This is a genomic window from Alistipes timonensis JC136, assembly GCF_900107675.1.
Taxonomy (GTDB): domain Bacteria; phylum Bacteroidota; class Bacteroidia; order Bacteroidales; family Rikenellaceae; genus Alistipes; species Alistipes timonensis.
Genome location: NZ_FNRI01000012.1, coordinates 1 through 57,671, shown reverse-complemented (window position 1 = coordinate 57,671; position 57,671 = coordinate 1). Strand labels below are relative to the sequence as shown.

The window sequence follows — 57,671 nt, the reverse complement described above, 5'->3', positions numbered from 1 at the left end:
TTCGTGGGCGATTACGGCGAACTGGACGACAGTGAAAAGCAATACTATGCCCTCAAGTTCAAATACTGGCTCGAAGATCAGACGCCACCGGTAGAGGATGAAGACGGGACACTGATGAAAGTGGCAATCCAGGGTTAACCTTTAAACGAGACAGATTATGAAAAGATACAAATTTCTGCTTCTGGCAGTTGTGGCGGCGCTGGTAACCGGATGTTACGGCGACGACACGAACCTCGACTACAAGACGCTCGACCTGCCGGCAATCGACAATCCGGAGAACGACCCGGCGCTGTTCATACCGAACCGGGCCTACAAGGTCAAACTCCACGACCGGCTGCAGATCACGCCCAATGTGGTTTACAAGGACATGAACGACCTTTCGTACAAATGGATCATCGACGGTCAGCTCTACTCGACGACCAAGGACCTCGACTGGCTGTGCGAGATCGAAACGTCGCGCGTATCCGGAGTTTATGAGATTCACCGCAATTCGGCGGGCAACTCCCAGATCTATTCGTTCAGCATCGAGCTCGACGAACCTTATCTCGCGGGATTCAGCCTGTTGGTCGAGGAGCAGGGACAGCTGCGCTACGATTTCATCAGCTACACGAGCGGCCAGCCCTACAACTACACGTACAACAAGAACGCCGCCCACGATCTGTTCCCCTTCACGGGCAGCAATCCGCGCTTGAAGGAGTACTGGTCGTGCGAAGCATCGAACATCATCGGAGAAGAGATGTTCCTCGACGACGATCCCGCCAACTGCTTCTCGTTCGACGGCCACACGCTCGCTCCGACGCTGAAACTGTCGCAGGAGTTCATCAACGACGAACTGCCCGCCGGACTCCGCGTCAAAGATTTCATGCACGGCGGCTTCGTCAGCTACCTGCTGGCCGACGACGGACGGGTCTTCCAACGTCGGGGTACACGCATTTACTATACGGGACGCTTCATGGACCTGCCGATGCAATACAAAGGCAAACAGATCAAAGGTGTAAAGTTAATCGGTCCGAGGTATGCCGAGCAGTATGGCCTGATCTACGACGAATCGGAAGGATCGGGACGCCTCCTGCTGGTCAACTTCGATTACAGTACGGCGGAGAAATATACCCCGACCAGACAAGGTATTATCAGCGAATTTCCGGATAACAGCAACCTGAGCAATATTACCGATTACGAACTTATCGACGGTTGGTACGTCAGGAATTCGAATTCGATGGCTTCGGGAACCGACAAAGGGTCGAGTATCGTCATGCTGTTCCGCAAGAAATCCGACGGCCAATACTATACCCGCGAAGTAAGGGTCACCTATGCGACAGCGACTTCAGCCGTGACTGCCGTCACCGAAGTCTACGAAGAGGTGTACCGCCAACTGCCCGAATTCGGTCCCGACAGCAAGATCTGTGTGATCCGCACCGACGGCCAGGGAGCTTCCTTCATGCCGCCCGAAGGATATATCTACTACACCTCCGCATCGGATGCACGCAAAGTATTGGGAAAACCCCGTACGTCGAAGAATGCCCCGGCCGAATTCCACACATTCGACAGCGAGGTCGTATCCATCGACCATGAGACCTACACACGGCGCAGCTGCTACCTGATCTTCGCATTGGCCGACGGAACGGCAATGGTGTACACCACGCTGGGTGAACATCTGAGCCCGACGACCAACCTCGCCACGTTCGAAGAGCAACGCGTGGTAGCCACCTTCCAGGTCGACGGCAAAATCCGCTGGGCCGGTTGTAAATACGGAAACATTGCGAATTACTAATTCGGAAAGCAAGGTACGAAAAAGCCGCTCCCCTTCGGGGAGCGGGAATAAAAAATGTAACGATCCGATAATTCGGATCGTTACATTTTTTGCATCGGTAAATGATTGCTTTTGTCACATCCAAACTCTGATGATAAAAAATCACATCCACTAAATACTTTTGACATCAAAAGTACATGAGGCTATTCTAAGTAGACCATGATGTTGCCGCTGATCTGCTGCAGCGATATTTCGCACAGCTTGGTGTTGTACTGCGCCGTGAGGATGCGCTCCTCGGCGTCCAGCAGGCTCTTCTGCGCCTCGCGCATCTCGATACCCGGCAGGTCGCCCAGCAGGTAACGCTCCATGGCGATCTCGTAATTCTCCTTGGCGGCGATCAGATTCTCCTCCTCGAGCAGGATCACCTCGAGGTTGTTGCGATAAGCCTGCCAGAAATTCGACAGGTCGGCGCGTAGCGACTGTTCCAATTGCTGGCGGGTCAGCCGGGCGTTGTCGATGCCGATGCGGGCGTTGCGCTGTTCCCGGCGGCGGTTGCCGTCGAAGATCGTGAATCCCACCTGCACTCCGGCATTCAGCCCCAGCGTCCCGCGTGAACGGTTCGCGCCGGTGCCGTAACGGTTGTAACCGTAGCCGTAACCCGTCGTCAGGTTGACATAGGGGTAGTTGCGTGCCTGAACGGTTTTCAGGTCGAGTTCGGCCAGCGTATTGTCGTGCTCGGCCATCAGCAGCGAAGCGTTCGCCGAGAGGGTTTTTTCGAGCAGGACGCTCCATTCGAGGGTGCTGTTGACGCGGATCAGCGTGTCGCGGATACAGAGTTTTTCGTCGAGATTTTCGCTGGCCAGCAACTCGTTGATGCGGATGCGCGAGGCGGTCACCAGTTCGTGCTGGGACATGTATTTCGAACTGTCGGCATTGAAATCCACACGGGCCTGCAGCAGGTCGAGGCGCGAGAAGTTGCCTACCTGCACACGCGCTTCGGTGATGCGGAGCCGCTCGCGCGAAAGGCCCACGGCATAGCGGAAATTCTGCAGGCGCAGCGTTTGTTGAATATAATTGTAGTATTCGGCCGTCAGGCTGGCCATGAAATCCTCGATGGTGATGCGGGTCTTCAGGGCTCCCATCTGCTGCATCTCCTTCAGACGCTTGTAGTTGGTGCGGATGCGGAATCCGTCGAACAGCGTCCAGTTCACCGCCAGCCCCACGCTGGCCGTCTGGTCGTAGACGTTCGACTCGCTCACGGCATCGCCCTCGCGCGGGGTGGTCGTGCGGTCGTTGTCGAGCGTCCCCGTGTATCCGGCCGAAAGGCCGATCGTGGGCAGCATCCCGGCGTTCCCGGGCGTGGCGTCGTTATCGCTGATCTGCTCCTCGTTGCGGACGATACGCACGTCGTAATTCTGTTCGAGCCCGATCTCCAGGCATTTGCGCAGGGTCAGCGGGGCGGACGCCTCCCGGGCCGACGGCATCTCCTGCGCCCCGGCTGCGGCGTATGCTCCCAGCAGCATGACCGTTAATAATGCTCTTTTCATGCGTCGTTGTTTTTCGATTGCTTAATCCGGTTCGTCGAGACGTAGCTGTAAATCGCCGGAACGATGTAAAGTGTCAGCAGCGTCGAGACCACCATGCCGCCCACGACGGCCACGCCCATGGCGATACGTCCGTTGGCGCCCTCGCCCGAGGCGACGGTCAGCGGCAGCAGGCCCAGGATGGTCGAGGCCGAGGTCATCAGGATCGGGCGCAGGCGTTGCAGCGACGCTTCCTCGATGGCGCGCATCTTGTCCAGCCCCGCCTCCTGCTTCTGGTTGGCGAACTCGACGATCAGGATGCCGTTCTTGGCCACCAGTCCGATGAGCATGATGATGCCGATCTGGCTGAAAATATTCATCGTCTGCTCCGTGCCCCACATGAAGACCAGCGCGCCGGCGATGGCCAGCGGCACGGTGAGCATGATGACGAGCGGGTCTTTGAAACTTTCGAACTGCGCCGCGAGGATCAGGTAGATCAGCAGGATGGCCAGCACGAAGGCGAACATCAGGCTCGATGAACTTTCGCGGAACTCCTTCGAATCGCCGGCCAGCGCCGTGCGGAAGTCGTCGCCGAGCACCTCGTCGGCGATGCGGTCCATCTCGTCGAGACCCTGGCCGATGGTCTTGCCCTTGGCCAGTCCGGCCGATACGGTGGCCGAAATGAAGCGGTTGTAGTGGTAGAGCTGCGGAGGCGCGACGTTCTCCGCCATCGAGATCAGGTTGTCCAGCTGGATCATCTCCCCCTTGTCGCTGCGCACGTAGATCGAACGCAGGTCGGCGGGTTTGTTGCGCTGCTGGCGGTTGATCTCGGCCAGTATCTCGTATTGCTTGCCGTTCATGTAGAAATAACCCAGTCGTTGGCCGCTGAGCCCGTACTGGAGCGTCTGGGCGATGTTGCGCGTCGAGACGCCCAGCATGTTGGCCTTGTCGCGGCTGACCTCGATGCGCACTTCGGGTTTGCTGAATTTCAGGTCCACGTCGGCCATCTGGAACACGGGGCTTTCGTAGACCCGGGTCATGAATTCGGGCAGCACCTCCTGCAGCCGTTCGAGGTTGGTGGCCTGGAGGACGTACTGCACGGGCATACGTCCGCGGCGTCCGCCGAAGGTGCTCTGCTGCTGTACGAAAGAGCGCGCCTTGGTTTTCGAACGAACGGCGGCCGAGATCTGTTCGGCGATCTCCATCTGCGACCGTTCGCGGGTCGAGATGTTCGTCAGGGCGATGCGGACGTTGCCCGAGCCGCTCGACACGCGGGCCGTCACGGACTCGGCTTCGGGCACGAGCGAGTCGACCAGGCGGTTGATATCCTCGGTGTAGTCGCGGATGTATTCGTAGGTGGCTCCCTCCGAGCCGCGGGTGGTGATCGAGATTTGCGAACGGTCCTCCAGCGGGGCCATCTCGGCCGGGATGGTGCTCCACAGCCAGCCGATCAGCACGACGGTCAGCACCACGATCGGCAGGGCGATCCAGCGGCGGCGCAGGAACGCTGCGAGCGTGCGGCTGTAAAAGTCGTTGAGCCATACGAAGAAAGGTTCGGTCTTGCTGTAAAACCAGCTTTTCTTCTCCTGGCGGACGAGCAGTTTCGTCGCCAGCATCGGGGTGATGGTGAGCGCCGCAAAGGTCGAAATGACCACGGCGCCCGAAATCACCATGCTGAATTCGCGGAACAGGCGCCCGGTCATGCCCTCCATGAAGACGATCGGGAAGAAGACGGCGATCAGCGTGATCGAGGTGGAGATCACGGCGAAGAAGATCTCCTTGGCGCCCTCGATGCCGGCGTCGCGGGGCGTCATGCCGCGTTCGATGCGGATGTAGATGTTTTCGGTCATCACGATGGCGTCGTCGACGACCAGTCCCACCGACAGCACCACGGCCAGCATCGACAGCACGTTGATCGAGAATCCCGCGGCGTACATGATGAAGAACGTGCCGATCAGCGATACGGGGATGACGATGCAGGGGATGAGCGTCACGCGCCAGTTGCGCAGGAAAAGGAAAATGATGATGATGACCAGTATGAAAGCCTCGTAAACGGTGCTCTTCACCTCGTCGATCGAGGCGCGGATGAAGCGCGTGTTGTCGAATCCGTAGGAGGTCACCACGTCGTCCGGGAGGTCCTTTTTCATCGACTCCATGCGCTTGTAGACGGCGTCGGCTATCTCGATGTGGTTGGCGCCCGGCTGGGGGATCACCACCACGCCGACCATCGGGATGCCGTTCATTTTCATATAGCTGCGCGTGTCCTGCGGACCCAGTTCGGCGCGTCCCACGTCGCTCAGGCGGATGATGCGGTCGGCGTCCTCGCGCACCACCAGGTCGTTGAACTCCTGCGTGGTGTGCATCAGGCCCATCGTGCGGATGGTCAGCTCGGTGGTGTTGCCCTCGATGCTGCCCGAGGGCAGTTCGACATTCTCGCGGTCGAGGGCGTTTTTGATGTCGGTGGGGGTGACGCCGTAACCGGCCATCTTGGCCGGATCGAGCCACAGGCGCATCGAGTAGCGTTTCTCGCCCCATATTTGCACGCCGCTCACGTCGCTGATGGTCTGCAGCTGCTCTTTGACCGTGAGGTCGGCGATCTCGCTCAGTTCCAGCAGCGACCGCTTGTCGCTCTGGATGGTCACCATCAGGATCGGCGAGGCGTCGGCGTCGGCTTTGGTCACCGTCGGGGGATCGCAGTCGCGGGGCAGGTAGCGCTGGGCGCGCGACACCTTGTCGCGCACGTCGTTGGCGGCGGTTTCGAGGTCCACCGAGAGCTCGAACTCCACGGTGATACGGCTCTGGCCCTGACTGCTGACGCTCGACAGCGAACGGATGCCCGGGATGCCGTTGATGTTCTGTTCGAGCGGCTCGGTAATCTGGTTTTCGATTACGTCGGCATTGGCGCCCGGATAGGAGCAGGTGACGGAGATGATCGGGTTGTCGACGCTGGGGTACTCCCTCACGCCGAGGTAGCTGTACCCGATGAAGCCGAATAGCAGGATGATGATCGTCAGCACCGAGGCCAGGACGGGCCGCCGGATGCTCAGTTCGGAAATATTCATGCGGCGGCTGGTTTATTCGACGGTGTCGAGTTTGACGGGAAGGCCTTCGCGCAGCTGGAGGGTTCCGGAGGTGATGAGCGTGTCGCCGACGTTCAGTCCTTTGAGTATCTGTATCTCGGCGTCGGTCCGCAGGCCGGTCGTCACCTCCACGGCGTGCGCCCGGCCCCCTTTGCAGAGGTAGACCTTGTCCACGCCCATCTCGGGAACGATGGCTTCGGTCGGTATGGCGATGGCGTTCGGGATGTCGTGCAGGCGGATTTGCACCGTGACGAAGCGGCCCGGCAGCAGCCGTCCCTGCGCATTGGAATAGTGCGCGCGCACGGCGAAGGTGTGCGTCGCCAGGTCGATCTTCGATTCGGTGGCGTAGACCGAACCCTGGAAGGTCGCCTGCTGTCCGTCGACCGTGAACGAGAGCTTCGTGCCGGGTTTGATCTGGTTGGCGTAGCGTTCCGGAACGAAGAGGTCGATCTTCAACGGCTGTATCTTGGCCAGCTTGGCCACCACGACGCTCGGCGAGGCGTAGGCGCCCTCGCTGACGTTTCTGAGACCGATTACGCCGTCGAACGGTGCGCGGAGTTCCGTGAGCGCGATGTTCGACTTCACGATGTCGATGTCGGCATTGAGCGTCGCCAGCTCCGTGCGGGCCTGCTCGTAAGCTTCCTGGCTGACGGCGTCTTTCTCCAGCAGGGCGCTTTGGCGGTAGACACGGTCCTCGGCCAGTTTGAGCTGCGCCTCGTAGCGGCGCAACTGTGCCAGCAGCGGTTGGTCGTTCACCTTGGCCAGCAGGTCGCCTTTTTTGACGGCCGTGCCCTCCCTGAAATTGATCGCCACGATCTTGCCCGAGGTCTCGAACGAGAGGTCCACCTCCTCGTCGGGCAGCAGGTTGCCTACGGTGGTGATTCCGTCGGTCAACTGCTGGGGGCGTATGACGAGCCCGTTGACGTTCAGGATGCTCGTCCTGCGCGGGGCGACCGCCGCAGCCGCATCGGGCTCGACGGTTGCTTTGCCGTTCATGAGGTTATAGAGGCCCAATGCCAGGCAGAATACCACGAGAATAACGGCCGTGATGATCCATTTTTTCTTTTTATTCATAACAGAGAGTAAGGTTTGCGTTGAGGGTCGTATGCAAAGATACGATAAAATGCGGTTTTGTCAGCGACTACCGCCGGCAAAACAAGCCTTTGAAATTCAAAATTACGGCTTTCGGCAGAATTGCCCGTGCTCTGGCCGGCGAAACGGAAAAAATCGGGGGTGAAATCTCTGTTCTCCGAAAATGTTTTATCAAAGTAGCACAAAAAAGGCAGTTACAACAATGTAACTGCCTGATTGCGGCCCTTATATGGACCTTGCTTGTGACACCGACAGGACTCAAACCTGTAACCTTCTGATCCGTAGTCAGATGCTCTATTCAATTAAGCTACGGTGCCGAATTGCAGGTGCAAATGTAGGGCAAAAATCCGAAACGCGCAAATAATTCGACGGAAATTTTACCGAAAAAAATGATTCGTTCGAATGTCTGATATCATCCTCCCGATTATTAGTGATTTATAGGTTGATGCTATTTTATCAGTTTCTCCAATCGCTCCTGCAGCAGGCGGCCGGACACGTTTTTTGCCGCAATCGTGCCGTCGGGAGCGATCAGGAAGTTGGAGGGGATGAAGCGGATGCCGTACATCGCCGCGGCCGGGCTCGCCTTGCCGCCGCTTTCGGAGATCACGTTCGTCCATGCGAGGCCGTTCTCTGCGACGAACCGCTTCCAGCACGCTGCATCGCTGTCGATCGACACGGCGTAAATCTCGAATCCGCGCCCTTTGAGGACTTCGTAAGCCTCCTTTAAGTGCGGAATCTCCCGGCAGCAGGGACCGCACCACGTGGCCCAGAAATCCAGCAGCACCCAACGTCCGGTGCCCACGAGCGACGAGAGGGCGATGGCTTCGCCCGCGGTGTTTTTCAGCGTGAGGTCCATGTAGGGTTGTCCCACGGCCGACCGCTCGGTTGCTTCGATTTGCCGCCGTACGCTCTCCAGCACGGGATGATGCTGCAACTCGGCAGGGAACTGCGCCAGCCGTTCGCGGGCGCGTGCCGGATCGGCATCGGTGCGCCGTGCGTAGAGAAACGCTCCCAAGAGGTTGTCACGGTTGGCTTCCAGCACGTCGCCCGGAATCTGGCGGTAGATGCGCCCCAACGAGTCGATCCGCTGTTTGCGCCCGGGGGTGTCGGGCTCGTTTTCCAATGCCTGCAGGACGTTGCCGAGCGACACCTGGGCGGCATTCATGGCGTTGAATGCCTCGTTCATCGGCGTTCCCGTGAACTGGTAACTGCGCACATCGCCCGTCGCCTCGAGCCGGATGTCGCCGGCTTCGAGCAGGATCGGGGCCCCGACGCGACTGTTGCCGTGGATCAGGTCGGCGATCACCGGTCCGTCCACATACCCGCGAATCCGGAAGGAGCCGTCGGGGCGGACTACCGTGACGGCCAGCAGCGAATCGTCCTGATAGGGCGAGCGCAGGCGGAGCGTGTCGCCGGGGGCGAAGTCGGTCCTGCCCGAAAGGGAGTAGTTGGGACCGCCGCAGCTGCACAGCAGGGCGGCGAGGAGGAACAGTGCGGAGTGTTGTTTCATGGTAGGTGTTATTTGATCTCCCGGTCGGGGTTCTTTTTCAGGAATTGCTCCCAGCTCTGCGATCCCCCTTTCGACGCGGCTTTCTTGCCCCCGCCGAGTCCTTTCACCCGTTCGCCGCCCAGCGCGGCGTTGAGCGGGCTGGCTGTGGTGAAGTAGTGGCACAGCGCGACGGCCATGCCGTCCGTGGCGTCGAGACGTTTGGGAGGCTGGTCGATGGTGAGCATGCGGCAGACGATCGAGGCTACCTGCTCTTTGGCGGCCGATCCGCGGCCGGTGATCGACTGTTTGATGCGCATCGGGGCGTATTCGAAGACGTCGATCCCGCGGCTCAGCGCCGCCGCCATCGCGACCCCCTGGGCCCGTCCCAGTTTGAGCATCGACTGCACGTTCTCGCCGAAGAAAGGCGATTCCAACGCCACCTCGTGCGGAGCATACTCGTCGACCAGCGCCCCGACCCGTTCGAAGATGTAGCGCAGCTTGGCGTAGGGATCAGGGAGTTTGTGCAGGTCGATGTCGCCCAGCACGACGGAGCGCACCGTGCGTCCTTCGACCTCGAGCACGCCGTAACCCATGTAGTTCGTGCCGGGGTCGATGCCCATGATGCGGTATTTTTCCGGAGTTTTCAAAATGCTGTCAATAGAGACCCCTCCTTCCCGCCGAAACGGAACGGAGGGGTGTCGGATTGTCGGGTTTTATTGGGCCAGCAGCTCGGCGACCTTCTCGTAAAGCGCCTCGCCGCGGAGGTTTTTGGCGACGATCTTGCCGTCGCTGCCGATCAGGAAATTCGACGGGATGCCCTGCACGGCGTAATCCCGGGCGGCCTGGTTGTCGAAACCGTTCACCTGGCTGACGTGCACCCAGTTCATGCCGTTCTGGTCGATGGCTGCGAGCCATTTTTCACGGTCTTTGTCGAACGACACGCCGTAGATCTCGAATCCCTTTTTATGGAATTCGGCGTAGGTTTTTTTCAGGTGGGGAACCTCGCCCATGCAGGGGCCGCACCACGAAGCCCAGAAATCGAGCAGGACGTATTTGTTCGCCGGGTTTTCGACGACCGATTTGAGCGACACCTCTTTACCGGCGGCATCGGGCTGCACGATGTCGATGTAGGGCTGTCCGATATCGGTTTTTATCTTCTGCTCGGCGTTCTCCTTCAGTTTCACGAGTATTCCGGTCTGCTGCATGGCTGCCGGGAATTTGGCGATTTCGTCCAGCAACTCCTGTCCCGAAAGTTCGTAGCCTAATTCCTGTGCCAGCAGTATGGCGCCGAAGAGGTTTCCGCGGTTCTGTTCCATGACCGTACGGGTCAGTTGGCTGTATTCGGCGTTGATGGCCTCACGGCGTTCGTCGCTGGTGTTCGGGTTGCGGAACTCGTCGACCAATGCGTGACTGGCCGCGGCATAGGCGTCGCTGGCGTCGTTGGCCGGCGTGCCCGTCACGCGTTTGCGGTAGGTGTTCTCCGCATCGTCGTTCACCATGATCTGCCCCGGTTCGAGAATCAGCATCGTGGCGAACGTCGCACCCTGGTCGCGGGCGTCGCGCAGAATTGCCACGGCCGGAGTTTCGGCGATGCCTGAAAGGCGGAATTTGCCCTCTTTGACGGCTGCCGAGTCGAGGATGACTTCCTCTTCATCGAAGAGGTAGACTTTGTCGTTGATGCCGGCGACGGCACCCTCGACGGTGTATTTGTTTTTGTTGCCGCAACTGCACAGCACGGCCGCCGCTGCTGCAAGGATCAGGATTTTTTTCATATCTGTTGGTTTTTGGTGAGTTCTGCGAGCCGTTTTTCCAATTCGCGGACCTGCTTCTCCAGGTCGGGCAGCCGTTTGAAAACGGCCGACGAACGGTGGTACTGCATGCCCGGGAGTGCCGGATAGCCCATGCGCACCTCGTCGTCGGGGACGGCCTTGTCGATGCCGCTCTTCGAGCCGACTTTCACGCGGTCGCCGATCACGACGTGGTCGGCGATGCCCACCTGTCCCGCGAGGAAGCAGTTGCGCCCCACCCGCGAGGTTCCGGCGATGCCGGTCTGGGCCGACGATACGGTGTTTTCGCCGATCTGCACGTTGTGGCCGATCTGGATCAGGTTGTCGAGCTTCACGCCGCGGCGGATGATCGTCGAGTCGGTCTTGGCGCGGTCGATGCAGGTGTTGGCGCCGATCTCCACGTCGTCCTCGATGATGACGTTGCCCAGCTGGGGAATCTTGTCGAAACCGCCCTGCGCGTTGGGCATGAATCCGAAGCCGTCGGCGCCGATCACCGCGCCGGCGTGCAGGATGCAGTTCGCACCCACGACACACCCTTCGTAAATCTTCACCCCGGGGTAGAGTACGGTGTTGTCGCCGACGGTGACGCCGCGCCCGAGGTAGACCTGCGGGTAGACCTGGCATCCCTTGCCGATGTGCACGCCCTCTTCGACGACCGTGAAATCGCCGATGTAGCACTCGTCGCCCACCTCGGCCTCGGACGATACCGATGCACGGTCGCTGATCCCCTTGCGGCGGGGTTTGGCGGCGTTGTACATCTCGAGCAGCTTCAGGACGCAGGCCCCTGCGTCGTCGACTTTGATGAGCGTCGCGGCCACCGGCTGCGACGGCGTGAACGTGCGGTCCGTGAGGACGATCGAAGCGCCCGTGGTGTAGAGGAACGATTCGTATTTGGGGTTGGTGAGGTAGCTCAGCGATCCGGCTTTGCCCTCCTCGATCGACGAGACGGTGTGTACTTTGGCGTTCTTGTCGCCGACGATTTCGCCGCCCAGAAATCCGGCGATCATTTCGGCAGTAAATTCCATCATAATTTTACAGGTATTTGTTAATGTCTATTCCTTCGGGCATGAATTCCTCGACGTTGCGGCCGAACGAGAGCACCTCGCGCACGGTCGACGACGAGATGTCGGCCACGGGCGAGGGGGTGAAGAGCATGACGGTCGTGATGTCGGGATAGATGCGGTGGTTGGTGGACTCCATCGTGCGTTCGTATTCGAAGTCGGTGGTGTTCCTCACGCCGCGGATGATGGCGCAGGCGCCCACCGCCTCGGCGAATTCGCCCGTCAGCCCGGTGTAGATGCGGGCTTCGACGCGCTCCTCGTTGCGGAAAACGTCGTCGATGAGCCGTTTGCGGTTCTCGACTGTCAGCAACCCCTGCTTCGAGGAGTTGTTGCCGATGCCGATCACCACGCGGTCGAAGAGATTCAGGGCCTCTTCGACCAGCGCGGCGTGGCCGCGTGTGAAAGGGTCGAACGACCCGGGGAATATTGCTGTTCGTTCCATAATTGTCAAAGGTGCCCTAAAAGGGGCGTTATGCCTCCAAAGGTAGGAAAAAGTCGGATGGGTTCAAAACCGAATTGCTGTCCGGCTCTGCAAAACGCTCCGCTCCCCTAAAAGTGCCGTTACGGCACCGCCCCCAAAGGTAGGAAAAAAACGGAAATACCCGCAGGTTTTCCCGTTTTATTCGTTCGGAGCCCTTGCGTCTTACCGCTCGATCTTCACGTATTCGGCATGGACGATCCGTGTGTGGGGATTCGCCGAGACGATCTCCTGCCGGAGCGCCTTCGTGCCCCAGCGGATGAAGAGGAAGCGGCGGGGGATGCGGTGGACCACCTGCCGCAGGGTGTCGACGCTGCGGATGCGGCATTCGGCCGAGTCGCGGCCGATGCGGCCCTCGACGGTGACCCACGCATCGCTCCAGCGGAACAGCCGCACCGAGTCGCGCACGGGAAGCGAGTCGCGGAGCCGGATGACGACGGTGTCGCGCAGCGGGGTGAGGATTGCGGCTTCGGTGGCTGTCACGGCTTTTGCGGCGGCCTCCAGGCGGCGGATTTTGAGCCCCAGGCGGCGGATCTCTTCGGCGTCGGCCGCGCGCAGAGCCTCGAACTCCCCGCACCGCAGCCGTAGGACTTGTGCCGAGGCGGCTTCCTGCCCGGCCCGCGTGCGGTAGTGCGCGACGTCGGCCGCGAGGGCGCTCTGGTTCTGGACGAGCCGCCGGTTTTCGGCGTGGTAGCGGCGGTAGGTGAATGCGAACAGCGCCGTCACGGCGACGGCGTACAATAAAAGGTATTTTTTCATGGTTTTCGGGGTTTGGTTCCCCGAAAGGTAAAACGGAAAGGGCCGGCGCGGTTTCTATTTTTTCGGAAAAGGGGGGCAGCGGCTCCTTGGCGGATAGCGTGTGTATGGTCTGTCGCCTTAAAACCCGCTTTCTAAGCGGGAGGAAATTCGTTCGGCGATGAGCGTCATCAACGGCTGCCCGTCGCAGCGCGCAAGGGCGGTGATGCCCCGGTGGTCGGCGAAGAAGAGTTCGTCGATATGCGGCAGATCCCTGCGCCCGAAGGGCTCCTCGCGCAGTTCCAGCCCTGCGGCCCGCACGGCCTGCACGGTCAGTTCGCGTTCGACGCTTTTCGTGCCGGGAGCCGCCAGCACCGTGTGCCCCGCGACGGCGAACAGCGGGGCGTTGTCGGCTTCGCGGAGGATTCCCTCCCGGTCACAGCGCACGGCTACGTCGGCTCCAGCCCGCTCCGCCATGCGGCGGGCCAGCTGCGCTGCCGCCTCGCGGGCCGAGGTCGGGGCCTCGGTGAGCGGCAGGTCGTAACAGAGCGTCACGGCTTCGGGCTGGAGGCTCCGGAAAGCGTAGCCGTCGTAGAGCGACACCCCTGCGGGCACGAGCCGTTCCTCCCCGTCGGCCCCGAGCTCGATGCGCACGAAGCCCGACACTTCCGTCGGATAACGCTCCGCGGCGGCGAGGGCCTCGATGCGGGCCGCGAGCCGTGCCGTGCCGGGCGCATACCGTCGGCCGAACAGTTCGCGCGACGCGGTGTCGAGCACGGCGATGTGCGCCTCTGCGTTGCGGGCGATTCCCCGGGCGAGATGAACCGTTTGATATAGGTAAAGCTCCGTCAAAGCAGGAAGATTTTCAGCAGCAGTTCGCGCAGCAGCTCTCCGTCCGGAGCGCCTCCGGCATTGAGGCCCTTGCTCTTGGCGTCGTACTCGCGCAGCAGCCCCAGGATGTTGAACACCTTGCGGTTGTTCCACGCCGCGGCGTTCTGTTTGATCTCTCCGAGGACGTAGATGTTGTTTTTGCGCAGGATGCGCATCAGCTCCGTGTCCGGCGGGAAGGGTTTCCCACGGTGCTGAGCGAGCCAGCGCAGGTAGTTGACCACGAAGATGTCGCGGAACTGCCCGAACAGCGCCATGATCGTCAGCAGCAGCGGATTGTCCTTGGGGTTGCGGGCGAAATGTTCGGCGATCATCAGCGCGCGGCCCATGTCCTTCGTGGCCACGGCTTTGCACAGCTCGAAGTTGTTGAAATCCTTCGAGATGCCGATGTTGGCCTCGATGTCGGCGTCGGTGATGCGCGTCACGCCCCGGGGCATCGACACGGTGAGTTTTTTCAGCTCGTTGGATATTTTAGCGATGTCGGTCCCCAGGTGGTCCGTCAGCATCGACAACGCCTTGGCGTCGATCGTGAGCCCCTGTTTCTTAATGAACTGCTGCAGCCACGCCGCGATCTCGTAGTCGCGCGGCCGCACCGACTCCAGCACGGTGCCGTTTGCCGCACATCCTTTGTAAAAAGCCGAACGCTTGTCGGCGTTCTTCTCCTTGTGGCAGATCACGAGAATGGTCGTGGGCGAGGGTTTCTGGGTGTAGAGCGAGAGCTTGTCGAGCCCTTTGAGCTGCTGGGCCTCTTTGAGTATCACTACCTGGTACGACCCCATCATCGGCATCTGCCGGCAGAGGTTGATGACCTGCCCTGCCTCGGAGTCGCGTCCGTAGACGGTGATCTGGTTGAAGGCCCGCGAGGCTTCGTCGAGGATCGACGACGCCAGCCGGTCGGCGAGGGCGTCGATGAAATAGCTCTCCTCGCCCATCAGCAGGTAGATGCCGGAAAACCTGCGCGCCGCTATCTCGGCGGCGATCCGCTCGTATTCGGCGACGGAGTCTTTGAACTTTACAGCGCTTTTTGCCATGTCTTAAACGATCTCTTTGGTGATGCGCAGCACGTTTTCCGTGTCGGGCGTCAGGCGGTAACGGTCGTCGATGCGGCGCCCTACGAGCCATACGATGTCGTTGCCCGACAGCAGCACGAATTGCCGCTGTTTCTCGGCCACGGAGACCTTGGCGTCGACCAGGTAGTCCGACACCTTCTTGCGGCCCGTCATGCCGAACGGTACGAACCAGTCGCCCTCCTGCCAGCGGCGCAGCGTGAGCGGGAATTGCAGGCGGTCGGCATCGAGCTGCGCGATGTGCTCGGGGACGCCGAAATTCTTAATCGTGTCGATGTCGCAGTATTCGTAGTAGAGCGCCGAGTTGCCGCAATAGCTGCGCAGGGCGCCCTTGCGTACCGTCGTGAGGCATGCGTCGTCGGGGGCGATCGGCGCCACGACGATCCGCCCGCGGTCGATCGACGCCACCCGTTCGCGGGCATAGAACCGCCGTCCCGTGGCCCCCTGCTCGAGGGCGTGGCACAGCGAGTCGATCACGTCGCCTTTGAACCCGTAGGCCGAATTCAGCAGTTCGTAGATCACGAATCCCTGCGGAAAGGCCGGGTCGAGGCGGTCGAGGTGGATCGTGTCGATCCCCGTGTCCGAGGTGACGGCCTCCGAGCGGATGCGCTCGATGCCGTGGTTGATGAACAACTGGGCGTCGGTCAGCCGTGCGAGGTTGCGGCTCATCAGGCTCGTGAACTTGGGGTTGATCTCGCGGATGCGGGGGATCAGCCCCAGCCGGATCTTGTTGCGCAGGTATTTGGTCGAACGGTTCGACGAATCCTCCCGGAAGGGGATGCGGTTCTGGACGGCGTATTCGAGGATATCCTTGCGCGAGGCGAACAGCAGCGGGCGGATGATCTTCCCGACCTGGGTCGAAATGCCCGTCAGGCCCCGCAGGCCGGTGCCGCGCAGCAGGTTGATGAAAAAGGTCTCTATCGAGTCGTCGGCATGGTGGGCGATGGCCACGGCCGTGTAGCCGTGTTCGCGGCTCAGGGCGTCGAACCACGCATAGCGCAGCCGCCGGGCCGCCATCTCCATCGACTCGCCCGTGCGCTCCATCTCGGCCGTGGTCTCGAAACGACGGTTGTAGAACTCCACGCCGTATTTGCGGGCCTCCTCCTCCACCAGCACCTCGTCTTCGTCGCTCTCCGTGCCCCGCAGCTGGAAGTTGCAGTGCGCCACGCCCACCGAGTAGCCGCAGCGGGTGAATAGCGAGAGCATCACCATCGAATCCACGCCGCCCGAAACGGTCAGCAGGATGCGGTCGTCGTGCGAGGCGAGGTTGTTCTCGTCGATGTAGCGTTGAAACGTTTCGATCAGGTTCATATTACAAAATGTTAACCTCCGTATCTATCTCTATGCCGAATTTTTCGCGGACCGTCTCCTGCACCTTGTGCGCAAAGGCGATCACCTCGCCGCCCGTGGCGCCGCCGTGGTTCACCAGCACCAGCGCTTGCCGTTCGTGGACCCCCACGGCTCCCTCGCGGCGGCCCTTCATCCCGGCCCGGTCGATCAGCCACCCGGCGGCCAGCTTCACGCGGCCTTCGGGAGCGGGGTAGTGCGGCATGTCGGGATATTCCGCGAGCAGGCGTTCCGCCGCGGCCGCCCCGACCACCGGATTTTTGAAGAAACTGCCCGCGTTGCCCAGCACGGCCGGATCGGGGAGCTTCGCGCGGCGGATCGAGCAGATCGCCTCGCGGATGTTGCGCAGCGTCACGCCTCCGCGCGCCTCGACCTCGCGTTCCACGTCGCCGTAACCCAGCCGGGGGCGGGGCGTATGCGAGAGTGCGATTTCGACGGCCGTGATGATTACCTTTCCTTTCAGGTCGTGTTTGAAGACGCTTTCGCGGTACCCGAATCCGCAGTGCGCGGCGTCGAGCGTCAGCATTGCGCCCGTCTCGACGCAGTACATCTCGACCCGCCGGATCGCATCCTTCGCCTCGCAGCCGTAGGCTCCGATGTTCTGCACCGGAGCCGCTCCCGCTTTGCCGGGAATCAGCGAGAGGTTTTCGATGCCCCACAGTCCGCGTTCGACGGCCCATTCCACCAGGTCGTCCCATTCGACGCCTGCGTCTGCCCGCACGCGGACCTCTTCGCCGTCGTCGCTCAAAAGGGTGATCTGCCGGGCGACGGGGGTGAGGAGCACGCCGTCGTAATCCCGGGTGAAGAGGATGTTGTTGCCGCCGGCAAGCACCAGCCACCGTCGGGGAATCCCCGCGGCGAAAAACGTGCGCAGGTCCTCGGGCGTTTCGAATTCTGCGAGGCGCGCGGCCTGCTGGTCGACGCCGAAACTGTTGCGCGTGCGCAGGCTGATTTGGTGAAATTCTCGGATCATGATGCGCAAAGTTACGCAAATATTTCGTATATTTATGCCACAAAACCGATAACCTATGTTCACTCAACAGGATTTACAACAGATCGCCGATCACGGTCTCACTCCGGGACAGGTCGAGACCCAGCTGGAAAATTTTCGCCGCGGATTCCCTTTTCTGAACGTGGTGCGGGCCGCTTCGCCGGGCGACGGCGTGACGGTGGTCGACCGGGCGCAGGCCGACGAGGCTGTGGCCCGTTACGAGGCTGCCGCCGGGCGGCTGGGCGTCGTGAAGTTCGTGCCCGCCTCGGGCGCCGCGACGCGCATGTTCAAAGAGTTGTTCGAGTTCGTCAACGACGGCAAGCGCGGCAAGGGTATCGACACCCTGCTGGATAATATCGGGAAATTCGCCTTCTGGCCCGAATTGCAAGCCGTGCTTCCGGCCGGGGCCGACGCCAAAGCCATTGTCAGCGCCATTGTGAACGACGGACTGAACTACGGCCGCAAGCCCAAAGGGCTGGTCACCTTCCACGCCTATCCCGAAGGGGCCCGCAAGGCCGTCGAGGAGCATCTGGTCGAGGGTGCGACTTATGCCGCCGCAAAGGGTGTGGCGCGCATCCATTTCACCGTTTCTCCCGAGCACGTCGCCGGATTCGAGGAGCTGCTCGCCGAGAAGGTGCCGTTCTATGAAAAGCGGTTCGGCATCCGTTACGACATTTCGTTTTCGGTGCAGAAACCGGCGACCGACACCATCGCCGTGAATCCCGACAACACGCCTTTCCGGCAGGACGACGGCTCGCTGTTGTTCCGTCCCGCGGGGCACGGGGCGCTGATCGAGAACCTGAACGAGATCGACGCCGACCTCGTGTTTATCAAAAATATCGACAACGTGACGACCGACGCCCGGCGCGGCGATACGGTTCGTTATAAAAAGGTGCTCGCGGGCATTCTGCTCGACCTCGAGGAGCGGGCTTTCGAATACCTCAAAGCCCTCGAAGTGGGCGGTGCCGAGCTGGAGCCCATTGCCGAATTCATCGAAAAACGGCTTTGCGTAAAACTTCCCGCCGACTACGATTCGGCACTGCTGCGCGCCGTGCTGGACCGTCCGATCCGTGTCTGCGGCATGGTTCGCAACGAGGGCGAGCCGGGCGGCGGGCCTTTCTGGGTCGGAAACCCCGACGGTACGGAGTCGCTGCAGATCGCCGAGTCGAGCCAGATTTCGCCCGACGACCTGCCGTTGATGCAGTCGGCCACGCATTTCAATCCCGTGGACCTTGTCTGCGGCGTGCGCGATTCGAAGGGCCGGAAATTCGACCTGCGCAAATACACCGATCCTGCGACGGGCTTCATCTCGTCGAAATCGGCGGGAGGCCGGGAGCTGCGGGCCCAGGAGCTTCCGGGGCTGTGGAACGGCGCGATGGCCCGCTGGAACACGGTTTTCGTCGACGTGCCCGTCACGACCTTCTCGCCTGTCAAAGTGGTGCAGGATTTGTTGAGGCCCCAGCACCAGCCCGCCTAAGAGGCGGGTTTCAGGGCGCGAAAGAGGCGGCATCGCGTTGAAGGAAAATGTCCCCGGTTTTCAGGTTGTGAATTATGGCATGAAAACCGGGGGCATCGTTTTTGTCTTCGGTTGGACCGTCGGATAAATTTTCGATACGGTGAAGCAAGTGCGGTTTGCGGAAAACGGCTTCTTTTGTTAATATGTTTTACTGAAAAATTTGTTACCATGAAGAAAAAGCTGCTTTTGATTGCGTCGCACTGCCTGTGCGGGCTGTTTCCCCCCCCCTCCTGCTGCTGTTCGTTATAGGGATCGTTTCCTGCACGGACGATGTTTCCGCGCCTGATTCCGGATTCACGATCGACGCCGTTTCCGCCGAAACCGAATACCTGATCACCGACGAGCGTACGATATGGCTCTCCGGATCGGGATTTTTGACCGGCGACGTCGTTCGCCTCACCGATACGGGCCTTTCGGGGCACTACTACCTGATCGAAACGGCTGTTGCCGACACGGGGCTGCATTTCGTCCTGCCGGGCAATTTCGTGGCGGGGGAATACGCGATCTCCATTCTGCGCGGCGACCGGGTTTTCCGGTATGGCAAAGCGCGGTTCTTCCGCGACGTGATACCCGACCGCGAGGGGATGAACGTCAAAGGCTCGGTGTGCGACACGGACGGAAAGCCGATTGTCGGTGCGGCCGTGTCCGACGGCGTTGAGATTGCGCTTACCGACGAGAAAGGACGTTACTGGCTCGCCACGCAGCGACAGAATCCGCATCTGTTCGTCACGCTGCCTTCGAATTACATGCCGGTGGAGCAGAAAGGCCGATTCACGGCTTTTTACGAGCCGATTCCCGCCGTGGCCGATCCTGCGGCCTGCGTGGAAGTCGATTTTACGCTCGCCCGTGTTTCCAACGACGATTTCGAACTGATCGTCATTACCGACACGCATCTCACGGCGGCTTCGGCGGCCCAGGCTCCGGCGCTGTTCGCCGACTGCTGCATCCCCGACATCAACTCCTACATCGCCGAGGTCAAGGCCTCCGGGCGTCCGGCCTACCTGATCAATCTGGGGGACCTGGTGGCCGCCAACTACCGCAACCGTGTCACGCTGGAAGATGCCGCCGAGCTTCTCCGGCAAATCAAATGTCCGATTTTCAACCTTCCGGGCAACCACGAACTGAACGATTACGTGCTCTATCCCGACATGGATTCGGAAGAGGCCATGACGGAGATCCGCCGTTATCAGGAGACGATGGGACCGCTTTACTATTCGGTGAACCTGGGCCGGGCGCATCTGGTTGTGCTCAACCCCTGCGTTCGGACCGCCGGCGAATCCCAGATGAGCTATTCGGTGTCCAAGGAGCAGTTGGCATGGCTCCGCAAGGATCTTGCGCTGGTCGAGGACAAGACGGCTCCGCTGCTGCTCGCCGTTCACACTCCGATATACAGCTACAACGACGACACCTACGGCCGCTTCTGGCTTCCGAACGGCGCCGAGGTGATAGAATGTTTCCGTGAATTTTCCAACATCCATATACTCACCGGACATACGCACCGCATGTATACTTCCGTGCTTGAAAACGGGTGCATTACCGAACACAATTACAATACGTTGGGCGGTACGTCGGGCCACTGGACCACGTGGCGGCTGCCGACGCTGCTCGCTCAGCGACGCCAGGGGATCAATACTGACGGTTCGCCTGCGAGCTATGGTACGCTGTCTTTCTCGGGCGATCGTGTCGTGGACTATTGCGTCAAAGGCGTCAACCTGCCGCGCACCAAACGTTTCCGGGCCTACGACCGCAATGCGATGCGGCTGTCGGCTGCTGCATATCTGTCCCCTGAGCTGGCGCAGGGCCCCCGCGGGCAGGCGTTCGACACTTCGATGGGCGATTATGCGGTTTCCAGTTCGGAGAACGAAATTCTGGTTAAGATATGGGAGTATAATCCCGAATGGAAAGTCGAAATCCTGGAAAACGGCCGGCTGCTTTCCGTTACCGAAAAAAAGGATAAAGATCCGCTCTACCTGCTCTGTTACGAAATACCTTCCTATGAGACTATGGACAGTCCGGGGTATCCGGCTCCGGTCCGCAAACTCTTCTCTGCCAAAGCTTCCTCGGCGACATCACCCGTTACCATTCGCATTACCGACAGCTTCGGGCGGGTAACCGAGGAGACCATGACCCGCCCCAAACCGTTTGTTTCGTCCTTCGACTGACGGTTTCGCGCGGTGCGACTGCGCTGGGTTCGGGTCCGTATGAAAACCCCGCCGGCTCTTGATTGGGTGGGCGGGGTTTTCGTATGCTCTCGTTTGCGGACGTATTCGGCTCTCACCGCAGGGGGGCGGGCGGCCTGTCCCGCGTTTTTCAAGAAGGCTTTCGGTATATTAAGACTGTCTGTCGGTTCGAAGACCGTGTCCTAATTTTCGGCCTTTATCCCGCAAGGCTCGCACATTTCTTCCTGAATCTTGTCAAAAAAGGATAAATTGCTGTCTGGGACCCCGTTTTTTTGATAATCTTTTATATATTTGTACGTTAAAAAGCAAAACAATAATCAAAACAAGATAACGCTATGGAAAACAAACTGCAACAGTTGACCCAGAAGCTCTACGACGAAGGGCTGGAGAAAGGCCGTGCCGAGGCCGACAAGCTGGTCGCCGACGCCAAGGCCGAAGCGCAGAAGATCGTCGCCGAGGCCCGCGCCGAGGCCGAGGACATCGTTAAGAAGGCGCAGGTGAAAGCCGAGGATGTCGAGAAGAACACCATGACCGAGATCGCGCTGGCCGGCAAACAGGCCGTTTCGAAGCTCAAACAGGAGATCGCGTCGCTCATCATCGCCAAGGCCACGGCCGGCGGCGTGAAGGAGGCCGTCGTGGACCCGGCGTTCATCAAAGAGATGCTCGTCGCCGTGGCGAAGAACTGGAACGGTTCCGATTCGGGCAAGGTCGAACTGCAGGCCTTGCTTCCCGAGGGCGAGCGTCAGAAACTCGACGAGGCGTTCGGCAAGAGCGCCCAGGAGTTGCTGGCGGCCGGCATCGAGGTCGGCTACTCGAAGGAGGTGAAGACCGGTTTCAAAGTGGGCGCCAAGGACGGCGGCTACTACATTTCGTTCGCCGATGCCGACATCGAGGCGCTGCTCGCAGAGTACCTGCGCGACAAGGTTTTCCAGTTGTTGTTTAAGGCGTAAGCTATGTTCGCAAACGAATATTATTGTCTGGTAGCCGGGCTGAAGGAGTACTCGCTCGACGCCGACACCAAGGGGTTCGACGCCCGGACCATCGTCTCCGAGATTCTGGAGGGGGTGACGGCGGCCGACGCCCGCGAGGTGCGGCTCCTGTACGGCTACTACGACTGTGAAAACATGGCCGCCCTGCGCGCGGGGCGCTCGGCGCACAATCCGCTGGGCAACCTGACACGCGAGGAGCTGGAGGAGGAGCTGAAAGCTCCGAAGCGGCTGCCCGAAGCGGTCGCCCGCGTGGTGAGGGCCTATGCCGATCCGGAGGGCGAGGACGCCGAGGAGGTCGATACTGCACAACGCTTCGAAAAGGAGTTGTTCGGGGCCTACTACGCCGCGTGCGCCAAAGCCGGGAGCCATTTCCTGCGCGAATGGTCGGCTTTCGACCGGAACCTGCGCAACGTCTCGGCTGCCGTTACGGCGCGTGCCGCGGGACGTGCGGTCGAGGAGGTCGTGGTGGGTGACGGCGATGTCGCCGACCAGTTGCAGCGCAGCTCGGCGGCCGATTTCGGACTGCGGGGCGAACTGCCCTATATCGACGCGGTGATCGCGGCCGTGAACGACGAGGCGAACCTCGTCGAGAAGGAGCACAAGATCGACCTCGTGCGCTGGAACGAAGCCACGGAACTGGCCACGTTCGATTATTTCGACATTAACGCCATCCTTTCCTACCTGGCGCGGATCAATATCGTGGCCCGCTGGACGCAGCTCGACGCAGCCCGCGGCCGCGAGATGTTTGCCAGGTTGATGGCCGAGCTGGACGGAAAAGAGTTGATCGACAAGAAATAAACAATAAAAAGATACAATGAAAACGACAGGACGTGTAAACGGTATCATCTCCAACATCGTGATCGTCAAGGCCGACGGAGCCGTGGGCCAGAATGAGATCTGCTATGTCTGGGCAGGGGATACCAAAATGATGGCCGAGGTCATCAAGGTCGTAGGCGACGCCGCCTATGTCCAGGTTTTTGACAGCACCCGCGGTCTGAAGATCGGCGACAAGGTGGAGTTCGAGGGGCACATGCTCGAGGTGACGCTCGCCCCGGGTATTTTGTCGCGCAATTACGACGGTCTGCAGAACGATCTCGAAAAAATGGACGGGCTGTTCATCGCCCGCGGTTCGATCACCGACCCGGTCGACTTCAATGCCGAGTGGGAGTTTACGCCGCTGGCCAAGGCCGGGGACAAGGTTTCCGCGGCTTCGTGGCTGGGCGAGGTGAAGGAGCAGTGGGTGATGCACAAGATCATGGTTCCCTTCACGATGACCGACAGCTATACGGTCAAAAGCGTTGCCAAGGCCGGCAAATACAAGGTGACCGACACGGTCGCCACGCTGACCGACGCCGAGGGCAGGGACCACGACGTGACGATGGTGCAGAAATGGCCCGTGAAGCAGGCCGTGCGCTGCTACACCGAGAAACCGCGCCCTTCGCGGGTGATGATTACCGGCGTGCGCGCCATCGACACCTTCAACCCGATGGCCGAGGGCGGTACGGGCTTTATCCCGGGACCTTTCGGCGCCGGCAAGACGGTGCTCCAGCACGCCATTTCGAAGCAGGCCGATGCCGATGTCATCATCATGGTCGCCTGCGGCGAGCGTGCCAACGAGGTGGTCGAAATTTTCAAAGAGTTCCCCGAGTTGATCGACCCCCGCACGGGCCACAACCTCATGGAGCGCACGATCATCATTTGCAATACGTCGAACATGCCCGTCGCCGCACGTGAGGCGTCGGTCTATACGGGTATGACCATCGGCGAGTACTACCGCTCGATGGGGCTGAAAGTGCTGGTTATGGCCGACTCGACTTCGCGCTGGGCGCAGGCGTTGCGCGAGATGTCGAACCGTCTGGAGGAGCTTCCGGGTCAGGATGCCTTCCCGATGGACCTCTCGGCGATCATTTCGAACTTCTACTCGCGCGCCGGACTGGTGAAGCTCGTCGGCGGGGAGACCGGTTCGGTGACGTTCCTCGGCACGGTGTCGCCTGCGGGCGGTAACCTCAAAGAGCCGGTGACCGAATCGACGAAGAAGGCCGCACGCTGTTTCTACGCACTTTCGCAGGGCCGTGCCGACTCGAAGCGCTATCCGGCCATCGACCCGCTGGAATCCTATTCGAAATACCTCGAGTACCCCGAGATCCGCGAGTATCTCGACGGCCAGATCGAGAAGGACTGGGTGGACCTCGTCTATGCCGGCAAGACCATCGTGCAGCGCGGCAAGGAGGCCAACGACCAGATCAACATCCTGGGCGACGACGGCGTGCCGGTGGAGTATCACGAGCGTTTCTGGAAGTCGGAGCTCATCGACTTCGTGATCCTGCAGCAGGACGCTTTCGACGACATCGACGCCAACTGCCCGATCGAACGCCAGCAGATGATGTACAAGATGGTGCTCGGCATCTGCAACCAGACGTTCTCGTTCGCCGATTTCGAGGAGTGTTCGCAGTTCTTCAAGGGCCTTATCAACCTCTTCCGCCAGATGAACTACTCGGAGTGGAAGTCGGAGAAATTCGAGGGCTACCGCAAGCAGATCGAGCAGTATGTGAGTGAAAAAACAAAATAAGCCATGACAACACGAGCATTTCAGAAGATATATACCAAGATTGACAACATCACCAAGGCTACCGTGACGCTGCGTGCCACGGGCGTCGGCAACGACGAACTGGCCACCGTCGGCGGCAAACTGGCGCAGGTGGTGAAGATTATGGGCGAGAACGTCACGCTGCAGGTTTTCGCGGGTACCGAAGGACTGGCCACCGATTCGGAGGTCGTCTTCCACGGCGAACCTCCCAAGCTGCGCGTTTCGGACAACCTCGCCGGGCGTTTCTTCAACGCCTACGGCGAACCGCTGGAGGGCGGCGAGATCATCGAGGGCGAGGCCCGCGAGATCGGCGGCCCGACGGTGAACCCTTTCCGGCGTATCCAGCCTTCGGAGCTGATCGCCACGGGTATCGCCGGCATCGACCTCAACAATACGATCGTGACGGGACAGAAGATTCCGTTCTTCGCCGATCCCGACCAGCCCTACAACGCCGTGATGGCCAACGTGGCCCTGCGCGCCAAGGCCGACAAGATCATCCTCGGCGGTATGGGACTTACGAACGACGATTTCCTCTATTTTAAAAGCGTCTTTGAAAATGCGGGCGCTCTGGACCGCATCGTGTCGTTCGTCAACACCACGGAGAACCCGCCCGTCGAGCGTCTGCTCGTTCCCGACATGGCGCTGACCGCCGCCGAGTACTTTGCCGTCGACAAGGGCGAAAAGGTGCTGGTGCTGCTGACCGACATGACGCTTTACGCCGATGCGCTGGCCATCGTGTCGAACCGTATGGACCAGATTCCGTCGAAGGACTCGATGCCCGGTTCGTTGTATTCGGACCTGGCCAAGATTTACGAAAAGGCCGTGCAGCTGCCCAACGGCGGCTCGATCACGATCATCGCCGTGACGACCCTTTCGGGCGGCGACATCACGCACGCCATCCCCGACAATACGGGTTACATCACCGAGGGACAGTTGTTCCTGCGCAACGACTCCGACACGGGTAAGGTCATCGTCGACCCGTTCCGTTCGCTGTCGCGTCTGAAACAGCTCGTGATCGGCAAGAAGACCCGCGAGGACCATCCGCAGGTGATGAACGCCTGTGTGCGCCTGTACGCCGATGCCGCGAATGCCAAGACCAAGCTGGAGAACGGTTTCGACCTCTCGGATTACGACGAGCGCACGCTGAAATTCGCCTTCGACTATTCGGAGAAACTGCTGGCCATCGACGTCAACATCGAGATCACCGAGATGCTCGACACGGCGTGGGGACTCTTTGCGAAGTACTTCTCCAAGGAGGAGGTCGCCATCAAAGAGGAGCTCATCAAAAAATACTGGAAGGAGGCCTAATCCGCAATGGCAATCAAATTTCAATATAACAAGACCTCGCTCGGCGACCTCGGCAAACAGCTGAAAATGCGCCAGAAGGCCCTCCCTACGATCAAAAGTAAGGAGTCGGCCCTGCGCTCCGAGGTGAAGAAGGCGAAGGACTCCGCAAGCGATTACCGCCGCCGGCTCGATGCCCTGAAGGCCGAGTACGACTATATGGTGTCGCTCTGGGGAGAGTTTGATTGTGACCTCTTGCGCGTCGTCGATATCGATTTGTCGGTACAGAAGATCGCGGGTGTGCGCACCCCGGTCCTGCAGGATGTGAAATTCGAGGAGAAACCCTACGACCTGTTCTCCTCGCCGGTGTGGTTCGCCGACGGAGTCGATATCCTCAAGCGCATGGCGCAGCTGGGCATCGAGTTCGAGGTGTACAACCGCAAGACGGAACTGCTGGATCATGCGCGCCGCAAAACCACTCAGAAGGTGAACTTGTACGAAAAGGTGCAGATACCCGGGTACGAGGACGCCATACGCAAGATCAAACGCTTCATGGAGGATGAGGAGAACCTCTCCAAGTCGGCCCAGAAGATCGTGAAAACCAAACAGCAGGCCGCCGGGGAGGGCGTGATGTTATGATAGCCAAAATGTCGAAATACGACTTTGTGCTCTATGCGGCGCAAAGCGAAGATTTCATCGAGAAGCTGCGCGGACTCGGCCTGGTGGACATTACCACCACGGGCTGGGAACCCTCCGAGGAGGACCGCCAACTGCTGCTCGACATCGAGGGTCATACGAAAGCCGCGGAGTTCCTGAAGAACTTCCGGGCCGGGGAGGGCCGCTTCGACGCGAAGGCGAAAGCGTTTGCGTCGGGTGAGGAGGCTTACGAACACTATGTCGCCGCACAGCGCGAGGCCGCCGCACTCAACACCGAGATCGGACGTCTGGAAAAGGCCGCCGAGGAGTTGCGCCCGTGGGGAGCCTTCGACGTGGAGCGTACGAAGAAACTCGCCGACCGGGGCATCGTGCTGCGCTATTTCTTCACCCAGCGCAACACCTTCGACAAGATGCTGTCCGAATGGTCGGAGAGCTATACGATTTCGGAGGTCAGCCGCACCGATGCCATGGTGTGGTTCGTCGTCGTGGCGAAGCCCGGCGAGGAGGTGACGCTCGACGCGCAGGAGATGAAGACCCCGGCAATGGATATCCGCGAGGCGGAGCGCCGCATCGCCGAAGCCGGGAAGAAACTCGGAGCCCTCGACGCCGAATTTTCGCGCGTGGCCGCTTCGGAGGAGCTGCTCGCAGAGCATGCCTGCTCGCTGAAGGAGCGTTTGCAGGGCGTGCAGGTGACGGCTACGGCGCAGGAGGCCGCCGACGGCACGCTGGTCGTCATGGAGGGCTGGGCCGAGAAGGAGACTTCCGAGCGGGTCGACGCCCTGCTGGAAGAGTATCCCAACGTGGTCTATCTCAAAAGCGACCCCACGCCCGAAGACGAAACGCCCGTGAAACTGAAGAACGGCTGGTTCGCGCGCAATTTCGAGCTGGTGGGCGACATGTATGCCCGGCCGAAATACGGCACGATGGACCTCACGCCTTTCTTCGCGCCGTTCTACGTGCTGTTCTTCGGCATCTGCCTGAACGACGCCGGTTACGGAGCCATCCTGGCCCTGATGGGGGCTTTCATGCTGTATAAGTTCCGCAAGCCCGGCATGATGCGCCGTGCGGCGTGGTTCGCCACGATGTGCGGTTTGTCGACGGTCGCTTTCGGCCTGTTCTGCGGCTCGTTCTTCGGAATCAACATGAACACGTGGTTCCCCTCGGTGAAGTTCTTCGATTTCCAGGGGCAGTTCTTCTCCATCGCGCTGGTCATCGGCATCGTGCAGATACTCTTCGGTATGACGCTCAATATCTGGATGACCGTCCGCAGTTTCGGCCTGAGCCGTGCGCTCGGGCAGTTGGGGTGGTTCATCATGCTCGTTTCGTGCTGCCTGGCCATGGGCCTGCCGATGGCGGGGCTCGCCATTCCGGGATTCACCTCCGGGTCGGCAGCCTTCTACATCGCACTGGGCGTCGGGGCCGTGCTGATGCTTTTGCTGAACGATCCGAAGCGCAATCCGCTCGTCAATCTCGGCGCGGGGCTGTGGGACCTTTACAACAACATTACAGGGCTGCTCAGCGACGTGCTGTCCTACATCCGTCTGTTCGCTATCGGACTTTCGGGCGGTGTGCTGGCGCTGGTGTTCAACACGCTGGCGGCGGGTTTCGTGCCCGAAGGCTCGGGGATCGTGGTGCGGCTGCTGGTGATGATTCCGATTCTGCTGATCGGCCACGGCATCAACCTGTTCATGTCGACCATTTCGTCGTTCGTGCATCCGCTGCGTCTGACGTTCGTCGAGTTTTACAAGAACGCCGGTTTCGAAATGGCCCCGCGCAATTTCGATCCCATCCGTAAAATGAATGATACTAACGAATAAATAACAATTAAAAAACTCAACTCATTATGGAAACAACAGCATTGGTATTGGCTTACGTCGGCGTAGCGCTGATGGTGGGCCTGGCAGGTGTCGCCTCGTCGATCGGCACCGCCATTACGGGTCAGGCCGCAGTAGGGGCCATGAAGAAGAACGGCGGAGCTTTCGGTAGCTACATGATTCTTTCGGCGCTTCCGGGTTCGCAGGGTCTCTACGGTTTCGTCTGCTTCTTCCTGGTGCAGAAGGGCCTGACGGCTCCGACGCTGGTGCAGGGCGCCGCTATCTTCGGTGCGGGTCTGCTGGTCGGTATGGTTAACCTCGCGGCTTCGGTTTATCAGGCCAAGGTCTGCGCCAACGGTATCGCAGCCATCGGCAACGGTCACGACGTGATGGGTAAGACGCTGATTCTCGCGGCTTTCCCCGAGCTGTACGCTATTCTGACGGTGGCCGCCACCTACCTGATCGCCACGCTCGACGGAGTGAACCTCTTCTAAGAAGGGGAACGCCCGCATGCAAAAAGGGAAGCCCGAAGGGCTTCCCTTTTTGCATACACGGTGTATTGGATTACTTTCCCTTGCGGCGCGACGATGTGCGGACCTTGGGGCCTTTGCCGCGGCTTTCGGACGACGCGGCGGCGCGTCGTGCGGCGGCTTTGGGCAGCAGCACCTCGAAGTCGAGCTGACGTTTTTGCAGGTTGGCGCGCTTCACGCGGATACGCACCGGACTGCCCAGCGTCAGGCGAATGCCCGTCGAGCGGCCGATGATCTCGTACAGTTGTTCGTCGAACTGGAAGAAATCGCCCTCGATGTCCCGCAGGAACGACATGCCCTCGATGTGGGTTTCGTCCAGTTCCACGTAGACGCCCCACTCCGTGAGACCCGAGATGTGCCCCTCGAACTCCTCGCCGATGTGCTCCTTCATGAATTCGACCATCTTGTATTTGATCGAGGCGCGTTCGGCCTCGGCGGCCACCACCTCGCGGTCCGAAGCCCGTGCGCAGAGGTCTTCCAGCTCGGTCTTGTCAGCCGACTTGCCGCCCGCGAGGTATCGCGCCAGCAGGCGGTGGACCATCATGTCGGGATAGCGGCGGATGGGCGAGGTGAAGTGCGTGTAGTAAGGAAAGGCCAGTCCGTAGTGGCCGATGTTGTCGGTCGTATAGTAGGCCTTGGCCATCGAGCGAACGGCCATCGTCGAGACGGCGTTTTCCTCGGTGGTGCCTTTGATCTGTTTGAAGAGTTTGTTCATCTCCTTGGCCACGGCGCGGCCCTTCGTGGCTTTGAAGATATGCCCGAAGCGGAGGATGAACTGGCGGAAGCGGTCGAGTTTCTCCTCGCTCGGGGAGTCGTGCACGCGGTAAACCATCGTGCGCTCCGCAGTGCGGCCGCTCTCGGTCCTGCGTTTGCCGCAGAATTCAGCCACGCGGCGGTTGGCCAGCAGCATGAACTCCTCGATCATCTGGTTCGATTCCTTCTGCTCTTTGAAATAGACGCCCAGGGGTTTGCCGTTCTCGTCGAGGCGGAATTTCACCTCCTCGCGGTCGAACGAGATCGCACCGTTTTTGAACCGCTCCGCCCGCAGCGCTTGTGCCAGCCGGTTGAGGGTCAGCACCTCTTCGGCGTAGTCCCCGCGTCCCGTCTCGATAATCTCCTGCGCCTCGGCGTAGGTGAACCGGCGGTCGGAGTGAATGACCGTGCGGCCGAACCACTCCTCGAGGATGTCGAGGTTTTCGTTGAGGGTGAAGACCGCCGAGAAGCAGAGGCTCGTTTCATGGGGACGCAGCGAGCAGAGTTCGTTCGAGAGCCGCTCGGGGAGCATCGGCACGGTGCGGTCCACCAGATAGACCGACGTGCCGCGTTCCACGGCTTCGTCGTCGATCACCGAATGGGGCCGCACGTAATGGGTCACGTCGGCGATGTGCACGCCGATCTCCCATACGCCGTCCTTTATTTTGCGCACCGACAGCGCGTCGTCGAAGTCCTTGGCGTCGGCCGGGTCCACCGTGAACGTGGTGACCTGCCGGAAGTCGCGCCGTTCGGCGATCTCCCTGCCCGTCACCCGGGCGTCGATGGCCTCGGCGGCCTCTTCGATCTCGGGTTCGAAACGGTAGGGCAGTTCGTACTCCGCGAGGATGGCATGCATCTCCGTATCGTTGTTGCCGGCCATGCCCAGCCGCTCGACCAGTTCGCCCACGGGGCTCTTGCTCCCGGGCTGCCAGTCGACGATGCGGACCACGACCTTTTCGCCGTCCCTGACATCGGGCCACGTGCGCTTCGAGAGGTAGATGTCCATGGGCATGCGGCGCGAGTCGGCCCGGACGAAGATCTGGTGGAGTCCCACCTCGGCCACGCCCACATAGGGCTTGCGGTTGCGCTCGATGATTTTGGTGATTTCGCCCTCCATCTGCCCGTTGCGGCCGCGGTGCATCACCACGACCTCCACACGGTCGCCGTTCAGGGCGTTCGCCGCGTTGCGCTGGTTGACGAATATGTCGGCCTCGAGCCCCTCGACCTTCACGTAGACCGAACCCGAGGGGGCCATGTCGGCCACACCCTCGTAGTGGGGCAGGTGGTTCTGGGTGAGGCGGTATTTTTCGCGGGCGCACTCCTCGACGATGCCCTCTTCGAAGAGCCGGTCGAGAATTTCGAGCGTTTCGCGGCGTCCCTCTTTCGTGGCGCCTCCCGATGCTGAAGCCAGGTGCTTCAGCGAGAATTTATTGTTGGGAAATTCACGGAGCAGGCTCAGTATCACCGATGTGCGGTCCGTTTTCCGGGCTCCTTTTCCGGAGCGTTGGTTTTGTTTTTTCATTATTTTTCCAAAATTTGCAGGGCCAGTCGGCGCATGAAGCCGATGCCCACGTCCAAGGCCCCTTCGTCGGGTGAGAACGTCGCCGTATGGGGCCGTCCGGCCGCGGCGCCCACGCCCAGCCGGTAGAACAGCGACGGATATTGTTTGCAGTAGAATCCGAAATCCTCGGCCGTGGTCCGCAGCGGCAGCATCTCCACCCCGAGCCCTTCGGCCCGGGCCAGCGCGACGGCCTTTTTGACCAGCGTTTCGTCGTTCACCACGCAGGGATAGCCGCGGCCGATCTCCACGTCGGTCTGCACGCCGTGGCGTTTGTCGATGTCCGCCGCGATGATCCCGATGCGGCGGTGGATGATCTCGCGCTCCCGCTCGTCGAACGTGCGCAGCGTTCCCTCCATGTACACCTCGTCGGGCACGATGTTCGTCGCCCCGCCGGCCTCCACGCGGCCGATCGACAGCACGCACTCCTCGCCGTTGAGCGCGATGAGACGCGTCAGCAGTTCGGCGCCCGCCGCCACGGGGTCTTTGAGTTGTCGGCGCATGGCCCCGTGACCGCCCGTGCCGTGTATGCGGAAACGCAGTTCGTCGCTTGCGGCCATGTATTTTCCGGCCCGGAACCCGAGAGTCCCGACCTCCAGTTGCGGTTCGACGTGCTCGCCCGCCACAGCCCGCACGTCGTATCCGTCGAACGGTTTTTCGGCCAGCACCAGCGACGCTCCGCCGGGATTGCACTCCTCGCCCGGCTGGAACAGCCCGAAGAGCGTGCCCCGGAAATCGGGCGCCGCGGCGAACTCTTTCAGGACCCCGAACAGCACGGCGGCGTGCATGTCGTGGCCGCAGGCGTGCATCACGCCCTCGTTCTGCGACCGCCATTCGCAGGCGTTCTGCTCGGCGATGGGCAGGGCGTCGGTGTCGGCGCGCAGGACGACGGCGCGCCGGTCGCCGGCGGGCGTCTTGCGGCCCTCGATGCGGGCCAGTACGCCGGTGGACGCGATCCGGCGGTGTTCGATGCCCAGCTCCGTGAGCTGCTGTTCGATAAATGCCGCCGTGCCGTGCTCCCGGAACGAGAGTTCGGGATGCGCATGCAGGTGACGCCGAAATTCGACAGGATTCATTTTTTTAATTGATAATTAACCATGAATAATTAAGAAATACCCCGTCATTGCGAGGCATCGCAGATGCCGCGGCAATCGGCTGACAAGTCGTATGGCCGCGGGGCCTGCGCAGATTCCCACGCTCACATGCGTTCGCTCGGAATGACGAAAAAAATTATTCATTACTCGATTTTTCATTTTTAATTAGAAAATCGTGTTGACGATTTTCTGTATGTTCGTCGTGCGGCTCATCGTGTAGTAATGCAGGACGGGCACGCCCGCGGCCATCAGTTCGCGGCTCTGGGCGATGGCCCATTCGGTACCCACTTCGCGCACGTCGTCCGGATGCGCCTTTGCCTCGCGCACCAGCTCTTCGGGCAGCTCCACGCCGAACGTCTCGGGCAGGATTTCCAGGTGGCGGAGTGTCGAGATGGGTTTGATGCCGGGGATGATCGGCACGTCGATCCCCGCCTCGCGGCAGCGGCGCACGAAGTCGAAGTATTTGCAGTTGTCGAAGAACATCTGCGTCACGACGTATTCGGCCCCGGCGTCGATCTTGGCCTTCAGGCGGACGATGTCCGAGGTGATGTCGCGGGCCTCGGCGTGCACCTCGGGATAGCCCGCCACGCCGATCGAGAATTTCGAATGGTGGCACTCCTCGACCTCGCCGTCGATGAATTTTCCGCGGTTCATGTCCGCGATCTGGCGCACGAGGTCCACGGCGTGTGCGTGTCCCTGGGGGTGGGGCATGAAGCGTTTTTCGTTCTGCGACTTGTCGCCGCGCAGCGCCAGCACGTTGTGCAGCCCGAGGAAGTCCATGTCGATGAGCGTGTCCTCGATGTCGTACTTCGACAGCCCGCCGCAGATCAGGTGCGGAACCACCTCCACGCCGTACCGGTGCTGGATAGCCGCCGAGATGCCGACCGTCCCGGGACGGCGCCGCACGACGTGCCATTCGATGCTGCCGTCCTCGCGCTCGGTCTCTTTGATCCCCTCGCGGTGGAACGTGATGTTGACGTAAGCCGGGTCGAGGGCCATCAGCGGCTCCACGGCGGCGAATATCTTCTGCATGCCGTCCCCTTTGAGCGGCGGCAGCAGTTCGAAAGCAAAGCGGGTGCGCCCGGCGGCGACCGCTTCGTTGATGATATCTACGACGTTCATACGTTGTTCGGTATAATCTTTTTGACGGTTTCGGCCTCCATCCCGCGGCGGTCGGCGTACTCTTCCAACTGCTGCGCGTCGACGGTTCCGACCGAGAAGTAGTCAGCGTCGGCCAGCATCAGGCCGCACAGCGCTTCGCCGGGGTCGATCATCCAGTTTTCGGTCAGCCGCATGCCGGTCGTCACCTCGGCGGCCAGCAGGTCGAAGGCCTCGCGTTTGAGCGAGTGGTCGGGCGTTGCCGGGTAGCCGAAAGCCATGCGGCGGCCGCGGTACTCGCCGCGGACGACCTGCTTCGGGGCGGGCGGTTCGCCCGTCTCGTAGCCCCACATCTGCCGGCGTACGAAGGTGTGCACTGCCTCGGCGAAAGCCTCCGTCAGCCGGTCGGCCAGCAGTTTGGCCATGATTGCCGAATAGTCGTCGCCTCCGGTGCGGAATTTCTCCGTGAGCTCTTTCAGCCCGATGCCGGCCGTTACGGCGAAACAGCCGATCCAGTCGTCGGCCGGGGCGATGAAATCGGCCAGCGAGCGGTTCTCCTGCCCGCGTGTCTGGTTGCGGAGCATCGGGAAGCGTTTTTCGCGCCCCTTGGCGTCCGTCACCCAGATGTCGTCGCCCTCGGAGCGTGCCGGGAAGATGCCCACGACGCCCTGCAGGGTCAGCAGCCGTTCGTCGCGGATGCGCGCCAGCAATGCCTGCGCGTCGTCGAAGACCTTGCGGGCCTCGGCGCCCCGTTCGGGATGGTCCAGTATCTCGGGATAGCGCCCTTTGAGCCCCCACGCCGGGAAGAAGAAGTTCCAGTCGATGAACGGCTCGGCGTCGGCCACGTCGAAATCCGGGAAGACCATGCGCCCCGGATGGAGCGGTTTTACGGGTTCGTGCGGTGCGGTGCTCCGGTTTTTGCGCGCCTCGGCCAGCGGCACGAGGTCGCGTATCCGCAGCTGGCGGGCATAGTCTTCGCGCATCGCCTGCTGGTCGGCCTTTATTTTGTCGGTGTAGAGGTCGCCGTCGGGACCCAACAGCTGCGCGAGAATCTGGCTGTTGCGGCTGGCGTTCGCGGAGTGGATCACCGCTCCCGAATAGACCGGGGCGATCTTCACGGCCGTATGGAGGTCGGAGGTCGTCGCGCCGCCGATGATGACCGGAATGCGCAGCCCGCGGCGCTCCAGCTCCGCGCAGACGTGGGCCATTTCGTCGAGCGACGGCGTAATCAGGCCGCTCAGGCAGATGCTCTGCGCACCCCATGCCACCGCTTCGTCGACGATGCGCTCCGATTCGACCATGACACCCAGGTCATTGATTTCATATCCGTTGCAGGCCATCACGACCGCCACGATATTCTTGCCGATGTCGTGCACGTCGCCTTTCACGGTGGCGATCAGCACCTTTCCGGCGTTGTGTGCAGCGCTGTCCGAGCCCTGTTCGATGTAGGGCGTCAGGGCCGCCACGGCGCGCTTCATCACGCGGGCGGTTTTCACGACCTGGGGCAGGAACATCTTGCCTTCGCCGAACAGCGTTCCGACCCGCTCCATCGCCGGCATCAGCAGGGTGTCGATTACGGCCATCGGACTGCCCAGCGTCTCGTAACCCTCCAGCGCATCCTGCTCGATGTAATCCGTCACGCCTTTGAGCATCGCGTAGCCGATGCGTTCCCCGAGCGTCCCCGTGCGCCATGCGTCGGGGGCCTGCGGTGCTGTTTCGGCCGTCTGCCGTACCTCCTGGGCATATTCCGTGAGCCGCTCGGCGGCGTCGGCCCGGCGGCAAAGAATCACATCCTCGATCCGTTCGAGCAGTTCGGGCTCGATCTCGCTGTATACGCGGACTAACTGCGGGTTGACGATGCCCATGTCCATCCCCGCGCGGATGGCGTGGTAGAGGAACGCCGAGTGCATCGCCTCGCGTACGGCGTTGTTGCCGCGGAAGGCGAACGAGAGGTTCGACACGCCGCCCGAGACCTTCGCATGGGGCAGGTTCGCTTTGATCCAGCGCGTGGCGTCGATAAAGGCTTTGGCGTAGCCGTCGTGTTCGGGAATGCCCGTCGCCACGGCCAGCACGTTGGGGTCGAAAATAATATCTTCCGCCGGAAATCCGTTGTCGGTCAGCAGTTTGTAGGCTCGCGCCGCCACCTCGGTCTTTCGTTCGAAGGTGTCGGCCTGTCCCCGCTCGTCGAAGAGCATCACCACGGTGGCCGCGCCGAAGCGGTGAATCTCCCCGGCCCGGCGCAGGAACTCCGCTTCGCCCTCTTTGAGCGAGATGGAGTTGACGACGGATTTGCCCTGCGTCACTTCGAGCCCGGCCGCGAGCACCTCCCATTTCGACGAGTCGATCATCACCGGCACGCGGGCGATCTCGGGTTCCGAGGCCATCAGGTTGAGGAACGTGCGCATCGCCGCGGGGCCGTCGATCAGCCCGTCGTCCATGCAGACGTCGACGATCTGCGCCCCGGCGTCGACCTGTGCCCGGGCCACCGAAAGGGCCTCCTCGTAATTTCCCTCGCGGATCAGCCGGGCGAATTTGGCCGACCCGGCGACGTTCGTGCGCTCGCCGATGTTGATGAAGTTGGCTTCGGGGACGATCCGCAGCGGCTCCAGACCGCTCAGCACCGTCGTATGGCGGGGTTTGGGAAGGGGCCGCGGGGCGTATTGCCCGGCGATCTTCGACAGTTCGAAAATGTGTGCGGGGGTGGTGCCGCAGCATCCGCCCACGATGTTGACCACTCCGCGCCGCAGGTACTCGCCGACATCCGCGGCGAACATTTCGGGCGTCTCGTCGTAGCCGCCCATCACGTTGGGAAGCCCGGCGTTGGGGTGTGCCGAAATGCGTGTTTCGGCCGCTGCCGCCAGCCGTTCGAGGTAGGGCAAGAGCTGCCGGGCTCCGTAGGCGCAGTTGAGACCTATGGACAACAAGTTTGCATGCGACACCGAGGCGGCGAATGCCTCGACGGTCTGTCCCGAGAGGGTGCGGCCGCTGGCGTCGGCGAGCGTTCCCGAAACCATCACGGGGATCGCGCGGCCCAGCTCCGCGCAGAGCGTGTCGATGGCGTAGAGGGCCGCCTTGGCGTTGAGCGTGTCGAAGACCGTTTCGACCAGCAGGATGTCCGCGCCGCCGTCCATGAGGCCCCGCGCCTGGTCCGAATAGGCTTCGGCCAACTGCGCGAAGGTCACTTCGCGGGCCGCGGGATTCGCCACGTCGGCCGACATCGAAGCCGTGCGGTTCGTGGGACCCATCGAGCCCGCCACGAAGCGGGGTTTCTGCGGGTTGCGGGCCGTGAATTCATCCGCCGCACGGCGGGCCGTTTCGGCCGCGGCTTTCGCCATTTCATAAGCCAGCCCCTCCATGCGGTAGTCGGCCAGCGACACGGCGTTGGCGTTGAACGAGTCGGTCTCGATGATGTCGGCTCCCGCCTGCAGGTATTTTTCGTGGATTTCGCGCACTACATCGGGGCGCGTCAGCACGAGCAGGTCGTTGCACCCTTTCAGTTGCACCGGCCAGTCGCCGAAGCGTTCGCCGCGGTAATCCTCCTCCTGCAGTCCGTAGCCCTGGACCATTGTCCCGAAGCCGCCGTCGAGCAGCAGAATGCGTTTTTCCAGTTGTTCGTATAGCGTCGTTGCCATTTATTGCTCGATTATTTCTATTTCGTAGAGTTTCGGCCAGTTCTTGCCCGTCACGAAGATCCGCTTCCCGGCGTCGTCGTAGGCGATGCCGTTCAGTACGTCGGTCGTCGGAGCGACCTCCTCTTCGGGCAGGATGCCCGTCAGGTCCACGACGCCCTCCACGATGCCCGTCGCGGGGTCGACGATCACGATCTGGTCGGTGGTGTAGACGTTGGCCCATATCCTGTCCCCGATCCACTCCAACTCGTTGAGGTAGTTGACCGGAGTCCCCTGAAAGGTCACCGTCACGCGCTTCTCGCGGCGGAACGTCGCGGGATTCACCGTGTAGATCGTGGCCGTGCCGTCCGACATGTAGAGCTTCTCGCCGTCGGTCGTGAGACCCCAGCCTTCGCCCGGATAGCGGTGGTCGCGGATTTTTCGTAACTTTCCGTCCTCCAGCGAATATACGTGTGCCGTATTGGACTGCCAGGTGAGCTGGAAGAGTTCGTCGCCCACGCGGGCGATGCCCTCGCCGAATTCCGAACGGGGCAGGCGCGCCAGCACATTGGTCTTACCCGTCGTGAGGTCTATGGTCTGCACCCGCGATTCGCCGTGCTGTCCCGTTCCCTCCCACAGCAGTCCGCCGTCGTAGTACAGCCCTTGGGTGTAGGCCGCCGTCGAGTGGGGATAGGTCGCCACGATGCGGTAGGTGTATGTTTTGGGCTGCGCATGCGCGGCTGCCGGTGTCGTTTGCGCCGGGCGTTTGGAACGCGCCGCGGAGCCGCCGCACGCCGGGAGCAGCAGCAGGGAAAGCAGGGATATGAAGATCGTTTTCATCGCTCGGGACAAATATAGCTTACAAAGGTACGAAAAAGTTGGATGAGTTCAAAACTGAATGCTGTGCGGTTCGGCAAAACCTCCCGACAGATAATGAGGGTCGTTACGACCCCGAAGGTACGAAAAGCAGACCATATATCATAATTTCACCGTATTATACGAATAATGTCTTGCCGGGAATGGAATAATTTCGTATCTTTGCCTCCCGATTCTGAGCGGAAATACGAAGAATAACAAATATAATTCATTCACTATGAACATTGTAAGAGAACAACGCGGCGAGAATAACTCGCTGATCCGCGTGACTGTCGGCGAGGCGGATTACGGACAGGAGGTCGAGAAGTCCCTGCGCGAGTACAAGCGCAAGGCCAACATCCCCGGCTTCCGTCCGGGCATGGTGCCGATGGGCATCGTTAAGAAGATGTTCGGCAAGGGCGTCGTGGCCGAGCAGTCGTACCGCAAGGCATCGAACGCCGCTTTCGAATACCTCGAGAAGGAGAAGATCGACTATCTGGGCGACGTGATTCCTTCGGAGGAGCAGGGCGATTTCGATTTCGACAACGCCACGGAGTTCGAATTCGTGTTCGAGATCGGCGAGGCTCCCGCTGTCAACCTGGAGCTCTCCGACAAGGATAAGCTGACATACAGCAAGATCAAGGTCGACAAGAAGATGCACGACGACTACCGTTCGAACTACCTGCGCCGTTTCGGCCGTCTGGTGGATGCCGACAAGGTGACTTCGGACGAGGCGCTGACCGTGACGCTCGACAACGGCGAGATGAACGTGGCGGACGCCTACGTGGGTCTGATCTCGATGCCGGAGGAGGATCGCAAACCCTTCATCGGTAAGAAAGTGGGCGCCAAGATGAAGGTCAATCTCAACGACCTCTACAAGAATCCCGCCCAGCGCGCCGCCTGCCTGCAGGTCAAGGAGGACGAGCTGGAGGGCATCAATCCCGAATTCGAGCTGGAGATCACCAAGATCCGCAAGTTCGCCGAGCCCGAAATGAACGAGGAGTTTTTTAAAATGGCTTTTCCGCAGGGGGAGGTTACCGATGAAGCCGGGTTCGATAAGTTCATCGACGCCCAGATCGAGGGCGAGCTGCGCCGCGAGAGCGATTACCTCTTCACGATGCAGCTGCGCGATTACCTCGTGAAGAAAGCCGGGCTGAAGATGCCCGAAGCATTCCTCAAACGCTGGCTCTACACCATCAACGAGGGCAAGTTCTCGATGGAGGACATCGAGAAGGATTTCGACCAATTCCTGAAGATGTTCACCTGGAACTACCTGCAGAAGCACTTCATCAAAGCTGGCAACCTCTCGGTGACGAAGGAGGAGGCGCTGGCCGAGGCCAAGGCGCTGGCTGCCGCGCAGTTCGCACAGTACGGCATGCCGTCGGCCCCGGACGAGATGCTGGCCGACTACGCCGAGAAGATTCTCGCCGACAAGGATCAGGGCCAGAAGATTTACGAGAAGCTCTACGAGGTGAAGGTCGTCGAGGATGTCAAATCGAAGATTAAGGTGACGGAAAAAGCCGTATCTGCCGACGATTTCGCTAAAATGGCGAAGGAGCTTTAAGATTCGCGGATTTTTATGTATCTTTGGACTTTGCAGGCGTGATGTTTGCAAAGTCCTTTGTGCCTTGTGCTTTAAGAAAGCACTCTTTGGGGCGGTTGTGAGTTCTCGCGTTTTCCATCCGGTTCTGCGCGCTCCCGCCCGCTTAAGAAGCGGGTTTTAGGGGCGATGAGAGACTGGAGTGCTTACAGCGGTTTTGCACGCTCAGGATGAAGGAGATATGGATAAATAGATACAACTATGTCAGAATTTGAAAAATACGCACGGAACCACTGCGGGATCAGTTCGCTGAAACTGCACGATTTCCAGTCGATAAGCTCGGCCTATGTGTCGCCGACGATCATCGAGGAACGCCAGTTGAACATCGCTACGATGGACGTTTTCTCGCGCCTGATGATGGACCGCATCATCTTCCTCGGTGCGCCGATCTACGACGACGCGGCCAACATCATCCAGGCACAACTGCTGTTTCTCGAATCGGTCGATCCCGAGAAGGACATCCAGATTTACATTAACTCGCCCGGCGGGTCGGTTTCGGCCGGTCTGGGCATCTACGACACGATGCAATTGGTGAACTCCGACGTGGCGACCATCTGCACGGGCCTTGCGGCCTCGATGGGAGCCGTGCTGCTCACGGCGGGAGCCAAGGGCAAGCGCTCGGCGCTGCCGCACTCGCGGGTGATGATCCATCAGCCGTTGGGCGGTGCCCAGGGGCAGGCTTCGGACATCGAAATCACGGCGCGTGAGATCATGAAGACCAAGCGCGAGCTGTACGAGATTCTCGCGGCCCACTCGGGCGTCTCGGTCAAAAAGATCGAGAAGGACGCCGACCGCGACTACTGGCTCTCGGCCCGGGAAGCCAAGGAGTACGGCCTGATCGACGAGGTGCTCTCCAAACGCGAAAAGTAAACTGCATGGCACAGAACAAGAACAACCATAAGAACGGCGGCGACTGCTGCTCGTTCTGCGGCGCCAAGCGCTCGGACGTGGAGATCATGTTCCAGGGTTCGGACGGCGCCAACATCTGCAACAAATGCATCGAGAACGGCTATAAGATCATCGTTGACAACGACATCGCCTCCGAACACGGGCGGCGTTCGCCGGCGGCTCCGCTGAAGATGGAGGAGCTGTTGAAACCGGCGCAGATCAAGGAATTTCTCGACCAGTGGGTCATCGGGCAGGACGCCGCCAAACGCTATATGTCGGTGGCGGTCTACAATCACTACAAGCGGCTGTTGTACGCCCCGAAGGAGGACGAGGTCGAGATCGACAAGTCGAACATCGTGCTGGTGGGCCCGACGGGTACGGGCAAGACGCTGATGGCCCGCACGATCGCCAAGCTGTTGAAGGTGCCGTTCACGATCGTCGACGCAACGGTCCTGACCGAAGCGGGTTACGTGGGCGAGGATGTCGAAAGCATTCTTTCGCGGCTGTTGCAGGTCGCCGACTACAACGTCGAGCTGGCCGAGCGCGGCATCGTCTTCATCGACGAGATCGACAAGATCGCGCGCAAGGGCGACAACCCCTCGATCACGCGCGACGTCTCGGGCGAAGGGGTGCAGCAAGCCCTGCTGAAAATCCTCGAAGGCACCGTGGTCAATGTTCCGCCTCAGGGCGGGCGCAAGCATCCCGAGCAGAAATTCATCCAGGTCGATACGCGCAACATCCTCTTCATCTGCGGCGGCGCCTTCGACGGCATCGAGAAGAAGATCGCCCAGCGGTTGAACACCCGTGCGATGGGATACGGACGCCTGAACGCCGATCCCGTGGACCGTTCGAACCTGATGCAGTACGTCACGCCGCAGGATTTGAAGTCGTTCGGACTGATCCCCGAGCTGGTGGGACGCCTTCCGGTGCTGACCTACATGCAGCCGTTGGAACGCGAGGCGCTGCGCTCGATACTCACCGAGCCGAAGAATGCCATCGTCAAACAGTACAAGCGGCTGTTCGAGCTGGACGGCGTGAAGCTCTCGTTCGACAACGAGGCGCTGGACTATATCGTCGGCAAGGCTGTCGAGTTCAAACTCGGGGCCCGCGGCCTGCGCTCGATCTGCGAGGCGATCATGATGGATACGATGTTCGACATTCCGTCGACCGACGCCCGGAAATTCACCGTAACTTTGCCTTATGCAAAGAAAAAGATAGAAAAAGCAAATATTTTAGAGCTAAAACAAGTCGGATAGTTTCTTTTTGACTATCTTTGCCTGTCGGAGCGACGGGATTAAGGGCTGCGGACGGTCGTGGCGTATCGGATGCTGATTGTGCGCATTTTCCTGTCCGGATGTACCGAAACTGAAAAACGACGAACTGAAACTTAAATAACTTTACCCCATGTCAACAACGAACTCGAAACTCACGCGCGTGGCCGATAATATCCGTATCCTGTCGGCCGCAATGGTCGAAAAGGCGAAGTCGGGACACCCCGGCGGCGCGATGGGCGGTGCCGATTTCATTACGGTGCTCTTCGCGGAATTCCTGCGTTACGATCCCGATAATATGGCTTATCCCTACCGGGACCGCTTCTTCCTCGATCCGGGCCACATGTCGCCGATGCTCTATTCGACGCTGGCGCTGACGGGCCGCTATTCGGCCGAGGACCTGCAGTCGTTGCGCCAGTGGGGCAGCGTGACTCCGGGGCACCCCGAGGTGGACGTGATGCGCGGTGTGGAGAACACCTCGGGTCCGCTGGGTCAGGGGCACGCCATGGCGCTGGGCGCTGCCATTGCGGAGCGCTTCATGGCCGCCCGCTTCGGCGAGTGGATGGCGCACAAGACCTATGCCTATATTTCCGACGGCGCCGTCGAGGAGGAGATTTCGCAGGGCGTGGGCCGCATTGCCGGCCATCTGGGCCTGTCGAATTTCGTGATGTACTACGACTCGAACAACATCCAGCTCTCGACGAAGGTCGACGAGGTGATGACCGAGAACGTGGCCATGAAATACGAAGCATGGGGCTGGAACGTGCTGTCGGTCGACGGACACAATATCAACGAGATTCGTGAAGCGCTGGTCGCCGCCGAGAGCGAAACGGAGCGTCCGACGCTCATCATCGGCCATACCGTCATGGGCAAGGGCGCCAAGGGTCCTGCCGGGGAGAGCTTCGAGGATAAGGTCTCGACCCACGGCCAGCCGTTGACGGCAGCCGGAGCCGATTTTGCGGCTACGGTGAAGAACCTGGGCGGCGATCCGGAGCATCCGTTCGCTATTTTCGACGAGAGCCGCGAGGTCTTCGCCGAGCGTCGGGAGGCGTTGAAGGAGTGGGCCGCCAAGCAGGCTGCCGTCGAGAAATCGTGGCGCTCCGAGCACAAGGATCTGGCGCGCAAACTCGACGATTTCCTTTCGGGTAAACTCCCCGAGATCGACTACAAGTCTATCGAAATGAAAGCCGGTGTGGCGACGCGCGCCGCTTCGGCTACGGTGTTGGGCGTCTATGCCGAGAAGATCGACAATATGATCGTGGCTTCGGCCGACCTTTCGAACTCGGACAAGACCGACGGATTTTTGAAGAAAACCAAGGCGTTCGAGAAGGGCGATTTCTCGGGCAAATTTTTCCAGGCGGGAGTTTCGGAACTGACGATGGCCTGCGTGATGAACGGCATGGCGCTGCACGGCGGCGTGATTCCCGTCTGCGGCACGTTCTTCGTCTTCTCGGACTATATGAAACCGGCCGTGCGCCTCTCGGCGCTGATGCGCCTGCATGTGGTCTATGTCTGGACGCACGACTCGTTCCGCGTGGGCGAGGACGGTCCTACGCATCAGCCCGTGGAGCATGAGGCGCAAATCCGCCTGATGGAGCACCTGAAGAACCACCACGGCGAGCGTTCGATGGTCGTGCTGCGTCCGGCCGACGGCGAGGAGACCGTCATGGCGTGGAAACTGGCCGTCGAGGAGCATCGTCCCGTGGCGTTGGTTCTCTCGCGCCAGAACATCAAAAACCTGCCGACGCTGGGCGCCAGCCGCCGCGAGGAGGCCGCACAGGTCGCCAAGGGCGGTTATGTGGTGATGGATGCAGCCAAGCCCGCTGCGGTGCTGATCGCTACGGGTTCGGAGGTTGCGACGTTGATCGAAGGCGCTGAACTGCTGGCTTCGGAGGGGATTCCGGTCCGCGTGGTGAACGTTCCGAGCGAGGGATTGTTCCGTGACCAGCCCAAATCGTATCAGGAGAGTGTGCTGCCTGCGGGCGTTGCGCGCTACGGCATGACTTCGGGTCTTCCGATTAACCTGCTGGGGCTGGTGGGCGAGAACGGCGTGATCCACGGCTTGGACCACTTCGGCTACTCGGCACCTTACACGGTGCTCGACGAGAAGTTCGGTTACAATGGTGTAACGGTCGCCGCCGAAGTGAAGAATATGCTCGGTAAATAATTTTTACCCGATAAAAAGAAAATCCCCGGTTCCGCAGAGCCGGGGATTTTCAGTAGCAGGGGTGTGGTTTCGAACGGTTGCAATATTGCAGCGGTAAGTGACCCGGCTGCAGGACCCGCCAGGAGGACTTCGGCAACTGTCGGGAGAAATTCTCCGGCGCGGACTTTTGATGTCACCAGACAACAGTTCGCTCTGCAAGGACGGGCGGCAGGCCTCAGGCCGCCACTTAAATTATCGGCACAATGATGACAAGGAAAAAAGAACCGGATGTCCTACGGCGGCAGATTCTTCCTATGACAGTAACAGGATAATCGAGAAAAAGTCTTTCAATGCGCGACGCAACTTGGTAACTGCCTGTTGAAGTTGTTTATCGACCTTTTTCTGCGGAATGCCGAACTGCTCGGCAATCTCCTTGTAACTCTTGCCTTCCAGCCGCCGGGCCCTGAATATCTGCTGCGTTAGTTCCGGCATTTGTTCGAGTTGGGTCCGACATATTTCGAGGATCTCGTTCCGGAACAACGTGTTCGGATCACAACTCTCTATGGCCCGGGTATAGTAATCCATGGCGCTGCGCTCTTTGAGTTTGATCTGTTCGTATACGGCCTGTCCTATTTGCTGATTCCGGCGATACATCAGGCAATTGTTCCGGATGACTTTATACAGATAGGCTTCGATGTTCGTCCCGTTAATGTCGTTGCGGTGTTCCCATACGGCCATGAAACTGTCGTGCACGATATCTTCTGCCGTTTTGGAATCCCGCACATAGCTGTTGGCTATGAGCAGGTATTTCCGCTTGTATTGACGGAATAGCTGCTCGAAAAGTTGCTGTGAGAACGACGAAGCTGTGTCCATAGAGAGTATTCTATACACAAAGATATAATATTTTCCCGGAAGAAATTCTGAAAATAAAATTACGCCCGTACGGACGGAATGCGAAGCGGTTCCGGAAAGCGCGGAGCAGAGAAGCCGGGGCATGCGCTTAATTCACACCGTTTCAATGGATTGAACATATTGAAAAAAATATTTTCGCGATTTGTTGTTTGTTCATGGGGGAAAGAGGAGCAGTTATGCATCTTTATTATCAGATAGAGCCCATAAAAGATGAAAGGAGAAATTACAAACGCCCAGTTGTTTCGGTTCTGTGCCGGAGAAACGACAGTCAAAGAGAATGACCGAATTGCCGCCTGGCTGGATGAGAATCCCGAAGAGCATCAGCAACGGCTGAACGACGTGCATTCGATGTACCTTGTAAGCATTTTATGCGACGAATCCGAAGCTAAGCTGCCGGCACGACGCTCTGCATGGGCCACTTCTTTCCGTCGGTATGCTGCCGGCATTGCCGCCGCCTTGTTGGTCGGATTTGCAGGCAGCTATGCATTCTTTGCCTTCCGGCTGAGCGGCTGGGCCCAACAGCAGACCGTCATCGAGGCTCCGGCGGGCCAGCATGTCCGGATTTCACTTAACGACGGCTCGGAGGTCGATCTGAATTCCGGAAGCCGGCTCATCTACCCTTCGATTTTCAGTGGCAAGGAACGCCGGGTCAAACTCGTCGGTGAAGCCCGGTTCGATGTCAGCCACAACGAAAAACAGCCTTTCATTGTGGAGACCTTCGCCTACGATGTCCGGGTGTTGGGAACCGATTTCAATGTGATTGCCGACGAGGCGAAAGGCCGGTTCTCGACGGCATTGTTCGAAGGCCGTGTGTCCGTCCGCAACCATCGGACCAGCGAGCAGGTCGTCATGGAACCCAATACGGTCGTCCGGCTCGAAAACGGCTACCTGTATGTGGACGAACTTGAGAATTGCGACGAGTATCTATGGACAGAGGGTATTCTGTCGTTCCGGAACGACTCGTTCGATGAGGTCGTTGAGAAACTCAGGAAATATTATGACGTCGAGATTGAAATCCGATGCGCTACGCTTCCGAAAGTGGCCTACGGACGCCTCAAAATCCGCATTTCAGAGGGAATCGAACATGCTTTACGCGTGTTGCAGCTCGCCTCTGATTTTACCTACGAATACGATCACGACCGGAACAGAATTATCATCCAGTGATGGTTTCATAAAGTTTAATACCACCCCCAAACGAAAATTGCCTATGAAGAAATGACCGAACGATCCACCATTGCCTTTCCGGTCGGACGTGAAAAAACCTGCAGGCGGGCAAACACCTGCAGGCCGGAGTCCAATCGGAAAATGATCAACCTTTTCTCAAAATTGAACTTTAATTCAACAAAAGTATGAATAAAAAGATTATTCAGCGAATTAGTTTGTTAATTCTTTTATTCGTTCTGCCCATCGCATATCCCGTAACCGACATTCACGCGCAAGACGTTCGTGTGACTATTCGTATGGAAAAGGTTCGTATGGAGCAGGTTATGAATGAGATTGAGCGTCAGACGAAATATCTTTTCGGAAGCGCCGAGAACGTGGATGTGAAACGCATTGTTACGGTACAGGTCGTGAATCGTCCGCTGCAGGAGGCGCTTGACGCCATGCTCCGGGGAACAAATGTATCCTATACGGTCCAGGGCTCGAACATTGTACTGAAGAACGGACGCTCTGAAGCCGAGGCGAAGAAGCCTGCTGTGATTTCCGGTGTCGTACGCGATGCGGCCGGCAACCCGGTTGTCGGAGCAGCCGTAGTCGTGAAAGGTACGACGATCGGTATCAGCACGGACTCAGAGGGCCGGTTTTCGCTCCAGGTACCCCCCCCCGCTTCGCAGGCCGTTCTGGAAATCAACTATTTGGGGTATGCCCCGGCGGATGTTCGGGTCGGCAGCGCCACTCGCTTCGACATTACGCTCAAAGAGGATAGCCAACAGATCTCGGATGTGCTCGTTGTCGGCTATACGCCCATGCGCAAAAGCGACTTTACGGGCTCGATAGCGAGTGTCAAAGCCAGCGAACTGACGACAACGACGCCCACCATGGCGCAGGCGCTTGCCGGCAAGGTCGCCGGCGTGGAGGTCCGGCAGGCCGACGGCGCGCCGGGTGAGGGCGTGCAGATACGTGTGCGGGGTGTCAACTCGCTCTCGGCTGGCAGCGATCCGCTGTATGTTGTCGACGGTTATCCTGCCTCGGAGGATGTTTACATCAATCCGGGGGATATCGAGAGCATCGACATTCTGAAAGATGCCGCCTCGGCTGCAATCTACGGTTCGCGCGGCGCTTCGGGCGTCGTGCTGATTACAACCAAACGCGGCAAAGAGGGCGAGCGCGCCAAGATCAGCTATGATTTCTCTTATGGTATTCAGCAGCTCGAACGCAAGGTCGATCTGTTGGATGCGAACCAATTCCGGGACCTGTACATTGCTTCGCGCAACGATTCCTATCGCCGGAAAGCGACGGCCGCCGGCATTGCGTGGAGTCTCAACGACGACAATACGATTCGTTCGGCCAAGGGATTTTCGCTCGCCGATGTCGGTATCCACCCCATGTTCTACGATTTTACGACCCGGACGCCTGTCGAACAGCAGTACAATACCGACTGGCAGGACGAGGTGTTCGGCAACGCCGGAATGATGCGCCACAACATTTCGGTGACGGGAGGTTCCAAGGCTATTCGCTACATGGCCAGCGTCGGCTACATGGATCAGGATGGTATTATCGCCCCCTCGAATCACAATCGCATTAATGCCCGTCTGAATCTCGATGCACAGATCACCAAGCACTTTTCGGCCAGCCTGAGCTATTCGATGTACGACGTCAAAAACAAAGTGGTACAGGCGGAAGGGCGTATGATCAATGACGGTGTTATTCAAAGTATGCTCATGTACCTGCCCAACCTGCCGGCCTATGAGGAGAACGGCGATTACGCTCGCAGCGCCATGATCCGGATGAAGACCGACTGGGGCCTGAATTTCCCTGAGAATCCGCTCGTCATTGCCAATGAACTGGATATCTCGGAGAAAACCTCGCGGCATAATTTGAATTTCAATCTGGTCTATGAACCGCTGCCCGATCTGAAAATCTCGGCGCGGCTGGGACAGCAGTGGTACAATTACCGCTATTTTTACTACCGTCCGATGAGCATAGGCCGAAACAGCACGCCCGCCTATGGGCCCGAACTGGCCTCCTACAATATCGCCCGCTCGAGCTCGACCTACGATATCGACCGGCTCGGGGAGTTCACGGCAAGCTACAAGAAACAGCTCGGACGCCATCACGTCGATGCGCTCATCGGCTATACGCTTCAGCGCAAGACCTACGACCGACTCGGTGTCCAGGCTACGGGATTCGCCGACGACCGCATCCACGAGGTGACAGCCCACGGCCCGAAAGATTCGGACGTATCGCTTTATGAAACCCGCAAAGCGGCTTGGTCGATGATGTCCTATCTGGCGCGTCTGAACTATTCGTTCGACGACCGTTACACCGTGACCGGAACGTTCCGCACCGACGGTTCGTCGCGTTTCGGCGTCAATAACCGCTGGGGATATTTCCCGTCGGTATCGGCAGGCTGGACGATCTCGAACGAACCGTTTCTGAAAGATGCGCTCGAAAACATTGCTACGGTCCGTATCCGTGCCAGCTGGGGTAAGAGCGGCAACAACGACATCGGCAATTATTCCAGCATTGCAGGCATTTCGACCGGAAGTTATGCTTTCGGCACGACGGCCGTATCCACTTCCCGTCTCGGCGGGTTTGCCGATTCGGAACTCGGATGGGAAACGACGACGCAGACCAACATAGGTCTGGACCTGGGATTTTTCAACAGCCGGTTGAACGTGATTGCCAACTATTACAACTCCATCTCGACCGACATCCTCTATAACGCACCGATCTCCGCGATTTCCGGGTTCACCTCTTCAACGACCAACATGACCGATGCGAAGATCCGCAACCGTGGTTTCGACCTGCAGGTCGACGCCCGATTGCTGACCGGCAAGGTAAAGTGGAATGTCAGCACGAATATTTCGATCAACCGTAACAAAGTGGTTAGTTTGGGCGGACTGGACGACATTCTCTCCACATCGGAGCGTTCCGTGCAATCGCATATTACCAAAGAAGGCTATCCCATTGGGTCGTTCTACGGCTACAAGGCCGTCGGCATCATGTCGGAACTCGATTACAAGAACGCGCTGAAGGACCGGGAGGTTTATCTGGCCAACGGCAGCAAGTTCCCTGCCGGCTACACGCTGCAAGGGCCTGCCGTACCCAGCTATGCGCTCGACGATCTGTCCTACGGCAATACGATCTGGAAAGACGTGAGCGGCGACGGCGTCATCGACACGAACGACAAAACGATTTTAGGGAACGCTTATCCCGACTTTACGGGCGGCTTCTCGACCAGCCTCTCGTGGAAAGGCTTCGATCTGGGAGCGAGCTTCACTTACTCGTACGGCGGTGAGGTGATCAATTTCCAGGATTACTATCTGTTCAACGTGGAAGGATCGTCGAACCAGTATGCGATTGCCGCCGACCGTTATGTGTCGGATACGAATCCGGGGCGCAACAACGTACCCATCGCCACGCGGATCTCGGTGACGAACCAATCTCTCAAACTCTCTTCGTACTATGTGGAGGACGCCTCTTATTTCCGCTGCTCGAACATTACGTTAGGCTATACGTTACCCAAACGTCTGCTCCGGAAGATCGGGGTCGAATCGTGCCGGGTATATGTCAGCGGCGACAACCTCTTCACTATTACCGACTACCGCGGTTACAACCCCGAGGTTTCGTACAAGAGCAGCAACCTGATGCCCGGATTCGACTGGGGTTGCTATCCGCTGTCGCGTATCTACTCGGTAGGTTTAAATTTAACGTTTTAATCCGTTCTGTTATGAGAATCAGTCATCTGTTTATTCTTCTTGCAGCGTCGGCAATGCTGACTGCGTGCGATTTTCTCGACGAATATAATCCCAATTCAGTGACAGTCGGCAATTACTATACTTCCGAAGAGGACATTGTCGCATCGCTTAACGGCGTCTACACCTCGCTGACGCAAAGTTATGTTGCCGATAACTATCACTATTTTACCGATGTGCGCGCCAATGCGACCGTCGTAACCAGCAGCGGCGCCAACAGCGGCATTCCCTACCAGTTCTACAATTATACGCTTACCGAGGAGAATGTCTATGTTTACAACCGTTATTCGCAGTTGTACAAGATCATCTCGCGCGCCAATACGCTCTTCGCTCATCTGGGGGATGTCAGTTATGCTACTCCTTCGGCCCGCGATACGTATGAAGCCGAAGCCCGGTTCCTGCGCGCTTTGTCTTACTACTGGCTGGTAACCGAGTGGGGTGACGTACCATTGGTGCTCAAGGTTCTGGAGAGTACGGAAGAGGTTCGGGCCAACAATTACCGCCGCCCGAAGGCCGAAATTTACCAGGCCATTTTCGATGACCTGAAATATGTGACCGAAAGCCCCCTGCCTGATGTGCAACCTGCCTCGGCATGCGGCAAGGTCAGTAAGGCTGCCGCATGGGCACTTTGGGGCAAAGCCTTGTTGCAGCAGGCTTGCGATGAAGATTTCATCGGTTCGAAGTCCGAATTGCTCGGACAGGCGATCGGGAAACTGACTGCTGCCTGGGATCTGCGCAAGTTCGGCGAACTCTCGTCGGTTTCCTATTCCTCCGTCTGGGACCTCTCTACGCAGAAGTCGTGTGCGGAAAATATTTTCCAGGTCAACTATATTCAGGGGAACGCCGACCTGGGATCGGTGTGGAATTATATGTACGGTCCTGAGGGAGCGGGCGTCACCTCGCAGAGAAAAGGCGAGATGCAGAACGTCACGATACAGGCTGTCTATGATTCATTCGAGCCGGGCGATGTCCGCCGCTCTTTCCTGCGGGCAACGAACAAGGCGGGGCAGACTTACTATCACACCATGAAGTATGCCGATCTGGAATGCGGCGCCAACGGGTATGGAGGCAACAACTGGATTGTGCTGCGTTATGCCGATGTGGCGCTGATGCTGGCTGAAGCCTATTATTGGTCGAAGGAGGAAACATTGGCGAAAACCTGGCTGAACAAGGTGCGTGAGCGTGCCGGGCTGGGCGATTGGTCGGGGAGCGACCTGCGCCAGGGCATCTACGATGAACGCCTGCACGAATTCATGCAGGAGGGGCTCCGCTGGCAGGATTTGCTGCGTATGTACGATCGTATGGAGATGCTGGAGCACTTCAGCGCGATCAATTCCAATTTTTCGTTGAAAGACTTGTTGCTGCCTATTCCCTACAACGAACGGATTCTCAATCCCGAAGGCCTTTATCAGAATCCGGGATACGGAAGCAATTAAACGGTTCGGGACATGAAAAGATTCTCGTTAATTCTTCAGGCATTCCTGCTCGGTTCGCTGATGGCCTGTTCCGATAGCGATACCGGCAGTGAATCCTCTCCAGGGAGCGGGGGCGGAGATACGTCCGATACGACCTATTCCATTGCCTGGACTCCCGAAACACCGGCCAAGGACGAAGATATCGTTTTTTCGATCGAAGGTCCGACCGGCGAAGCAAGTTCCGTCGGCTGGAATTTCGGTGACGGTAAATTTGCCACCGCCGGTCCCGAAGATCGGGTGCGTCATGCCTACGGCGAATACGGCAGTTATCAGGTGCGGGCGTATGTTTCGATATCGGGCAGGATGAACGAAGTGGGAGCGACCGTCGTTATTGCCGAAACGGAGGCGGCGATCTGTGTCAGCAACGTTTCGCCGGCCCGGATGGAAAAAGTCGTCTTTTCGCTCAACCAAATCCAGGCCGTTTCGTCCGTTACGTGGGATTTCGGAGATGGAAGTGCCCCGCAGAGTACGACGGAGCCGACGACTGAGGTGACGCACCGATACGCATTGGGAGGGAGCTTTACGGTTGCGGTTACGATCGTTTATGCCGACGGCGGCGATAAACGGCTGACGCTGCCGGTGAATGTTTCGGGCGAGAGCCTGAGTTACTCGGGCCAGCATTTCGACAAAGGCAAAGTATGGATCATGGCCCACCGCGGCAATTTCAAAGGAGGGTATGAACTTCCGCCCAACTCGTTGCGCGGTTACCGCAGGGTGGTCGAAGACGGTTTTGCCGAGTTTATAGAAACCGATGCGCAGCTGACCAAAGACGGCATTCCCATCGTGCTGCACGATGCCCATTTGAGGAATTTCACCAATTTCTCCGATATATATCCCGGTGAGGTCGGGAATGTCAGCGACTACACTTACGAGGAGATTCGGCAATTCCGCCTGAAGACCACCGACGGAGCGGTCTCCGAGGACATGGTGCCCTCATTGGAGGAGGTGCTGACGGAGTTGGGAGACAAAATCTTCTTCAATATCGACAAGTGCAGTGACGGCAATATGGACGTCTCCACGCTCGAAAAAGTGTACGAGGTTGTCCGGAAATGCGGTTGCCTGGATCGGGTACAGTTCTATGTGGGCAACAGCGGTTCCGTAAACGCGCGATGGCTCTCCGAACAAAAGATTCCGGGCATCATCGCACCCCATGTTAACAGCCGGAATCAGGCGAACACCATGCTGGTCTGTCAGCCCTACTATTTTATCCAGGCCTCGACCAATACGTTAAGGGACAACCTTGCGTGGCTTTCCACGGTCAATGGATACGGGCTTTCGGTGACCAACCTGCTCGACAGTTATTGGGCGGATTTCAATAGCGGCAATACCGGGCAGATGGATGCATTTGTGGAAGCCGGTTTGAACATGGTGCAATGCGATTATCCCGAGCAAATGCATGAGTACCTGTTGCAGAAAGGCAAACGTTAGACATTTGAAAAATTTTAACAGACTGAAACCATGAAAAGAATCATATCGTTGCTATGCGTCGCATGTTTGGTTTTGATAACCGCATGTTCCGACGACAAAGAGGTGGGGCCGATTTTCGATTCGGTCCTTACCCCCGATTTCACGTTCGATGACGGCGCAGAGATTATCGCCGGCGTCGATGCCGTACAGTTTACCGACAATTCAACGGCCAAAGGCACGGAGATCAGCGGCTATTTCTGGCATTTCGGATTCGCCGGACTGGGAAACTGGTCGGAAGAGGCTGCTCCGGACCCTGTCATGTACAAGGAGGCCGGCGAATACGTCGTTACGCTGACGGTCTACGGCGCCGACGGCAACAGCAGCTCGACCAAACGGACCATTGTCGTCAAGGCCGCCAATCTGGCGCCCTCGGCATCCTTCACGTATACTCCGGAAACGGTGGTTGTGGATACCGAAGTAACCTTTACCGACACATCGGTCGATTCCGATGGCGAGATCGTCGCCCGCCGGTGGACCCTTCCCGATAATACGACCTCTACCGAAGCTTCCGTCAAATATACCTTCACGAAGGGCGGCACGTTCGATGTGACGCTTCAGGTGACTGATGACCGGGGTGCAAGCAGCGAGGTTTCGAAGAAAATCTTCGTAGCAGGCGACGAGGGCATCGGCTCCGGCAGCGAGAGCGACCCGTGGCAGATTGCCACCGCCGACCGATGGAACGAGATCGCGCAGTCGATCAACGGCACCCAGCCGGGCGATTATAAAGCCGGGGACTACTATCTGGTGACGAACGATGTCGATTTCAGCGGTAAGAACTTCATCGCATGGGACAGCTTCTCCGGTCAGCTCACCGGCAACGGCAACTCGCTGAAGGGCATTACGGCGACCCGCACGGTTGCGGAGGCCGACATCAACGCGGATGCTGCCATCTTCGGCGTCATCCGCATTAATTCGGGTACGGTCAAGGATCTCAAAATCGAAGCTACCCTCACCTCGAACGGCAACCGGATCGGCGGCATGACCGGGCGCAACAACGGAACGCTCGACGGCGTATACTTCGTGAAAGGCACGCTCACGGGCGTGAAGCGTGTCGGCGGCATTGCGGGCGAAAACAACTCGGTTATCGTCAACTGCGCAGTGTTGGGCGGCAACATCTCGTCATCGGGCGAGAATGCCGGCGGCATCACGGGCGGCAACACCAATGCAAAAGCCTTCGTCATCAACTGTTACAGCTGGATGGAGTCGCTCGTTTCATCGGGGCCCAATACCGGCGGCATCATCGGTTACGGTGGCAGCGACTCGTTTGCCGTCAACTGCTATACGACAACGGCGACCGTTGTCTCCGGGGGCACGTACGGCGGAGCTGTCGGATACGTCAAGAAGAGCAACCTGCAGAACATCTACGGCAATTCAGCGGTCGGCGCCGCTGTGGGAAGTGCGAAAAACACCGGCAGCAATGTTCCTTCGGTATGGCCGACGCAGACTTCCAGAGCCCTCTCGCTCGGAGAGATGATGTCGGGCAGCGTGAGCGTACCCTCGAATAACACGGAGTACGGCAGCTTCGTCGAGGCGTTGAATGCCGGCGTGGATATTTTCAACAGTGCGACGTTCAGCCAGAAACCCGAAGGTGTGGTACTCCGCCGTTGGAAGAGTTCGGGCACCTACCCGGTTCTGGCGGACTAACCCTTCATTCATGTTTGTAAAACGGCCCTGGAGGGCGATCTTTCGGGGCCGTTTTTATCCACTTAAAATTGAAACCAATGAACAAGCGTATTTTTATTTTTCTATTCATTATCGGGGCGTTATGTCTGTGCGGTTGTGCGGACGACTTCGCCACAAAAATCAATTTGGACGGAAATTCGTCCGAAGGGGAATTTAACAGCGAGGCCGCGCTCTATGGTACGGTTCAGGACAACTACGGCAAACCGATAGCGGGCGTACTTGTCAGCGACGGCATGCAGACTACTGAAACCGATGCGAAAGGCAATTGGCAGTTGTTCAGCGACCTGAAGCTTCGTCGGTTCGTGTTCGTCACGATTCCGGCCGGTTATGAAGTTCCGTCGAAGAACGGAATTCCCCAGTTCTGGCAGCGGATTCCCGAAAACGAGAAGCAATTCAAGGCCGATTTTACGTTGATGAAGCGCGCCGGCTCGGGCGATCGGTATACGATTTTGATGACGGCCGATCCGCAGATCCGCGCCAAGACCGCGGGAACGGACAAATACATGTTCCATTCGATCGACATTTACGAGGACATGTGCAAAGACATGAAGGAGCTCGCTGCGTCGATCACCGACCGTCCGGTATACAGCATTTGCCTGGGCGACATGGTGCACAACAACATGAGTTTGTGGGAAGACTATTGCGAGGGCCTCAAGGATTTTTCGTTCCCGGTGTTTCATGTGATCGGCAACCATGACCACATTCAGAATGCCGCGAGCGACGATTTGGCCGTGGCGGAATATGAAAAATACCTCGGGCCGACGAATTATGCCGTCGATCTGGGACAAGTTCACTACATTTTCCTCGACAATATCGAAATGGCGGATAATTCCGCACTCACGGCCAGCGCCACGGGCGCCTACAAGAACGGGCTTTCCGAAGAGGCTGTCGAATGGCTGCGCAGTCATCTGTCGCATGTCGACAAAAACAAGATCCTCATGGTTTGCGGACACACCTCGTTTTACAAGAAGATCGGTTACGATCCGTCGGTGTCGGACCTGAATGCATCCGTCTATACGGGATTGTTCTCCGCCTACAAATTCGTGCATTCATGGGCGGGGCACAACCACGATTATTATAACTATGCCTATGCCGCCGAGGAGACCAGTCCGAAATACCCCAATGTCGAGTCGCATATCCTGGGACGTTCGACCGGTATGTTGGGACTCAATGCGTCCGTTACGTCCGACGGCGGCCCGCGGGGTTATCTGGTGATCGATGTCGACGGCGAGAACATCACGTGGAAATTCAAGGCCTGCGGTTATGAGGAGGGCAAAAAGCTGGAAAACCTGCCTGCCGACTGGCAGCTCCGTGCTTATGCGCCTAACGAGCAGGGCTGGTACACTTCCGGGAAAGTTTATGTCAACGTCTGGAACTACGACGCCCACTGGGGGCCCGTTTACTATTCGGATAGCGGTAAAACGAAGGTGGCGATGAGCAAGGACAAGACCCACGACGGTTACGCCAATTCACTCTACGAGCAGTATAAGGATCAGTATACGGTATTGGCATACACCACGACACCCCATATGTTCAGTATCGAACCGTCGGAAGGTGCCACTTCGGCGACGATCGAGACAACCGACCGGTTCGGCAACCGTTATACTGCCAGTGTAAGTTGGTAGCCCCTCTCCTGCGTTCCGGGCCGCCGGGGATTTTACAATAGACAATGTGTGATCTATGAGATGTGATTTTGTATTTTGGGGAGCCGCCGCATTGGGCGGATTGGTCCCTGTTCACGGGCAGGATAATACGATGCGCCGTCCGAATATTCTGTTCTGCATCGCCGACGATGCCGCATGGCTTCATTTCGGGGCTTATGGCTGCCAATGGGTCTCGACGCCGGTTTTCGACAGTGTGGCCGCACGGGGTGTGCTGTTCGAGAATTGTTACACTCCGAATGCGAAATCGGCGCCTTCGCGTGCGTCGCTGCTCACGGGACGCTACTCGTGGCAGTTGGGCGAGGCGGGTAATCACATCTGTCATTTTCCCGAGGATGCCGGGGTCTTCACCGAGGCGCTCGAAGAGGCTGGTTACGACGTGGCCTTTACCGGCAAGGGCTGGGCTCCGGGCAATCCCGGCATGAAAAACGGCCGTAGACGGCAGTTGACGGGTGAAGCGTGGCAGAATCGGAAACTGACGCCTCCGACATCCGAGATGCTCGCCACGGACTATGCGGCGAATTTTTCCGACTTCCTCTCCTCGCGTGAGGATGCGTCGCGGCCGTGGTTCTTCTGGTTCGGCTGTCGCGAGCCGCACCGCCGCTATGAATACGGCAGCGGAGCGGCCAAAGGCGGACGGACGACCGGAGAGATCGATCGTGTTCCGGCTTTCTGGCCCGACAACGAGACGGTGCGTAACGACATGCTGGACTACGGGTTCGAGATCGAACATTATGACCGGCAGTTGGGACTGATGCTGGCCCGGTTGGAGGAACTCGGGGAGCTGGACAACACGCTTGTCATCGTTACGTCGGACAACGGGATGCCCTTCCCGCGCGCCAAAGGGACCCAGTACGAGTATGCGCATCACATGCCGTTGGCCGTGATGTGGCTGCGGGGAGTGAGTGCCCCGGGACGCCGGGAAGCGGCCTATGTTTCATTTGTCGACATCGCACCGACCCTTTTGGAGGTTGCCGGAACGGACCCTTCGGCGGCCGGCATGGCGCCGCTGCCGGGCGGAAGCCTCGTGCCGCTGTTGCGGAATGAGGCGGACCCCTGTGCCGCGTTGCGCGAACGGGCATTGCTGGGACGCGAGCGGCATGACAACGGACGGCCCGGTGACCAGGGTTATCCGATCCGGGGCATCGTGCGCGACGGTTGGCTCTACCTGTGCAACCTCAAACCGTGGTTGCTGCCCGGGGGCAATCCGGAAACGGGCTACCGGGACATCGACAGTTCCCCGACGAAAACAGCCATTCTGCAATTGCGGCGCAGCGGGCAGGATCGTCGTTATTATGACCTGTCGATGGGGCAGCGTCCGGCGGAGGAGTTGTACCATGTCGAAACGGACCGCGAATGCCTCGCCAACCGGATCGGGGACGTTTCATGCCGGATTCTGGCAGATTCACTGCGGGCCGAGCTTTTCCGGACGCTGCGCGGGCAGGGCGATCCGCGGATGACAGGCGACGGCGACGTATTCGACCGCTATCCCTACGACAAGCCGGGAAAGGACAGCGTTTACGAACGGACCGTCAGTGGGGAGATCATTCCGTGGGAACAGTCGAACTGGGTGCTTCCGACCGATTACGAACAATACGAAATAGTAAAAAACAAATAACCCGAATATGGTGATAAGATTATTGATTTTCCTTGCATCCCTTTTCCTGTTTGGTGCTTGTGCGAGTTCCGAATCCGTTTCCGGCACCCGTGCCGAACGGGTTGTTTCGGAGATTCACAACCCCGCCTCGAACAAGGTGCTTGTCGCATGCCACCGGGGCGACTGGCGCAACTGGCCCGAGAACTCTTTGGCGGCCATCGAATCGGTGATCGGCATGGGC

At 59.3% G+C, this 57,671-nt stretch carries 41 protein-coding genes and 1 tRNA gene (1 of these 42 running past the window's edge); 22 read left to right on the top strand and 20 right to left on the bottom strand.

All coding sequences use genetic code 11. The annotated features are described in order from the left end of the window. On the top strand, positions 1 to 138 hold the 3' end of the coding sequence (locus tag BLU78_RS13240; protein WP_143029411.1) for a DUF4843 domain-containing protein. 558 nt of this gene lie to the left of the window's left edge; the window shows 138 of its 696 coding nt (coding positions 559–696); its start codon lies off the left edge, out of view; the stop codon is at positions 136 to 138. A gap of 19 nt (positions 139 to 157) precedes the next feature. Then, the gene (locus tag BLU78_RS13235) at positions 158 to 1,771 is read left to right on the top strand and encodes a PKD-like family lipoprotein (protein WP_010266277.1); all 1,614 of its coding nucleotides are present in this window, start codon (positions 158 to 160) and stop codon (positions 1,769 to 1,771) included. Between the two features lie 182 nt (positions 1,772 to 1,953). Here the strand turns inward: BLU78_RS13235 and BLU78_RS13230 are convergent, their stop codons facing one another. From BLU78_RS13230 to murB, 14 genes are all read right to left on the bottom strand, one after another. Further along, on the bottom strand, positions 1,954 to 3,297 hold the full coding sequence (locus tag BLU78_RS13230; RefSeq protein WP_026020864.1) for a TolC family protein: 1,344 nt from the start codon (positions 3,295 to 3,297) through the stop codon (positions 1,954 to 1,956). Further along, entirely contained in the window at positions 3,294 to 6,335 is a 3,042-nt protein-coding gene (locus tag BLU78_RS13225) for an efflux RND transporter permease subunit (protein WP_010266272.1), read from the bottom strand. The genes BLU78_RS13230 and BLU78_RS13225 overlap by 4 nt, the downstream gene beginning before the upstream one ends. A gap of 12 nt (positions 6,336 to 6,347) precedes the next feature. Beyond that, positions 6,348 to 7,427: an efflux RND transporter periplasmic adaptor subunit gene (locus tag BLU78_RS13220; RefSeq protein ID WP_010266270.1), complete on the bottom strand. Its 1,080-nt coding sequence runs from the start codon at positions 7,425 to 7,427 to the stop codon at positions 6,348 to 6,350. A 261-nt stretch (positions 7,428 to 7,688) separates the two neighbouring features. Then, positions 7,689 to 7,762 (bottom strand) — tRNA-Arg (locus tag BLU78_RS13210). 131 nt (positions 7,763 to 7,893) lie between these two features. Next, positions 7,894 to 8,955 carry a TlpA disulfide reductase family protein gene (locus BLU78_RS13205; RefSeq protein WP_010266268.1) on the bottom strand — a complete coding sequence of 354 codons (1,062 nt, stop codon included), beginning with the start codon at positions 8,953 to 8,955 and terminating at the stop codon, positions 7,894 to 7,896. 8 nt (positions 8,956 to 8,963) lie between these two features. Next, positions 8,964 to 9,554, bottom strand: coding sequence for a crossover junction endodeoxyribonuclease RuvC (ruvC, locus tag BLU78_RS13200; RefSeq protein ID WP_010266266.1), 591 nt, complete (start codon positions 9,552 to 9,554; stop codon positions 8,964 to 8,966). 93 nt (positions 9,555 to 9,647) lie between these two features. After that, on the bottom strand, positions 9,648 to 10,706 hold the full coding sequence (locus tag BLU78_RS13195) for a TlpA disulfide reductase family protein (RefSeq protein ID WP_010266263.1): 1,059 nt from the start codon (positions 10,704 to 10,706) through the stop codon (positions 9,648 to 9,650). Beyond that, positions 10,703 to 11,749, bottom strand: coding sequence for a UDP-3-O-(3-hydroxymyristoyl)glucosamine N-acyltransferase (lpxD, locus tag BLU78_RS13190; RefSeq protein WP_010266260.1), 1,047 nt, complete (start codon positions 11,747 to 11,749; stop codon positions 10,703 to 10,705). Before lpxD ends, BLU78_RS13195 begins: the two co-directional genes overlap by 4 nt. A 4-nt stretch (positions 11,750 to 11,753) precedes the next feature. Then, complete coding sequence (coaD, locus tag BLU78_RS13185; RefSeq protein ID WP_010266257.1) at positions 11,754 to 12,224, bottom strand: pantetheine-phosphate adenylyltransferase; 471 nt, start codon at positions 12,222 to 12,224, stop codon at positions 11,754 to 11,756. A gap of 201 nt (positions 12,225 to 12,425) precedes the next feature. Next, entirely contained in the window at positions 12,426 to 13,019 is a 594-nt protein-coding gene (locus tag BLU78_RS13180) for a DUF6549 family protein (RefSeq protein ID WP_010266256.1), read from the bottom strand. Positions 13,020 to 13,136: 117 nt separating this feature from the next. Further along, positions 13,137 to 13,847: an aminotransferase class IV gene (locus BLU78_RS13175; RefSeq protein ID WP_010266254.1), complete on the bottom strand. Its 711-nt coding sequence runs from the start codon at positions 13,845 to 13,847 to the stop codon at positions 13,137 to 13,139. Then, positions 13,844 to 14,914, bottom strand: a complete 1,071-nt coding sequence (gene holA / locus BLU78_RS13170) for a DNA polymerase III subunit delta (RefSeq protein ID WP_010266252.1) — start codon at positions 14,912 to 14,914, stop codon at positions 13,844 to 13,846. Before holA ends, BLU78_RS13175 begins: the two co-directional genes overlap by 4 nt. 3 nt (positions 14,915 to 14,917) lie before the next feature. Continuing rightward, a complete protein-coding gene (gene tilS, locus BLU78_RS13165; protein WP_010266250.1) occupies positions 14,918 to 16,261 on the bottom strand; it encodes a tRNA lysidine(34) synthetase TilS in 1,344 nt (447 codons plus the stop codon). Between the two features lies 1 nt (position 16,262). Continuing rightward, a complete protein-coding gene (gene murB / locus BLU78_RS13160) occupies positions 16,263 to 17,270 on the bottom strand; it encodes a UDP-N-acetylmuramate dehydrogenase (protein WP_026020863.1) in 1,008 nt (335 codons plus the stop codon). A gap of 55 nt (positions 17,271 to 17,325) precedes the next feature. On the opposite strand from murB, the gene BLU78_RS13155 reads away from it, so the two are divergent. From BLU78_RS13155 to BLU78_RS13110, 9 genes are all read left to right on the top strand, one after another. Continuing rightward, positions 17,326 to 18,765, top strand: a complete 1,440-nt coding sequence (locus BLU78_RS13155; RefSeq protein ID WP_010266247.1) for a DUF4301 family protein — start codon at positions 17,326 to 17,328, stop codon at positions 18,763 to 18,765. A 245-nt stretch (positions 18,766 to 19,010) separates the two neighbouring features. Then, on the top strand, positions 19,011 to 20,966 hold the full coding sequence (locus tag BLU78_RS13150) for a metallophosphoesterase N-terminal domain-containing protein (protein WP_010266246.1): 1,956 nt from the start codon (positions 19,011 to 19,013) through the stop codon (positions 20,964 to 20,966). Positions 20,967 to 21,319: 353 nt separating this feature from the next. Continuing rightward, positions 21,320 to 21,934 (top strand): hypothetical protein, encoded by a 615-nt coding sequence (locus BLU78_RS13140; protein ID WP_010266241.1) that lies wholly within the window; start codon positions 21,320 to 21,322, stop codon positions 21,932 to 21,934. Between the two features lie 3 nt (positions 21,935 to 21,937). Then, positions 21,938 to 22,771: a DUF2764 family protein gene (locus BLU78_RS13135; protein WP_010266240.1), complete on the top strand. Its 834-nt coding sequence runs from the start codon at positions 21,938 to 21,940 to the stop codon at positions 22,769 to 22,771. Positions 22,772 to 22,787: 16 nt separating this feature from the next. Continuing rightward, positions 22,788 to 24,542, top strand: coding sequence for a V-type ATP synthase subunit A (locus BLU78_RS13130; RefSeq protein ID WP_010266239.1), 1,755 nt, complete (start codon positions 22,788 to 22,790; stop codon positions 24,540 to 24,542). A 3-nt stretch (positions 24,543 to 24,545) separates the two neighbouring features. After that, positions 24,546 to 25,868, top strand: a complete 1,323-nt coding sequence (locus BLU78_RS13125; protein WP_010266238.1) for a V-type ATP synthase subunit B — start codon at positions 24,546 to 24,548, stop codon at positions 25,866 to 25,868. A 6-nt stretch (positions 25,869 to 25,874) separates the two neighbouring features. Next, positions 25,875 to 26,483: a V-type ATP synthase subunit D gene (locus tag BLU78_RS13120; protein WP_010266237.1), complete on the top strand. Its 609-nt coding sequence runs from the start codon at positions 25,875 to 25,877 to the stop codon at positions 26,481 to 26,483. A gap of 8 nt (positions 26,484 to 26,491) precedes the next feature. Next, a complete protein-coding gene (locus BLU78_RS13115) occupies positions 26,492 to 28,318 on the top strand; it encodes a V-type ATP synthase subunit I (RefSeq protein WP_010266235.1) in 1,827 nt (608 codons plus the stop codon). Positions 28,319 to 28,344: 26 nt separating this feature from the next. Then, positions 28,345 to 28,809: an ATPase gene (locus tag BLU78_RS13110; RefSeq protein ID WP_044106733.1), complete on the top strand. Its 465-nt coding sequence runs from the start codon at positions 28,345 to 28,347 to the stop codon at positions 28,807 to 28,809. A 70-nt stretch (positions 28,810 to 28,879) separates the two neighbouring features. Here BLU78_RS13110 and rnr read toward each other — a convergent pair whose 3' ends face one another. The 5 genes from rnr to BLU78_RS13085 form a co-directional block, all read right to left on the bottom strand. After that, positions 28,880 to 31,120 carry a ribonuclease R gene (rnr, locus tag BLU78_RS13105; RefSeq protein ID WP_010266231.1) on the bottom strand — a complete coding sequence of 747 codons (2,241 nt, stop codon included), beginning with the start codon at positions 31,118 to 31,120 and terminating at the stop codon, positions 28,880 to 28,882. After that, positions 31,120 to 32,232, bottom strand: coding sequence for a M20 family metallopeptidase (locus tag BLU78_RS13100; RefSeq protein ID WP_010266229.1), 1,113 nt, complete (start codon positions 32,230 to 32,232; stop codon positions 31,120 to 31,122). Before BLU78_RS13100 ends, rnr begins: the two co-directional genes overlap by 1 nt. A 183-nt stretch (positions 32,233 to 32,415) precedes the next feature. Beyond that, positions 32,416 to 33,372: a methylenetetrahydrofolate reductase [NAD(P)H] gene (metF, locus tag BLU78_RS13095; protein ID WP_010266227.1), complete on the bottom strand. Its 957-nt coding sequence runs from the start codon at positions 33,370 to 33,372 to the stop codon at positions 32,416 to 32,418. Beyond that, a complete protein-coding gene (gene metH / locus BLU78_RS13090) occupies positions 33,369 to 36,980 on the bottom strand; it encodes a methionine synthase (RefSeq protein WP_010266225.1) in 3,612 nt (1,203 codons plus the stop codon). The genes metF and metH overlap by 4 nt, the downstream gene beginning before the upstream one ends. Next, complete coding sequence (locus BLU78_RS13085) at positions 36,981 to 37,796, bottom strand: glutaminyl-peptide cyclotransferase (RefSeq protein ID WP_010266222.1); 816 nt, start codon at positions 37,794 to 37,796, stop codon at positions 36,981 to 36,983. Positions 37,797 to 38,049: 253 nt separating this feature from the next. On the opposite strand from BLU78_RS13085, the gene BLU78_RS13080 reads away from it, so the two are divergent. From BLU78_RS13080 to BLU78_RS13065, 4 genes are all read left to right on the top strand, one after another. Next, positions 38,050 to 39,375, top strand: a complete 1,326-nt coding sequence (locus BLU78_RS13080) for a trigger factor (protein ID WP_010266220.1) — start codon at positions 38,050 to 38,052, stop codon at positions 39,373 to 39,375. A 237-nt stretch (positions 39,376 to 39,612) separates the two neighbouring features. Continuing rightward, the gene (gene clpP, locus BLU78_RS13075) at positions 39,613 to 40,281 is read left to right on the top strand and encodes an ATP-dependent Clp endopeptidase proteolytic subunit ClpP (RefSeq protein WP_010266217.1); all 669 of its coding nucleotides are present in this window, start codon (positions 39,613 to 39,615) and stop codon (positions 40,279 to 40,281) included. Between the two features lie 5 nt (positions 40,282 to 40,286). Beyond that, positions 40,287 to 41,555 (top strand): ATP-dependent Clp protease ATP-binding subunit ClpX, encoded by a 1,269-nt coding sequence (gene clpX, locus BLU78_RS13070; RefSeq protein WP_010266215.1) that lies wholly within the window; start codon positions 40,287 to 40,289, stop codon positions 41,553 to 41,555. Positions 41,556 to 41,703: 148 nt separating this feature from the next. After that, positions 41,704 to 43,737, top strand: coding sequence for a transketolase family protein (locus BLU78_RS13065; RefSeq protein ID WP_010266211.1), 2,034 nt, complete (start codon positions 41,704 to 41,706; stop codon positions 43,735 to 43,737). Between the two features lie 291 nt (positions 43,738 to 44,028). Here the strand turns inward: BLU78_RS13065 and BLU78_RS13060 are convergent, their stop codons facing one another. Beyond that, positions 44,029 to 44,589: an RNA polymerase sigma-70 factor gene (locus tag BLU78_RS13060; RefSeq protein ID WP_010266210.1), complete on the bottom strand. Its 561-nt coding sequence runs from the start codon at positions 44,587 to 44,589 to the stop codon at positions 44,029 to 44,031. Between the two features lie 249 nt (positions 44,590 to 44,838). Between BLU78_RS13060 and BLU78_RS13055 the strand changes: the two genes are divergently transcribed. The 7 genes from BLU78_RS13055 (at position 44,839) to BLU78_RS13025 (ending at position 57,451) form a co-directional block, all read left to right on the top strand. Beyond that, the gene (locus BLU78_RS13055) at positions 44,839 to 45,792 is read left to right on the top strand and encodes a FecR family protein (protein WP_010266208.1); all 954 of its coding nucleotides are present in this window, start codon (positions 44,839 to 44,841) and stop codon (positions 45,790 to 45,792) included. 311 nt (positions 45,793 to 46,103) lie between these two features. Beyond that, complete coding sequence (locus BLU78_RS13050; RefSeq protein ID WP_020692829.1) at positions 46,104 to 49,511, top strand: TonB-dependent receptor; 3,408 nt, start codon at positions 46,104 to 46,106, stop codon at positions 49,509 to 49,511. An 11-nt stretch (positions 49,512 to 49,522) separates the two neighbouring features. Next, entirely contained in the window at positions 49,523 to 50,983 is a 1,461-nt protein-coding gene (locus BLU78_RS13045; protein WP_026020861.1) for a RagB/SusD family nutrient uptake outer membrane protein, read from the top strand. A 12-nt stretch (positions 50,984 to 50,995) separates the two neighbouring features. Beyond that, positions 50,996 to 52,450 carry a glycerophosphodiester phosphodiesterase family protein gene (locus BLU78_RS13040; protein ID WP_010266204.1) on the top strand — a complete coding sequence of 485 codons (1,455 nt, stop codon included), beginning with the start codon at positions 50,996 to 50,998 and terminating at the stop codon, positions 52,448 to 52,450. Between the two features lie 30 nt (positions 52,451 to 52,480). Next, a complete protein-coding gene (locus BLU78_RS13035) occupies positions 52,481 to 54,133 on the top strand; it encodes a PKD domain-containing protein (protein WP_010266203.1) in 1,653 nt (550 codons plus the stop codon). Between the two features lie 77 nt (positions 54,134 to 54,210). Then, on the top strand, positions 54,211 to 55,797 hold the full coding sequence (locus BLU78_RS13030; protein WP_231291017.1) for a calcineurin-like phosphoesterase C-terminal domain-containing protein: 1,587 nt from the start codon (positions 54,211 to 54,213) through the stop codon (positions 55,795 to 55,797). Positions 55,798 to 55,927: 130 nt separating this feature from the next. Continuing rightward, positions 55,928 to 57,451, top strand: a complete 1,524-nt coding sequence (locus BLU78_RS13025) for a sulfatase family protein (protein WP_010266199.1) — start codon at positions 55,928 to 55,930, stop codon at positions 57,449 to 57,451. Positions 57,452 to 57,671: the final 220 nt, after the last annotated feature.

What these genes read in the sequence shown, in the direction of transcription:
- BLU78_RS13235 (WP_010266277.1), top strand. Translation starts at nt 158, where the DNA reads ATGAAAAGATACAAATTTCTGCTTCTGGCAGTTGTGGCGGCGCTGGTA.
- BLU78_RS13230 (WP_026020864.1), bottom strand. Translation starts at nt 3,297, where the DNA reads ATGAAAAGAGCATTATTAACGGTCATGCTGCTGGGAGCATACGCCGCA.
- BLU78_RS13225 (WP_010266272.1), bottom strand. Translation starts at nt 6,335, where the DNA reads ATGAATATTTCCGAACTGAGCATCCGGCGGCCCGTCCTGGCCTCGGTG.
- BLU78_RS13220 (WP_010266270.1), bottom strand. Translation starts at nt 7,427, where the DNA reads ATGAATAAAAAGAAAAAATGGATCATCACGGCCGTTATTCTCGTGGTA.
- BLU78_RS13205 (WP_010266268.1), bottom strand. Translation starts at nt 8,955, where the DNA reads ATGAAACAACACTCCGCACTGTTCCTCCTCGCCGCCCTGCTGTGCAGC.
- ruvC (WP_010266266.1), bottom strand. Translation starts at nt 9,554, where the DNA reads ATGGGCATCGACCCCGGCACGAACTACATGGGTTACGGCGTGCTCGAG.
- BLU78_RS13195 (WP_010266263.1), bottom strand. Translation starts at nt 10,706, where the DNA reads ATGAAAAAAATCCTGATCCTTGCAGCAGCGGCGGCCGTGCTGTGCAGT.
- lpxD (WP_010266260.1), bottom strand. Translation starts at nt 11,749, where the DNA reads ATGATGGAATTTACTGCCGAAATGATCGCCGGATTTCTGGGCGGCGAA.
- coaD (WP_010266257.1), bottom strand. Translation starts at nt 12,224, where the DNA reads ATGGAACGAACAGCAATATTCCCCGGGTCGTTCGACCCTTTCACACGC.
- BLU78_RS13180 (WP_010266256.1), bottom strand. Translation starts at nt 13,019, where the DNA reads ATGAAAAAATACCTTTTATTGTACGCCGTCGCCGTGACGGCGCTGTTC.
- holA (WP_010266252.1), bottom strand. Translation starts at nt 14,914, where the DNA reads ATGGCAAAAAGCGCTGTAAAGTTCAAAGACTCCGTCGCCGAATACGAG.
- tilS (WP_010266250.1), bottom strand. Translation starts at nt 16,261, where the DNA reads ATGAACCTGATCGAAACGTTTCAACGCTACATCGACGAGAACAACCTC.
- murB (WP_026020863.1), bottom strand. Translation starts at nt 17,270, where the DNA reads ATGATCCGAGAATTTCACCAAATCAGCCTGCGCACGCGCAACAGTTTC.
- BLU78_RS13155 (WP_010266247.1), top strand. Translation starts at nt 17,326, where the DNA reads ATGTTCACTCAACAGGATTTACAACAGATCGCCGATCACGGTCTCACT.
- BLU78_RS13140 (WP_010266241.1), top strand. Translation starts at nt 21,320, where the DNA reads ATGGAAAACAAACTGCAACAGTTGACCCAGAAGCTCTACGACGAAGGG.
- BLU78_RS13135 (WP_010266240.1), top strand. Translation starts at nt 21,938, where the DNA reads ATGTTCGCAAACGAATATTATTGTCTGGTAGCCGGGCTGAAGGAGTAC.
- BLU78_RS13130 (WP_010266239.1), top strand. Translation starts at nt 22,788, where the DNA reads ATGAAAACGACAGGACGTGTAAACGGTATCATCTCCAACATCGTGATC.
- BLU78_RS13125 (WP_010266238.1), top strand. Translation starts at nt 24,546, where the DNA reads ATGACAACACGAGCATTTCAGAAGATATATACCAAGATTGACAACATC.
- BLU78_RS13120 (WP_010266237.1), top strand. Translation starts at nt 25,875, where the DNA reads ATGGCAATCAAATTTCAATATAACAAGACCTCGCTCGGCGACCTCGGC.
- BLU78_RS13115 (WP_010266235.1), top strand. Translation starts at nt 26,492, where the DNA reads ATGTCGAAATACGACTTTGTGCTCTATGCGGCGCAAAGCGAAGATTTC.
- BLU78_RS13110 (WP_044106733.1), top strand. Translation starts at nt 28,345, where the DNA reads ATGGAAACAACAGCATTGGTATTGGCTTACGTCGGCGTAGCGCTGATG.
- rnr (WP_010266231.1), bottom strand. Translation starts at nt 31,120, where the DNA reads ATGAAAAAACAAAACCAACGCTCCGGAAAAGGAGCCCGGAAAACGGAC.
- BLU78_RS13100 (WP_010266229.1), bottom strand. Translation starts at nt 32,232, where the DNA reads ATGAATCCTGTCGAATTTCGGCGTCACCTGCATGCGCATCCCGAACTC.
- metF (WP_010266227.1), bottom strand. Translation starts at nt 33,372, where the DNA reads ATGAACGTCGTAGATATCATCAACGAAGCGGTCGCCGCCGGGCGCACC.
- metH (WP_010266225.1), bottom strand. Translation starts at nt 36,980, where the DNA reads ATGGCAACGACGCTATACGAACAACTGGAAAAACGCATTCTGCTGCTC.
- BLU78_RS13085 (WP_010266222.1), bottom strand. Translation starts at nt 37,796, where the DNA reads ATGAAAACGATCTTCATATCCCTGCTTTCCCTGCTGCTGCTCCCGGCG.
- BLU78_RS13080 (WP_010266220.1), top strand. Translation starts at nt 38,050, where the DNA reads ATGAACATTGTAAGAGAACAACGCGGCGAGAATAACTCGCTGATCCGC.
- clpP (WP_010266217.1), top strand. Translation starts at nt 39,613, where the DNA reads ATGTCAGAATTTGAAAAATACGCACGGAACCACTGCGGGATCAGTTCG.
- clpX (WP_010266215.1), top strand. Translation starts at nt 40,287, where the DNA reads ATGGCACAGAACAAGAACAACCATAAGAACGGCGGCGACTGCTGCTCG.
- BLU78_RS13065 (WP_010266211.1), top strand. Translation starts at nt 41,704, where the DNA reads ATGTCAACAACGAACTCGAAACTCACGCGCGTGGCCGATAATATCCGT.
- BLU78_RS13060 (WP_010266210.1), bottom strand. Translation starts at nt 44,589, where the DNA reads ATGGACACAGCTTCGTCGTTCTCACAGCAACTTTTCGAGCAGCTATTC.
- BLU78_RS13055 (WP_010266208.1), top strand. Translation starts at nt 44,839, where the DNA reads ATGAAAGGAGAAATTACAAACGCCCAGTTGTTTCGGTTCTGTGCCGGA.
- BLU78_RS13050 (WP_020692829.1), top strand. Translation starts at nt 46,104, where the DNA reads ATGGAGCAGGTTATGAATGAGATTGAGCGTCAGACGAAATATCTTTTC.
- BLU78_RS13045 (WP_026020861.1), top strand. Translation starts at nt 49,523, where the DNA reads ATGAGAATCAGTCATCTGTTTATTCTTCTTGCAGCGTCGGCAATGCTG.
- BLU78_RS13040 (WP_010266204.1), top strand. Translation starts at nt 50,996, where the DNA reads ATGAAAAGATTCTCGTTAATTCTTCAGGCATTCCTGCTCGGTTCGCTG.
- BLU78_RS13035 (WP_010266203.1), top strand. Translation starts at nt 52,481, where the DNA reads ATGAAAAGAATCATATCGTTGCTATGCGTCGCATGTTTGGTTTTGATA.
- BLU78_RS13030 (WP_231291017.1), top strand. Translation starts at nt 54,211, where the DNA reads ATGAACAAGCGTATTTTTATTTTTCTATTCATTATCGGGGCGTTATGT.
- BLU78_RS13025 (WP_010266199.1), top strand. Translation starts at nt 55,928, where the DNA reads ATGCGCCGTCCGAATATTCTGTTCTGCATCGCCGACGATGCCGCATGG.